Origin of the sequence: Caulobacter sp. LjRoot300 (assembly GCF_964253875.1) — a bacterium.
GTDB lineage: Bacteria > Pseudomonadota > Alphaproteobacteria > Caulobacterales > Caulobacteraceae > Caulobacter.
This window is the reverse complement of record NZ_CAXUSA020000002.1, coordinates 280,317-335,588: the sequence shown is the minus strand read 5'-3', so window position 1 is coordinate 335,588 and position 55,272 is coordinate 280,317. Positions and strand designations below refer to the sequence as shown.

At 67.5% G+C, this 55,272-nt stretch carries 49 protein-coding genes, 2 tRNA genes and 1 pseudogene (2 of these 52 running past the window's edge); 24 read left to right on the top strand and 28 right to left on the bottom strand.

What is annotated here, in order from left to right; all coding sequences use genetic code 11:
- Positions 1-626: the 3' portion of an alpha/beta fold hydrolase gene (locus ACSQ2G_RS06875; RefSeq protein ID WP_436029425.1), read on the top strand. It extends 346 nt beyond the left edge of the window; the window shows 626 of its 972 coding nt (coding positions 347-972); the start codon falls outside the window, past its left edge; the stop codon is at positions 624-626.
- 70 nt (positions 627-696) lie between these two features.
- On the opposite strand, the gene ACSQ2G_RS06870 is transcribed toward ACSQ2G_RS06875, so the two are convergent.
- Both ACSQ2G_RS06870 and ACSQ2G_RS06865 read right to left on the bottom strand, forming a co-directional pair.
- A tRNA-Ala gene (locus tag ACSQ2G_RS06870) sits at positions 697-772 on the bottom strand.
- Between the two features lie 203 nt (positions 773-975).
- Entirely contained in the window at positions 976-1,443 is a 468-nt protein-coding gene (locus ACSQ2G_RS06865) for a TIGR02300 family protein (protein ID WP_436029423.1), read from the bottom strand.
- A 115-nt stretch (positions 1,444-1,558) separates the two neighbouring features.
- On the opposite strand from ACSQ2G_RS06865, the gene aroA reads away from it, so the two are divergent.
- The 6 genes from aroA (at position 1,559) to mscL (ending at position 8,401) form a co-directional block, all read left to right on the top strand.
- Entirely contained in the window at positions 1,559-2,881 is a 1,323-nt protein-coding gene (aroA, locus tag ACSQ2G_RS06860) for a 3-phosphoshikimate 1-carboxyvinyltransferase (RefSeq protein WP_436029421.1), read from the top strand.
- A 2-nt stretch (positions 2,882-2,883) separates the two neighbouring features.
- Positions 2,884-3,534, top strand: a complete 651-nt coding sequence (cmk, locus tag ACSQ2G_RS06855) for a (d)CMP kinase (protein ID WP_436029419.1) — start codon at positions 2,884-2,886, stop codon at positions 3,532-3,534.
- Between the two features lie 132 nt (positions 3,535-3,666).
- Positions 3,667-5,376 (top strand): 30S ribosomal protein S1, encoded by a 1,710-nt coding sequence (gene rpsA, locus ACSQ2G_RS06850; protein WP_436029417.1) that lies wholly within the window; start codon positions 3,667-3,669, stop codon positions 5,374-5,376.
- A gap of 137 nt (positions 5,377-5,513) precedes the next feature.
- Positions 5,514-7,484, top strand: a complete 1,971-nt coding sequence (locus tag ACSQ2G_RS06845; RefSeq protein ID WP_436029415.1) for a DUF3857 domain-containing protein — start codon at positions 5,514-5,516, stop codon at positions 7,482-7,484.
- 144 nt (positions 7,485-7,628) lie between these two features.
- Positions 7,629-7,913 (top strand): integration host factor subunit beta, encoded by a 285-nt coding sequence (locus ACSQ2G_RS06840; RefSeq protein WP_007676040.1) that lies wholly within the window; start codon positions 7,629-7,631, stop codon positions 7,911-7,913.
- Positions 7,914-7,981: 68 nt separating this feature from the next.
- The gene (gene mscL, locus ACSQ2G_RS06835; protein WP_436029413.1) at positions 7,982-8,401 is read left to right on the top strand and encodes a large-conductance mechanosensitive channel protein MscL; all 420 of its coding nucleotides are present in this window, start codon (positions 7,982-7,984) and stop codon (positions 8,399-8,401) included.
- 214 nt (positions 8,402-8,615) lie between these two features.
- Here mscL and ACSQ2G_RS06830 read toward each other — a convergent pair whose 3' ends face one another.
- The 7 genes from ACSQ2G_RS06830 to acs all read right to left on the bottom strand — a co-directional run bounded on the left by ACSQ2G_RS06830 (position 8,616) and on the right by acs (position 18,372).
- Positions 8,616-9,851 carry a flavin monoamine oxidase family protein gene (locus tag ACSQ2G_RS06830; protein ID WP_436029411.1) on the bottom strand — a complete coding sequence of 412 codons (1,236 nt, stop codon included), beginning with the start codon at positions 9,849-9,851 and terminating at the stop codon, positions 8,616-8,618.
- A 10-nt stretch (positions 9,852-9,861) separates the two neighbouring features.
- Entirely contained in the window at positions 9,862-10,680 is an 819-nt protein-coding gene (locus ACSQ2G_RS06825) for a TIGR00730 family Rossman fold protein (RefSeq protein ID WP_436029409.1), read from the bottom strand.
- Between the two features lie 81 nt (positions 10,681-10,761).
- Positions 10,762-13,623 carry a M16 family metallopeptidase gene (locus ACSQ2G_RS06820; protein ID WP_436029407.1) on the bottom strand — a complete coding sequence of 954 codons (2,862 nt, stop codon included), beginning with the start codon at positions 13,621-13,623 and terminating at the stop codon, positions 10,762-10,764.
- 72 nt (positions 13,624-13,695) lie between these two features.
- Complete coding sequence (locus ACSQ2G_RS06815; RefSeq protein ID WP_436029405.1) at positions 13,696-15,363, bottom strand: DUF4166 domain-containing protein; 1,668 nt, start codon at positions 15,361-15,363, stop codon at positions 13,696-13,698.
- On the bottom strand, positions 15,360-15,794 hold the full coding sequence (locus ACSQ2G_RS06810) for a thiol-disulfide oxidoreductase DCC family protein (RefSeq protein WP_436029403.1): 435 nt from the start codon (positions 15,792-15,794) through the stop codon (positions 15,360-15,362). Before ACSQ2G_RS06810 ends, ACSQ2G_RS06815 begins: the two co-directional genes overlap by 4 nt.
- Positions 15,791-16,381: an SRPBCC family protein gene (locus ACSQ2G_RS06805; RefSeq protein WP_436029401.1), complete on the bottom strand. Its 591-nt coding sequence runs from the start codon at positions 16,379-16,381 to the stop codon at positions 15,791-15,793. Before ACSQ2G_RS06805 ends, ACSQ2G_RS06810 begins: the two co-directional genes overlap by 4 nt.
- A gap of 35 nt (positions 16,382-16,416) precedes the next feature.
- A complete protein-coding gene (gene acs, locus ACSQ2G_RS06800) occupies positions 16,417-18,372 on the bottom strand; it encodes an acetate--CoA ligase (RefSeq protein ID WP_436029399.1) in 1,956 nt (651 codons plus the stop codon).
- Between the two features lie 111 nt (positions 18,373-18,483).
- Between acs and ACSQ2G_RS06795 the strand changes: the two genes are divergently transcribed.
- The gene (locus ACSQ2G_RS06795) at positions 18,484-18,822 is read left to right on the top strand and encodes a hypothetical protein (protein ID WP_436029397.1); all 339 of its coding nucleotides are present in this window, start codon (positions 18,484-18,486) and stop codon (positions 18,820-18,822) included.
- 25 nt (positions 18,823-18,847) lie between these two features.
- On the opposite strand, the gene ACSQ2G_RS06790 is transcribed toward ACSQ2G_RS06795, so the two are convergent.
- Positions 18,848-19,480, bottom strand: a complete 633-nt coding sequence (locus tag ACSQ2G_RS06790; protein ID WP_028038977.1) for a peroxiredoxin — start codon at positions 19,478-19,480, stop codon at positions 18,848-18,850.
- A gap of 123 nt (positions 19,481-19,603) precedes the next feature.
- On the opposite strand from ACSQ2G_RS06790, the gene ACSQ2G_RS06785 reads away from it, so the two are divergent.
- On the top strand, positions 19,604-20,353 hold the full coding sequence (locus ACSQ2G_RS06785) for a creatininase family protein (RefSeq protein ID WP_436029395.1): 750 nt from the start codon (positions 19,604-19,606) through the stop codon (positions 20,351-20,353).
- 47 nt (positions 20,354-20,400) lie between these two features.
- Here the strand turns inward: ACSQ2G_RS06785 and ACSQ2G_RS06780 are convergent, their stop codons facing one another.
- From ACSQ2G_RS06780 to tsaD, 5 genes are read right to left on the bottom strand one after another with little or no spacing between them, the layout of a single operon-like run.
- Positions 20,401-21,183: a class I SAM-dependent methyltransferase gene (locus ACSQ2G_RS06780; protein WP_028038975.1), complete on the bottom strand. Its 783-nt coding sequence runs from the start codon at positions 21,181-21,183 to the stop codon at positions 20,401-20,403.
- Between the two features lie 60 nt (positions 21,184-21,243).
- Entirely contained in the window at positions 21,244-21,612 is a 369-nt protein-coding gene (locus tag ACSQ2G_RS06775) for a Rieske (2Fe-2S) protein (RefSeq protein WP_436029393.1), read from the bottom strand.
- The gene (locus tag ACSQ2G_RS06770) at positions 21,609-21,890 is read right to left on the bottom strand and encodes a YciI family protein (protein WP_028038973.1); all 282 of its coding nucleotides are present in this window, start codon (positions 21,888-21,890) and stop codon (positions 21,609-21,611) included. The genes ACSQ2G_RS06775 and ACSQ2G_RS06770 overlap by 4 nt, the downstream gene beginning before the upstream one ends.
- Before the next feature lie 60 nt (positions 21,891-21,950).
- Positions 21,951-22,946 carry an NAD(P)H-dependent glycerol-3-phosphate dehydrogenase gene (locus ACSQ2G_RS06765; protein WP_436029391.1) on the bottom strand — a complete coding sequence of 332 codons (996 nt, stop codon included), beginning with the start codon at positions 22,944-22,946 and terminating at the stop codon, positions 21,951-21,953.
- Complete coding sequence (gene tsaD, locus ACSQ2G_RS06760; protein ID WP_436029389.1) at positions 22,943-24,046, bottom strand: tRNA (adenosine(37)-N6)-threonylcarbamoyltransferase complex transferase subunit TsaD; 1,104 nt, start codon at positions 24,044-24,046, stop codon at positions 22,943-22,945. Before tsaD ends, ACSQ2G_RS06765 begins: the two co-directional genes overlap by 4 nt.
- Before the next feature lie 71 nt (positions 24,047-24,117).
- On the opposite strand from tsaD, the gene hemC reads away from it, so the two are divergent.
- From hemC to ACSQ2G_RS06735, 5 genes are all read left to right on the top strand, one after another.
- Complete coding sequence (gene hemC / locus ACSQ2G_RS06755; RefSeq protein WP_436029387.1) at positions 24,118-25,074, top strand: hydroxymethylbilane synthase; 957 nt, start codon at positions 24,118-24,120, stop codon at positions 25,072-25,074.
- Between the two features lie 4 nt (positions 25,075-25,078).
- Positions 25,079-25,786, top strand: coding sequence for a uroporphyrinogen-III synthase (locus ACSQ2G_RS06750; protein ID WP_436029386.1), 708 nt, complete (start codon positions 25,079-25,081; stop codon positions 25,784-25,786).
- A 42-nt stretch (positions 25,787-25,828) separates the two neighbouring features.
- Positions 25,829-26,749 carry a COG4223 family protein gene (locus ACSQ2G_RS06745; RefSeq protein ID WP_436029384.1) on the top strand — a complete coding sequence of 307 codons (921 nt, stop codon included), beginning with the start codon at positions 25,829-25,831 and terminating at the stop codon, positions 26,747-26,749.
- The gene (locus tag ACSQ2G_RS06740) at positions 26,746-28,293 is read left to right on the top strand and encodes a heme biosynthesis protein HemY (protein ID WP_436029383.1); all 1,548 of its coding nucleotides are present in this window, start codon (positions 26,746-26,748) and stop codon (positions 28,291-28,293) included. The genes ACSQ2G_RS06745 and ACSQ2G_RS06740 overlap by 4 nt, the downstream gene beginning before the upstream one ends.
- An 88-nt stretch (positions 28,294-28,381) precedes the next feature.
- Positions 28,382-28,457, top strand: a tRNA-Thr gene (locus ACSQ2G_RS06735).
- Positions 28,458-28,506: 49 nt separating this feature from the next.
- Here the strand turns inward: ACSQ2G_RS06735 and ACSQ2G_RS06730 are convergent.
- From ACSQ2G_RS06730 to ACSQ2G_RS06710, 5 genes are all read right to left on the bottom strand, one after another.
- A complete protein-coding gene (locus tag ACSQ2G_RS06730) occupies positions 28,507-29,166 on the bottom strand; it encodes a hypothetical protein (protein ID WP_436029381.1) in 660 nt (219 codons plus the stop codon).
- Between the two features lie 506 nt (positions 29,167-29,672).
- Complete coding sequence (locus ACSQ2G_RS06725; RefSeq protein WP_436029379.1) at positions 29,673-29,816, bottom strand: hypothetical protein; 144 nt, start codon at positions 29,814-29,816, stop codon at positions 29,673-29,675.
- A gap of 292 nt (positions 29,817-30,108) precedes the next feature.
- Positions 30,109-32,574, bottom strand: a complete 2,466-nt coding sequence (locus ACSQ2G_RS06720) for a GH12 family glycosyl hydrolase domain-containing protein (RefSeq protein ID WP_436029377.1) — start codon at positions 32,572-32,574, stop codon at positions 30,109-30,111.
- Positions 32,575-33,301: 727 nt separating this feature from the next.
- Positions 33,302-35,488 (bottom strand): 3-hydroxyacyl-CoA dehydrogenase NAD-binding domain-containing protein, encoded by a 2,187-nt coding sequence (locus ACSQ2G_RS06715; RefSeq protein WP_436029376.1) that lies wholly within the window; start codon positions 35,486-35,488, stop codon positions 33,302-33,304.
- A gap of 19 nt (positions 35,489-35,507) precedes the next feature.
- Positions 35,508-36,713, bottom strand: a complete 1,206-nt coding sequence (locus ACSQ2G_RS06710; protein WP_436029374.1) for an acetyl-CoA C-acetyltransferase — start codon at positions 36,711-36,713, stop codon at positions 35,508-35,510.
- An 81-nt stretch (positions 36,714-36,794) separates the two neighbouring features.
- Here ACSQ2G_RS06710 and ACSQ2G_RS06705 point away from each other — a divergent pair, with 81 nt between their 5' ends.
- On the top strand, positions 36,795-37,742 hold the full coding sequence (locus ACSQ2G_RS06705; protein ID WP_436029372.1) for a phytanoyl-CoA dioxygenase family protein: 948 nt from the start codon (positions 36,795-36,797) through the stop codon (positions 37,740-37,742).
- Positions 37,743-37,750: 8 nt separating this feature from the next.
- On the opposite strand, the gene ACSQ2G_RS06700 is transcribed toward ACSQ2G_RS06705, so the two are convergent.
- The 4 genes from ACSQ2G_RS06700 to ACSQ2G_RS06685 all read right to left on the bottom strand — a co-directional run bounded on the left by ACSQ2G_RS06700 (position 37,751) and on the right by ACSQ2G_RS06685 (position 40,912).
- Complete coding sequence (locus ACSQ2G_RS06700; RefSeq protein ID WP_436029371.1) at positions 37,751-38,113, bottom strand: hypothetical protein; 363 nt, start codon at positions 38,111-38,113, stop codon at positions 37,751-37,753.
- On the bottom strand, positions 38,113-38,496 hold the full coding sequence (locus tag ACSQ2G_RS06695; RefSeq protein ID WP_436029369.1) for a hypothetical protein: 384 nt from the start codon (positions 38,494-38,496) through the stop codon (positions 38,113-38,115). Before ACSQ2G_RS06695 ends, ACSQ2G_RS06700 begins: the two co-directional genes overlap by 1 nt.
- Positions 38,497-38,551: 55 nt before the next feature.
- Positions 38,552-40,342: an acyl-CoA dehydrogenase C-terminal domain-containing protein gene (locus ACSQ2G_RS06690; protein WP_436029367.1), complete on the bottom strand. Its 1,791-nt coding sequence runs from the start codon at positions 40,340-40,342 to the stop codon at positions 38,552-38,554.
- A 90-nt stretch (positions 40,343-40,432) separates the two neighbouring features.
- Positions 40,433-40,912 carry a MerR family transcriptional regulator gene (locus ACSQ2G_RS06685; RefSeq protein ID WP_035075726.1) on the bottom strand — a complete coding sequence of 160 codons (480 nt, stop codon included), beginning with the start codon at positions 40,910-40,912 and terminating at the stop codon, positions 40,433-40,435.
- Between the two features lie 188 nt (positions 40,913-41,100).
- Here ACSQ2G_RS06685 and ACSQ2G_RS06680 point away from each other — a divergent pair, with 188 nt between their 5' ends.
- Positions 41,101-41,736 (top strand): S24 family peptidase, encoded by a 636-nt coding sequence (locus ACSQ2G_RS06680; protein WP_436029365.1) that lies wholly within the window; start codon positions 41,101-41,103, stop codon positions 41,734-41,736.
- A gap of 11 nt (positions 41,737-41,747) precedes the next feature.
- Here ACSQ2G_RS06680 and ACSQ2G_RS06675 read toward each other — a convergent pair whose 3' ends face one another.
- From ACSQ2G_RS06675 to galE, 3 genes are all read right to left on the bottom strand, one after another.
- Entirely contained in the window at positions 41,748-41,957 is a 210-nt protein-coding gene (locus ACSQ2G_RS06675; protein WP_436029363.1) for a hypothetical protein, read from the bottom strand.
- Between the two features lie 112 nt (positions 41,958-42,069).
- Positions 42,070-43,707 carry a phosphoglucomutase (alpha-D-glucose-1,6-bisphosphate-dependent) gene (pgm, locus tag ACSQ2G_RS06670; protein WP_436029361.1) on the bottom strand — a complete coding sequence of 546 codons (1,638 nt, stop codon included), beginning with the start codon at positions 43,705-43,707 and terminating at the stop codon, positions 42,070-42,072.
- Positions 43,708-43,848: 141 nt separating this feature from the next.
- Complete coding sequence (galE, locus tag ACSQ2G_RS06665; protein WP_436029359.1) at positions 43,849-44,838, bottom strand: UDP-glucose 4-epimerase GalE; 990 nt, start codon at positions 44,836-44,838, stop codon at positions 43,849-43,851.
- Positions 44,839-45,139: 301 nt separating this feature from the next.
- Here galE and rfbC point away from each other — a divergent pair, with 301 nt between their 5' ends.
- A complete protein-coding gene (gene rfbC / locus ACSQ2G_RS06660) occupies positions 45,140-45,709 on the top strand; it encodes a dTDP-4-dehydrorhamnose 3,5-epimerase (RefSeq protein ID WP_436029357.1) in 570 nt (189 codons plus the stop codon).
- Positions 45,710-45,824: 115 nt separating this feature from the next.
- Positions 45,825-46,111: pseudogene (locus tag ACSQ2G_RS06655) on the top strand (transposase); the annotation flags it as partial.
- A 74-nt stretch (positions 46,112-46,185) separates the two neighbouring features.
- Here the strand turns inward: ACSQ2G_RS06655 and ACSQ2G_RS06650 are convergent.
- Positions 46,186-47,574, bottom strand: coding sequence for a hypothetical protein (locus ACSQ2G_RS06650; RefSeq protein ID WP_436029355.1), 1,389 nt, complete (start codon positions 47,572-47,574; stop codon positions 46,186-46,188).
- A 507-nt stretch (positions 47,575-48,081) separates the two neighbouring features.
- Here ACSQ2G_RS06650 and ACSQ2G_RS06645 point away from each other — a divergent pair.
- The 6 genes from ACSQ2G_RS06645 to rfbD form a co-directional block, all read left to right on the top strand.
- Complete coding sequence (locus ACSQ2G_RS06645) at positions 48,082-49,347, top strand: glycosyltransferase (RefSeq protein ID WP_436029353.1); 1,266 nt, start codon at positions 48,082-48,084, stop codon at positions 49,345-49,347.
- Positions 49,347-50,615 (top strand): hypothetical protein, encoded by a 1,269-nt coding sequence (locus ACSQ2G_RS06640; RefSeq protein ID WP_436029351.1) that lies wholly within the window; start codon positions 49,347-49,349, stop codon positions 50,613-50,615. Before ACSQ2G_RS06645 ends, ACSQ2G_RS06640 begins: the two co-directional genes overlap by 1 nt.
- Positions 50,612-51,814 carry a polysaccharide pyruvyl transferase family protein gene (locus ACSQ2G_RS06635; RefSeq protein WP_436029349.1) on the top strand — a complete coding sequence of 401 codons (1,203 nt, stop codon included), beginning with the start codon at positions 50,612-50,614 and terminating at the stop codon, positions 51,812-51,814. The genes ACSQ2G_RS06640 and ACSQ2G_RS06635 overlap by 4 nt, the downstream gene beginning before the upstream one ends.
- Before the next feature lie 98 nt (positions 51,815-51,912).
- Positions 51,913-53,346, top strand: coding sequence for an O-antigen ligase family protein (locus ACSQ2G_RS06630; protein WP_436029347.1), 1,434 nt, complete (start codon positions 51,913-51,915; stop codon positions 53,344-53,346).
- 625 nt (positions 53,347-53,971) lie between these two features.
- Positions 53,972-55,024 (top strand): dTDP-glucose 4,6-dehydratase, encoded by a 1,053-nt coding sequence (gene rfbB / locus ACSQ2G_RS06625; RefSeq protein ID WP_436029345.1) that lies wholly within the window; start codon positions 53,972-53,974, stop codon positions 55,022-55,024.
- Positions 55,017-55,272: the beginning of a dTDP-4-dehydrorhamnose reductase gene (gene rfbD / locus ACSQ2G_RS06620; RefSeq protein ID WP_436029344.1), read on the top strand. 647 nt of this gene lie beyond the right edge of the window; the window shows 256 of its 903 coding nt (coding positions 1-256); the start codon lies at positions 55,017-55,019; its stop codon lies beyond the right edge, outside the window. Before rfbB ends, rfbD begins: the two co-directional genes overlap by 8 nt.

Here is a 55,272-nt window from a genome sequence, read left to right as displayed (position 1 = left end):
AGGCCGACATGCTGGCGGCGTTCCTCGACAGGCTGGGGATCGCCTCGGTCGATCTGGTCGCCAACGACAGCGGCGGGGCGGTGGCTCAGATCTTCGTCACCCGCTTTCCGGAAAGGGTGCGCACCCTGCTGCTGACCAATTGTGACGTCGAGCCCGACAGCCCGCCGCCGGCCCTGCAGCCGGTGCTGGCTCTGGCCCGCGAGGGGACCTATCCGGACCAATGGCTGGTCCCCTGGTTCAAGGACCCCGAGTTGGCGCGCTCGCCGCAGGGTTTCGGCGGCATGTGCTTTTCCGATCCCAGCCAACCCACCGACGCGGCGATCGCGATGTATTTCGGCCCGCTGGTCGCGAGCTCGGCCAGCAAGGCCCTGGTCAACGCCTACACCCTGGGCCTGGACCCCAATCCCCTGGCCGGGATCGAGGCGGCCCTGCGCCGGTGCAAGGTCCCCGTCCGCATCGTCTGGGGCATGGCCGACGACATCTTCGCCAAGGAGAGCCCGGACTATCTGGACCGCTTGCTGCCGAGCTCGCGCGGCGTGCGCCGCCTGCCCAAGGCCAAGCTGTTCTGGCCGGAAGAATATCCGGACGTCGTCGCCGACGAGGCGCGCAGGCTTTGGGGGGTGTGAGGGGGAGCGGCGCCGCCGAGCCGGGCGCCGGATATGGAAACGGCCGCTCCCTTTAGGGAAGCGGCCGTCTTGGTGGAGCTAAGCGGAGTCGAACCGCTGACCTCTTGAATGCCATTCAAGCGCTCTACCAGCTGAGCTATAGCCCCAAGGTTTTCCCAAGTTTCCCGGTGGGAAGCGTTGGTATTCCCTAGTCTCTCCAGTGGTTCCGAGTGGGTGGCCCCCGAAGAGGCGCGGAACCTATGCCGGGAGGATTTTTGGATCAACCCTCCCGGCGAACTTTTTTCGGAAAATTTTTCGAACCGTTGTTCTTCAGAATTTCCCCAAGGAAACGAGACGGGTGCGGACGAGCTTAGTCGTCGTCGTCCGCGCCCGGCAGGCCTTCGATTTCGTCGTCCAGGACGTCCTCGTCGTCTTCGTCCTCGAGGAACGGAACGTCGTCGGCTTCGTCCTCGGCCAGGTCTTCGTCTTCCGAGAAGTCGACGCCCAGGTCGTCGGCGGCCGGGGCCGGGGCGACGGTCGGGTCGGTGTCGTCGTCGTCGGCTTCGACGACTTCCTCGGCGACCTCGTCGATTTCCGGGGTCTCATCGACCTCGTCCTCGAAGCCATCCTCCTCCTTGGGAGCGGGGGCGGGCTTCTCGTCCTCGGCGTCGTAGTCCGGCGTGACGGCGCGAGCCCGGACGCGGCGCGACTTCAGCGCCTCTTCCGGATCAAACGTCTCCCCGCACTTGGGGCAAACGGCCGGGCGGCGGCCCAGGTCATAGAATTTCGATTGGCAGTTGGGGCAAATTTGTTTTGCGCCCAATTCGGGATTGGCCAAGTTGGCGACCCTTTGATCCAGATGGGAAAAGCGGCCGGTCACTTGCCATGACGAGGGGCCGCTGTCAAAAGCAATCCCCTCGCGAAAAGCACATGATACGGAGGCCGGTGACGGCATGGCGGCGGCTGGACTGAAGAGCACGCCCGGCGGGGCCTTGCGGGGAACCGTTCGGGCCCCCGGCGACAAGTCGATTTCGCACCGCTCGATGATCCTCGGCGCCCTGGCTTCGGGGACCACCACGGTCGAGGGTTTGCTGGAGGGCGCCGACGTGCTGGCGACCGCCCAGGCCATGCGCAGCTTCGGCGCCCGGGTCGAACAGGAAGGCGTCGGCCGCTGGCGGATCGAGGGCCATGGCGGCTTCGCCGAGCCGTCGGACGTCGTCGATTGCGGCAACGCCGGCACTGGCGTGCGGCTGATCATGGGCGCGGCGGCGGGCTTCGCGCTCTGCGCCACCTTCACCGGCGACAGCTCGCTGCGCGGCCGACCGATGGGCCGGGTGCTGGACCCCCTGGCCCGGATGGGCGCCACCTGGCTGGGCCGCGACAAGGGCCGCCTGCCGCTGACCCTGAAGGGCGGCAACCTGCGCGGCCTGTCCTACAGGCTGCCGATGGCCTCGGCCCAGGTGAAGTCAGCCGTGCTGCTGGCCGGCCTGCATGCCGAGGGCGGGGTCGAGGTGATCGAGCCCGAAGCCACCCGCGACCACACCGAACGCATGCTGCGGGCCTTCGGGGCCGAGGTGCTGGTCGAGGACAAGGGCGGTGTGCGTCATATCCGCCTGCCGGCCGGCCAGAAGCTGACCGGGACCCATGTGTCCGTGCCGGGCGACCCGTCGTCGGCGGCCTTCCCGCTGGTGGCCGGCCTGATCGTCCCCGGCTCGGAAGTGACGGTCGAGGGCGTGATGCTCAACGAGCTGCGCACCGGCCTGTTCACGACGCTGCGGGAGATGGGCGCGGACCTCGTCATCTCGAATGTTCGCGAGTCGAGCGGCGAGCAGGTCGGCGACATCACCGCCCGCCACTCGCCGAACATGAAGGGCGTCGTCGTGCCGCCCGAACGCGCCCCGGCGATGATCGACGAATATCCGATCCTGGCCATCGCCGCCGCCTTCGCCACGGGCGAGACGATCATGCGCGGCGTCGGCGAGATGCGGGTTAAGGAAAGCGACCGCATCGCCCTGACCGCCGCCGGCCTGGAAGCCTGCGGCGTCGACGTCGAGGAGGAGCCGGAGGGCTTCATCGTCCGCGGGACCGGCCAGCCGCCGCGCGGCGGGGCCATGGTCGAGACGCACGGCGATCACCGGATCGCCATGAGCCACCTGATCCTCGGCATGGCCGCCCAGTCGCCGGTGTCGATCGACGAGCCCGGCATGATCGCCACCAGCTTTCCCGGCTTTGCCGAGATGATGCGTGGCCTTGGCGGGACGATCGAGGAAGCCTGAGCATGGCCTTCGTCATCGCCGTCGACGGTCCCGCCGCCTCGGGCAAGGGCACGGTCGCCAGCCGTCTGGCCAAGCTCTACGACTATCCGATGCTCGACACCGGCCTGCTCTATCGCGCGGTGGGCGTGCGTCTGCTGGACGCCGCCGGCGACCTGGACGACGCGGCCGCGGCCGAGGACGCGGCACGCGGGCTCGACCTGGCCGAACTGGAAAAGGCCGAGGTCCGCACCCGCCAGGCCGGCGAGGCCGCCAGCCGCGTGGCGGTGCATCCGGGCGTCCGCGCGGCTCTGTTCGACCTGCAACGCGATTTCGCCCTGCGCGAGCCGGGCAGCGTGATCGACGGTCGCGACATCGGCACGGTCATCGCCCCCGAAGCGCCGGCCAAGCTGTTCGTCACCGCCAGCCCCGAGGTCCGCGCCGACCGCCGCTGGAAGCAGCTGCTGGGCCAGGGCGAGGCCGTGACCTTCGAGGAAATCCTGGCCGACATCCGCAAGCGCGACGAACGAGACGGCGGCCGAGCCTCGGCTCCGATGACCCAGGCGCCAGACGCGGTCTTGCTTGATACGTCGGAAATGACTATAGACCAGGCCTTCGATGCGGCCCGCCGCATCGTCGAGACGGCGCGCGCCCGGTGGGGAAACCCCAAGGGCTAATCCACCGCCCGCCTCGCCGCCGCTCAGGACGCGGTGGATCGCATCAAAAACCCACATCACCCGGAATCCCGAGAACCGTCATTCGGCGGCGCTCATCGCAGGGCTTCCCTCAACACGAGACTAAACATCAGCATGGCTGACGATATGAGCTTCAACCCGACGCGCGACGATTTCGAAGCGCTGCTGAACGATTCCATGGGCGGCCGCGACTTCCAGGAAGGCACCGTCGTCAAGGGCATCGTTGTCGGGATCGAGAAGGACTTCGCGATCATCGACGTCGGTCTGAAGACCGAAGGCCGCGTGCCGCAGAAGGAATTCGGCGTCGACGAAACCGGCAAGCCCACCATCAAGGTCGGCGACTCGGTCGAAGTCTTCCTGGAACGCCTGGAAAACGCCCTGGGCGAAGCGGTCATCAGCCGCGAAAAGGCCAAGCGCGAAGAAGCCTGGACCCGTCTGGAAGGCGTCTACGCCAAGAACGAGCCCGTGCTCGGCGCCATCGTCGGTCGCGTCAAGGGCGGCTTCACCGTCGACCTGGGCGGCGCCTCGGCCTTCCTGCCCGGCTCGCAGGTCGACATCCGCCCGGTGCGCGACGTCGGCCCGCTGATGGGCAAGGAACAGCCCTTCGCCATCCTCAAGATGGACCGTCCGCGCGGCAACATCGTCGTCTCGCGTCGCGCCATCCTGGAAGAAGCCCGCGCCGAGCAGCGCACCGAACTGGTGTCGCAGCTGCAAGAGGGTGAAATCCGCGAAGGCGTGGTCAAGAACATCACCGACTACGGCGCGTTCGTGGACCTGGGCGGCATCGACGGCCTGCTGCACGTCACCGACATGAGCTGGAAGCGCGTCAACCACCCGAGCCAAGTGCTCGCCGTGGGCGACACCGTGAAGGTCCAGATCGTCAAGATCAACCCGGACACCCAGCGCATCAGCCTCGGCATGAAGCAGCTGCAGTCGGATCCCTGGGACGGCGTCGAAGCCAAGTACCCGGTCGGCGCCAAGTTCACCGGCCGCATCACCAACATCACCGACTACGGCGCGTTCGTTGAGCTGGAAGCCGGCGTTGAAGGCCTGGTGCACGTCAGCGAAATGTCCTGGACCAAGAAGAACGTCCACCCCGGCAAGATCGTCTCGACCTCGCAAGAAGTCGACGTGGTCGTGCTGGACGTCGATCCGTCCAAGCGCCGCGTTTCGCTGGGCCTGAAGCAGGCCCTGGCCAACCCGTGGGATTCGTTCCTCGAAACCCATCCGGTCGGCTCGACCGTCGAAGGCGAAGTCAAGAACGCGACCGAGTTTGGTCTGTTCATCGGCCTCGACAACGACATCGACGGCATGGTGCACCTGTCGGACATCGACTGGAGCGCGTCGGGCGAAGAAGCCATGTCGCGCTACAAGAAGGGCGACATCGTCAAGGCCAAGGTCCTGGACGTCGACGTCGAGAAGGAACGCATCTCGCTGGGCATCAAGCAGCTGGGCGGCGATCCGATGTCGGGCGACACCTACCGCAAGGGCCAGACGGTCACCGTGACCGTGACCGAAGTCACCACCGGCGGCATCGAAGTCCGCTTCGGCGAAGACGACGCCCTGATGACCGCCTTCATCCGCAAGTCGGATCTGTCGCGCGACCGTCAGGAACAGCGCCCCGAGCGCTTCGCCGTGGGTGACCGCGTCGACGCTCAGATCACCAACATCGACAAGGCGGCTCGCCGCGTCTCGATGTCGATCAAGTCGCTGGAAATGGCCGAAGAGAAGGAAGCCATCGAGCAGTTCGGCTCGTCGGACTCCGGCGCTTCGCTGGGCGACATCCTGGGCGCGGCCCTGCGCGAGCGGGCCACCAAGGACTAAGCCTTCGCCTGATCGCGAAGACGAAAAGAGCGGCGGCCGGAGCGATCCGGCCGCCGTTTTCTTTTGCCTGGAAGCTTGCTACGACTGCCTGAGGTTGTGTTTGGCGCGCGTGCGCCATGTGGCTTTGGGGGCGTCTCGTGCTGAAATCCTGGAAGGTCGCGGTCGCGATCCTGGCGTGGAGCGCGTTCGGCGCGAGCCTGGCCTGGGCCGACGACAAGCCGACCTACGCGCCGCCCGCCGCGTGGGTGCAGCCCGCACCGATCCCCGGCGCGCCCGACGACGGCCAGCCGCCCCCCGCCGTCCAGACGCTGCTGAACGACAACCAGGCCTTCGCCGACGCCGAAGGCATCACCTATTACAACCGCCGGGTCGTTCGGATCGCCAAGCCCGAGGGCCTGGCGGGTTCGGGTTCGCGGTCCATGACCTGGGATCCGGTGCGCGAGCGGCTTGTCCTGCACGCTCTGGCCATCGTCCGGAACGGCCAGACGATCGATCTGCTCAAGGGCGGCAAGGACGTCCTGGTCCTGCGGCGCGAGAAGAACATGGAGCGGGCCATGCTGGACGGGCGCATGACCGCCAGCATCCAGCTCAACGACCTGCAGGTCGGCGACGTCGTCGACTGGTCCTACAGCCTGCAGCACAACGAGCCCCTGTTCGGCGGCCGCAGCAACGATTCCGAGCGCATGGGCTGGGCGGGCGTCGCGGCGCGTTATCGTGTGCGGCTGTTGTGGCCCGACGGCGTCGCCATGACGTGGAAGGCGACCGCGGGCTTTCCGGAGCCCAGGGTCTCGACGGTCGGCAAGACCCACCAGCTGTTGGTCGACGTCTCCAACGTCACCGCGCCGAAGCCGCCGATCGGCGCGCCGGCCCGCTTCCAGCGGGTGGGTCAGTTGGAAGCCTCGACCTTTCTCGACTGGAACGAGATCTCGGCGCGCATGGCGCCGCTGTTCACCGAGGCCTCGACCCTGGCGACAGACTCGCCGTTGAAGGGCGAGGCGGCGACGATCGCCGCCGCCAGCCCGGATCCCAAGGTCCGGGCCTTCGCCGCCCTCCAGCTGGTCGAGGAAAAGACCCGCTACCTGTTCATGGGCATGGGCGACGGCGGCTATCGCCCGACGCCGGCCGACCAGACCTGGTCGCGACGATTTGGCGACTGCAAGGCCAAGACGGCCCTGCTGTTGGCTCTGCTGCGCGAGCTGGGCGTCCAGGCCGAGCCGGTGCTGGTGGCCACCGCGGGCGGCGACGGCCTGAATCTCCGCGTGCCCAGCGCCGCCCAGTTCAACCACGTCCTGGTGCGCGCCCATATCGACGGCGCCGACTACTGGCTGGACGGCACGCGCACCGGGGATCGGGGCGGGCTCCAGACCCTGCGCCCGCCAGGCTATCGCTGGGGCCTGCCGATCCGGGCGGGCGGCGCCGGCTTGGTCGAAATCGAGCAGCCGCCGCTGACGATCCCTGACAGCGACGTTGTCCTTCACATCGACGCGTCGGCCGGGCTGGATGCGCCTGCCCCAACGCGAATGACCACGACCTTGCGCGGCGATCCCGCTCGGGCGATCGGACGGATGACCGAGACGGCCAGCCGCGCCGATGTCGAACGCGCGCTCAAGCAGGGCTTCTCCACCAGCCTCAGCTGGATCGATTTCAAGACCGTGGACTGGGCGCGCGCCGACGATGGGTCGATGACCGTGACCCTGACGGGGGAGGCGACCCTGGACTGGCGACCCAACGACGATCTGGGCGTGCGCGAGTTCCATGTTCCCGGCACGGGGGAGGGCCAGGTCAAGGCCCTGCCGCGTCGCGAGCCAGGGCCGGACAGCGACGCGCCCTACGCCGTGGCCTACCCGACCGCCTCCCGGGGCGTGTTCGAAATCGTCCTGCCGAAGGCCGGGGCGGGGTTCAGCGTCAAGGGGCCGAACGGCGAGGCGATGATCGGCGGCGCGAGAAACGTTCAGGCCAGCGTACTGTCCGGCGGCGTCGCGCGCTTCGAGCGAACGGCCGCCAGCCAGGTCCGCGAAATCCCGTACGCGGCGGCCGAGGAGACCAATCGACAACTGCGCAGCGCCGCTGCGGAAGCCAAGATCGTCCGGGCGCCGAAGGGGCTTTGAGAGGGCCATGCGCGGTCGTCCGGTCGACTCAAAAGCCCCGGTTAGGCAAGCTTTCCCCTTGAAGACTCAGGCTTGCTTGGGCAAAGGTCGCACGCGCGTCGGGTCCTGCCTCCCCAGGACCGCCTTGCCGCGTCGGGGATATCGATGATCAAGTCCGAACTCATCGCCAGGCTCGCGAACGAGAATCCGCACCTGACCCAAAAGGATGTCGAGCGGGTCGTCGGCGTCATTCTCGAACGCATGATCGGAGCGCTCGAAGAGGGCGGCCGCGTGGAGCTCCGCGGCTTCGGCGCCCTGTCGGTGCGCTCGCGCCCGGCCCGCGCCGGCCGCAACCCCCGCACCGGCGAGACCGTCGATGTGCGCGCCAAGCATGTGCCGTTCTTCAAGAGCGGCAAGGAACTGCGCGGACGGCTGAACGCCGACGAGTAGGCCGCCGGCCGCTTGACCCAGGGGGGCGAACGCGCTCAGCCTTCCGACCCCAGCCGGAAGAGGTCCGCATGAGCATCGTCAAGGAATTCCGCGAGTTCATCGCGCGCGGCAACGTCATTGACCTGGCGGTCGGCGTGATCATCGGCGCGGCCTTCAACTCGATCGTCAAGAGCCTGGTCGATCAGGTGATCATGCCGCCGGTCGGCCTGCTGATGGGCGGGCTCGACTTCTCCAAGCTGCAGTGGGTGCTCAAGCCCGAAGACCCGACGACTTCGGCGGTCGAGTTGGTGGCGGTCCAGTACGGCGCCTTCGTCAATACGGTGATCCAGTTCCTGATCGTGGCCGTGGTGGTGTTCCTGCTGGTCAAGCTGGTGAACAAGGTTCGCCGCGCCGACGCCGACGAACCGGCCCCGGCCGCCCCGACGCCCGAGGAAAAGCTGCTGACCGAGATCCGGGATCTGCTGGCCAAGCCGAAGCCCACGGCCTGACACCCGCAGATCCTCACGCGTGGGGAGGGAAATCGTCTACGGATCCGCGCCGAAAAAAGCTGTCATCCCGGACAAGCTCGGCGGAGCCGAGCGCCGATCCGGGACCGCGGCAAGCTCTGAGTCTACGCCCCGGTCCCGGATCTTCGCGCTGCGCGCTCGTCCGGGATGACAATCGCTTTTGGTCAGAGGCGATAACCCCCACCGGGGGCAGGCTCTACCCTGCGCCCAGCGCCGCCATCGCCTCGCGCGCCGCCCGCTCCCCCGTCTCCCAAGCCCCATGCGCGGTCGAGAAGGCGTGGGGCGAGCAGGCCTCGCCGGCGAAGAACAACCGGCCGTCCACCGGCGCGGCCAGCACGGCGCGCTCGCCGGCTCGGCCGGGCAGGGCGTGGGAATAGGATCCCCGAGCCCAGGGGTCGGTGGCCCAGGCGGTTTCCCCGAGCACCGAGACCTGGCGCCGGAGCCCCGTTCCATAGATCCCCGCCAGCTCGTCGATGGCGAACGCCGCCGCCGCGCCGGGGCCCTCGGCCTCCAGGGCGCGGGCGTGCGCGCCGCCGAAGAAGGCCTCGATGACCGGGCGGCCCAGCGGGCGCAGGTGATAGGAGCCCGTCGCCGTCCGGTCGCTGGCGCCATAGACCATCGCCTCCGCCGCGAAGGCCTCCGGCTCGTCGAGCTTGAGGAACACCTTGTCGGCCAGGCCCAGCGGCAGGCCGTCGGCGGCGGCCAGCTTGGCGGGCAGGTCGGGCAGGATCCGCAGGGCGCCGGCGACCAGCACCGCCGTGGGCACGCAGACGATGGCCGCCCGGGCCTGGACCACGCCCCGGGGCGTCTCCAGCGCCAGGCGCGGCCCGTCGTGGCGCAGCAGCGAGACGGGGCAGTCGCCGACGATCCGGACGCCGGCCGGGGCCAGACCGGCGATCGCCGCGCCATAGCCTTCCGCGACCCGCCAGTTGACCTCGCTGTCGTCATAGGCGGCGTAGTCCATGGCCGAGACCTGGTCGAACGCCGCGCCGTTATAATAGGCGCTGAAGGCGTTCAGCAGCGGGTTCCAGCGGCCGCCCGGCTCCAGCAGGTCCGAGGCGGGCCGGTCGGCCGGTTCGCGGGCCGCCGCCTCGACCCGTTCGTCGAACGTCGCGAACGCCTGGCCATAAGCCTGCCGCTCGGCGACGCTGAAATTGACCGTGGCTTCCGGATTGGCCCAGGGCGGCGGGGTCTTGTCGATGGTCAGGCCCGAGGCGGCGATCGGCGCGACCAGCGGATTGCGGTCGGCCGAATGCAGCCACTCGCAGCCGAGGTCCAGCGGCAGGCCGGCCAGAGAGACGGTGTGCGCCCGCCCGCCGATCCGGCCCTGGGCTTCCAGAACCACGACGCTCAGCGGGGCGGCCGCCAGGGTCGCGGCCGCGGACAGGCCGGCGGCCCCGGCCCCGACGATGGCGACGTCGGCCTCGGTCATCGGGCGGGCCTCATGGCGCGACCGGCTCGGTCGGCGGCGCCTGCTCGGGCTCCAGCTCGATCGACTCGCCGGGCTTGAGACCGCAGGCCAGCAGGGTGGACCACACCGTCTCGGCGCTCTCGGCGAAGCGGAAGAGCTCCAGGTCGGCGGGGTTGACCATGCCGTGCTCGACCAGAGCGTCGAAATTGACGACCGAGCGCCAATAGGCCTCGTCGAACAGCACGATGGGGATACGCGGGGCCTTGTCGGTCTGGCGCAGGGTCAGGATCTCGAACAGCTCGTCGAAGGTGCCGAAGCCGCCGGGGAACACCACCAGGGCGTTGGCCCGCATCGCCAGGTGCATCTTGCGCATGGCGAAGTAGTGGAAGCGGAACGACAGGTCGGGCGTGGCGTACGGATTGGGCGATTGCTCGTGCGGCAGGGTGATGTTGAAGCCCGCCGACGGGGCGCCGGCGTCCCAGGCCCCGCGATTGGCCGCTTCCATCACCCCCGGTCCGCCGCCGGTGGCGATGACGTTGTCGCAGAACCCGTCCGTGGCGTGGATCGCCCCGCCGCGCTCGGAGGCGAGGCGACCGAAACGCCGGGCCTCGGCGTACCAGTGGGCCTGCCGCCCAGGGCCGTCCTCGCGCACCCGGGCGCTGCCGAACACCACGATGGTCGAGCGCACGCCCCAGGCCCGCAGGGCCTCGTCGGCTTTGGCGAACTCCAGCAGGAACCGCACGCCCCGCATCGATTCGCCCAGCAGGAAGTCCTGGTCCAGCGCCGCCAGCCGATAGGACGGCGAGGCGAGCTGGGCGGCGCTCGGCGATGCGGGCGGCGGCTCGGACATTTCAACGCTCCACTCAATAGCGACCGAACGCAGCTGACGGGGACATGCCCATGGGCATGTCCCCAACCCGTGCGCGGCCTTCTAGTTGCCCTTGCGCAGCATCGGGCTGTCGAGGTCCAGGTGATCGATCGGGATCTGCATGGCGGCCGGCAGGGCCGCCTTGACGCCGTCGCCCATCGCCTTGGCGTCGCCGACCACGATGACGCTGGCCTGGGTCGGATCGAGCACGGCCTTGGAGAAGGCCTGGACGTCGGCGGCGCTGACCGCTTCGACCTTGCCGGTATAGGCCTGGATCTCGTTCAGCGGCACGCCGTAGATCGCCAGGTTGCCCAGGATGTCGGCCAGGCCCTCCGAGGTGCCCAGGTCGCGGCCGAAACCGCCGACCAGCACCGACTTGCGGGCCGCCAGTTCGGAGGCCGAGGCCGGCTCGGCGGCCAGCCGGGTCAGCTCGTCCTTGATCAGCCCCACCACCTGGGCGGCGGACTCGTTCTTGGTCTGAACGCTGGCCGAGAAGCCGCCGATGGCCGCGCGGGGCGAGAGGCTGGAGCTGGCGCCGTAGGACAGGCCGCGCTTGATGCGGATCTCCTGGTTCAGGCGGGACGAATAGCCGCCGCCCAGCACGCCGTTGGCGACCAGGCCGGCATAGTAGCGCGGGTCGGCGCGCAGGATCGCGGGCTTGGTCACCACGACGGCGGCCTGGCCTGTGCCGGGAAGGTCGACGACCACGTTCTTGACGGCGTAGCCGGTCGGGCCCTTGACCGGGGCGGGGGGCGGCCCGGCCGGCTTGGCCCAGCCGCCGAAGGCCTTTTCCGCGAGGGCGAAGCCTTGCGCCGGCGTCAGGTCGCCGGTCAGCACCAGGATGGCGTTGTCGGGGCGCCAGTTGGCGGCGTGGGTCTTGACCAGGGCGTCGCGCTGGATCTTCGGCAGCGAGCCGGGGGTGCCGCCCGCCACGTGGCCGTAGCCCGAGCCGGCATAGATCACGGTCGGGGTGACGAAGCCGGCGACCGAGCCGGGTTGCTGAAGGCTGACCGACAGGCCGTCGAGGGTCTCGGTCTTCACCCGTTCCAGCTCCTCGGCCTTGAAGGTCGGGTTCTGGGCGACATCGGCCATGATCGACAGGCCCTGCGCGGCCTTGTCGGCGGTGACGCTGAGGGTCAGGGACGTGGCTTCCCAGCCCGAACCGGCCTCCAGATTGGCGCCGAGGGCCTCGGTGGCGGCGGCCACCTGGGTGGCGGTTCGGGTCTTGGTGCCTTCGGTCAGCAGTTCAGCGGTCAGGCTGGAGACGCCGGCCAGGCCGGCCGGGTCGGCGCCCGACCCGCCGCGCACGGTCAGGTCGGCGGTGATCAGCGGCAGGTCGCTGCTCTTGGCCACGATCACCCGCAGGCCGTTGGCCAGGGTCTTCTCCACCGGCGCGGGCAGGACCGGAGACACGGGCGCGCCCGGCGCGGGCGGGGCCACGCGCTCGGCTGCAGGCGCCAGGGCTGTGACCGGGCCGCTATAGGTCACCGAAGGGACCGTCTTGGGGGCCTCGAACGGGTCCTTGACGCCGGCCGGCTTGGCCGATTCGGGCAGGTAGCGGACCGTCACCTTGCGATCGTCAGCCAGATACTTGGCGGCGACGCGCTGGACGTCGGCGGCGGTCACCGCCTGCAGGGCGGCCAGGTCGGTGTTGGCGCGCTGGGCGTCGCCTTCGGTCCGCAGGGCGTAGCCGATGGCGAAGGCGCGGCCGTCGATGGTCTCGCGGCCACGGACGGCGTCGGCCAGCAGGCCGGCCTTGGCCTCGGCCAGTTCGGCGGCGGTGGGCGGGGCCGTGCGCAGCTTGGCGACCTGGGCGCTCAGCGAGGCCTCGCCCTGCTCGACCGTCTTGCCGCCGGCCATGATCGCCCCGACGTAGAACAGGCCGGGCTGGGCGTTGTTGGGGGCGGCGGAGAAGATCTGCTGGGCGATCTTCTGGTCATAGACCAGGCTGTCATAGAGGCGCGACGACTTGCCGGCCGACAGGATGGCGTCCAGCACCGCCAGGGCCGGGACGTCCGGATCGGCGGCGGCCGGGGCCAGCCAGGTCATGGCCACGGCCGGCAACGGCACGTTGGGGCCGTAGGTGGTGACCACCTTGGGCCCGGTGCGGGCCGGCTCGACCGTGGTCACCTGCTTGATCGGCGCGGCCGGGGCCTTCAGCGGGCCGAAATACTGGTCGATCCAGGCGTCGAGCTGGGCCTCGTCGAAATTGCCGACCACGATCAGGGCGGCGTTGTCGGGGCGGTAATAGGCCTGGTGGAAGGCCCGCACGTCGTCGACCGTGGCGGCGTCCAACTCCTCGATCGAGCCGATGCCCGGGCGCTTGTAGGGGTGGTCGGCGAACGAGGCCTTGGTGATGTTGAGGGCGAAGAACCGGCCGTAGGGATTGGCAAGGACCCGCTGACGCAGCTCTTCCTTGACCACGTCGCGTTCGGACTTGAACACGGCGTCGTCGATGACCAGCGAGCCCAGGCGCTCGGCCTCGGCCCACAGCAGCCGCTGCAGGTGGTTGGCCGGCACCACCTCGTAATAGTTGGTGAAGTCGTCGTAGGTGGAGGCGTTGTTGAACCCGCCGACGTCCTCGGTCAGCCGATCGAAGAACTCGTTGGGCATGTTGCGCGTCGATTTGAACATCAGGTGTTCGAACAGGTGGGCGAAGCCCGAGCGGCCCTCCGGGTCGTCCTTGCTGCCGACGCCGTACCAGACCTGCACCGTGACGTTGGGCGTGCTGGTGTCGCGCGAGGCGTAGACCTTCAGGCCGTTGGGCAGGGTCCGCTCCTTGTAGACGATCGGGGGCACCACCACGCCGGCCACCTGGGCCGCCTCTGGCTGGGCCTGGGCCGATCCCGCGCCGATCAGCGGCGAAAGCGCGGTGGTCGAAAGGGCCAGCGCGACGAGGGCGGCCTTGGCGGCGGGACGGATCATGAGGACGGCGCTCCGAAAGCTTGAGGGCGCGACCCTAGCATCCGGGTCGAGGGTGCCAAGATTACCGTCTTGTCATGAAAGCCGGCCGGCATAGCCGAAGATCACGCCCAGCCAGGGATGGGCGACCAGGACGCGGAAGCGGTAGGCGCCGTCGCCATTCTTGCTTGAGGGGGCGAACGTCCTGGCCCGGATGCGCGGCGCCCAGGCCCGAGGCAGGGGAACGGGCCCCAGCCGCCAGCCCTCGAAGATCCAGGAAAGGCCACCGGGATAAGACGCGACCGAGAAGCGGAAGGTCAGCAGGCCGGCCGTCTCCTCGAACGTCCAGGGATCGTCGCGGGCCGGCGCGATCCTCGAGTCGAAGGTGCGGGCCCCGAACCGGCGGACCCAGCGTTCGCCGCCGGCTGCCGGCGTGATCGTCACCGTGGTCGCGTGAAGGCCTGTCGGCGGCAGGCCCTGCAGGCGACGGACCAGGGCGGCAGGGCCGGACGCGCCGCGCGCCCGGGCTCGTCCTGCCAGGGTGACCGGGACGGTCCCGCCGTGGGCGTGGCGGACGAGATCGGGCTGCGTCGCCCACCGCTCGCCCAGCAGGCGGGGAAACAGGCCGGGCGTGTCCGGACATTGGCTTTCGACCTGGGTTCGGATCGGCAGGTCGCTCAATTGGTCCAGGATCGCGTCGAGGCCGACGAGGCCGACGCAGGGCGTGGCGCGGGGCTGGCCCAGACGGCCGTCGAGCAGGGCGCGCAGGGTGGCCGCCGCCGGGGCGGCCGGGGTGTGGGGTCCGGCGCCGGTCTCGGCGCACAGGCTCCAGCGCACCAGGCGCCGCCCGCCGTCGGCGTCCAGGCCCTCGGCGCCGACGACCATGCCGCCGCGATCCGAGCCCAGCGGCGCCACCAGGCCCGCGGCCTCGCCCAGCAGCACGGCCAGCGGCTCCAGGGTCGGGACCAGCCGGGCGCGTCGAAACAGGCTCAGCGTCCACAGCCCCAGGTGCAGGATCGGCAGCTCGAGCCCGGCGCGGAAGACCGCGTCGCGGCGGACGTGGAACCGGGCGGGCAGCAGGTCCAGGTCGGGCGTCTCGGCCAGACCTGTCCAGCGGCGGCCCAGACCGGGCATGGCCGTGCGGCGTGGATCGCTCCAGCCGGGGCGGGTCGTCCAATGGCCCTGGGCGAACACCCGGACCGGCGCGCCCGCCCAGGCCAGGATGGCGCGGATCACCGAGAGGCCTCGCGGCGCTCGCGCGCCCGGGGAGATCGCTGCTTCGATCCGGTCGATCCGGGTCCAGCCGGCGGTCATCGCGTCGAGGGCGGCGTGGCTGAGGGCCGGGGTCGAGCTGGCCCCGGCGATCGCCCAGCGGCCAACGGCGCGGGCCGGCCCGTCGAGCGCCGCCTCGAAGCCGGCCACGAAGTCGCGAGCGTCGGCCAGGTCGACATAGTGGGCGCGGGCCGCCAGCACCGCGCGCGGGAAGGCGTGGTCCTGGCCCTGGAAGGGTCCGGCCGCGTCGACCACGGCCCAGGCGCCCAGGGCCGCCAGGCCTGTGGGGTTCAAGCGGTCGAGCCGGGCGACTTCGATCTTCGCGGCGGGCCTGGTCTTGGCCAGGTCGGCGGCGACGGCTTCCAGGCGGACGAGGTCGCGAGCCGCCAGCACCAGAACGACATCGGGCCAGCGGGCGATCATCGCCGCCAGCCGGCGGCCGAACACGCCGCTGGCCCCGACCAGGACGATGCGCCTGCGGTCGTCGCTCATGAAATCGGCGGCTCCAGGATAAAGCGGGTCCGCTGCTCGGGCGTGGGCAGCATGCAGGTCGCGCGCTTGCCCATCAGCCGGTAGCGGTTGGCCGCCAGCCAGTCATAGGCGCCGTCCAGCCAGGAACGCGGCAAGACGTCGATGACGGCCAGCCACGACCAGGGCGAGCCCAGCCGCCGCAGCAGCGCCAGGACCGCCGCGCTCTTCGCCAGCACTCGGCCGCCGTCGAGGAACAGGAAGCTGGTCGGCTGGTCCGGGTCGATCCCATGGTTCAGGGACAGTCGCCGTCCATAGGTCGACTGGATCGGGGTGAAGCGGATCAGGCCCTTGCGGTCGATGGCCAGCACGGCGCGAACCGAGCCGGAGCACAGGTTGCAGACCCCGTCGAACAGCCAGAGCCCGTCAAGTTCTGAAGGCGTGGCGGCGTTCATCGAGCCGCCGCCACGCTTTCACGGCGCAGGGCCCGCAGGGCGGCGGGGACGTCGCGGCGCATGGCCATGGTCGTCACCCCGTTAGGCAGGCCGAACGGGGCGGTGGCGCGGTTCTCGTAGGTGACGCGGGTGGATCTGCCGCCGCCGAGCGGCTCCAGAAGCCACTGGCCCTCGCAGTCCTTGATGTCGCCCGCCTCGCAACGAAAGCCGATGCGCCGGTACGGCTCCAGGGTCAGCCGCGAGGTCGAGTGCAGGGCCGGCAGCAGAAAGCTCCACTTGACCACGTGCTGGCGCAGCTCCGTCCGGCCGGAAGGGTCGCGCGACAGCACAGTGCAGCGCTTGACGCTGGGGGTCATTCGCGCCGCCCGCTCGCAATCCAGGATCGCGGCCCAGACCATCTGGGGCGGCGCGGCGATGTCGATCATCGCCCGCACCTGGCCGCCGCGACCGCTGGAATCGGTATGGGCCTCCAGCGCGACGTCGCCGCTTTCGATCCGGTGAAGCCAGTCGGGCGTCGGCTCCTGCGCGCCGGCGACCGGCGAGGCCGCCAGCATCACGAACACAACGACAAGGGCCTGACCACGCATGGGCCAAGCCTAGCCGAGTTTCCGTCCACGGCGCATCAGGTGTTGGCGCGATTTTTCACCAGGTCGTCGACCACCGACGGGTCGGCCAGGGTCGAGGTGTCGCCCAGGCTCCCCAGCTCGTTCTCGGCGATCTTGCGCAGGATGCGGCGCATGATCTTGCCCGAGCGGGTCTTGGGCAGGCCCGGCGCCCATTGCAGCACGTCCGGCGCGGCGAACGGGCCGATCTCCTGGCGCACCCAGAGGATCAGGTCCTTGCGCAGCTGGTCGTTGGCCTCGACCCCCGACTTCAGCGTCACATAGGCGTAGACGCCCTGGCCCTTGATGTCGTGCGGATAGCCGACCACGGCGGCCTCGGCGACCGTGTCGTGGGCGACCAGGGCGCTCTCGATCTCGGCCGTGCCCAGGCGGTGGCCGGAAACGTTGATCACGTCGTCGACCCGGCCGGTGATCCAGTAGTAGCCGTCTTCGTCGCGCCGGCAGCCGTCGCCGGTGAAGTACTTGCCCGGATAGGCCGAGAAGTAGGTGGCGAAGAACCGGTCGTGGTCGCCGTAGACCCCGCGCATCTGGCCCGGCCAGCTGTCGGTGATCACCAGGTTGCCCTCGGTGGCGCCCTCCAGGACCTTGCCGTCGGCGTCGACCAGCTGCAGCTTGACTCCGGGCAGGGGCTTGGTGGCCGAGCCGGGCTTCAGGGCCGTGGCGCCGGGCAGGGGCGAGACCAGGATGCCGCCGGTCTCGGTCTGCCACCAGGTGTCGACGATCGGCAGGCGGTCCTTGCCGACCACGCGGTGGTACCAGAGCCAGGCTTCCGGATTGATCGGCTCGCCGACGCTGCCCAGCAGGCGCAGGGACGACAGGTCGTTCCTGGTCACATGGTCGTCGCCCTCGCGCATCAGGGCGCGCAGGGCCGTGGGGGCGGTGTAGAAGATCTCGACCTTGTGCTTGTCGACCACCTCCCAGAAGCGGGCCGGGGTCGGATAGTTGGGCACGCCCTCGAAGACCAGGCTGGTCCCGCCATTGGCCAGCGGACCGTAGACGACATAGCTGTGGCCGGTCACCCAGCCGACGTCGGCCGTGCACCAGAACACCTCGCCGGGGCGATAGTCGAACACCGCCTCGTGGGTCCAGCTGGCCCAGGCCAGATAGCCGCCGGTGGTGTGCATCACCCCCTTGGGCTTCCCCGTCGAGCCGGAGGTGTAGAGGATGAACAGCGGGTCCTCGGCGTTCATCGGCTCGGGCGCGCAGGTCGCGGAGGCCGCGTCCTTGACCTCGTCCCAGATCACGTCGCGGCCCTCGACCACGGGAACCTCGGCGCCGGTCCAGCGGATCAGCAGCACCTTGTCGACCTGCGGGCACTGCTCCAGCGCCTTGTCGACATTGGCCTTCAGCGGCACGCGCTTGCCGCCCCGGCGGCCCTGGTCGGCGGTGATCACCAGGCGGCTTTCGCAATCCTGGATGCGGCCGGCGATCGAGTCCGGCGAGAAGCCGCCGAACACCACCGAATGGATGGCGCCGATCCGCGCGCAGGCCAGCATGGCCACGGCCGCCAGCGGGATCATCGGCAGGTAGATGGTGACCCGGTCGCCCTTCCTGGCCCCCAGGTCCTTGAGGACATTGGCCATCCGGCAGACCTGCTCGTGCAGCTCGCCATAGGTCACGGTGTAGGAATGGCCCGGCTCGTCGCCCTCGAAGACCAGGGCCACGTCGTCCTTGCGGTGCGGCAGGTGGCGGTCCAGGCAGTTGGCCGAGGCGTTCAGCACGCCGTCAGCGTACCAGTGGATGTGGAAGTCGTCCTTGGCGAACGAGACGTCCTTGATCTTGGTCGGCGCCTGGATCCAGTCCAGCCGGCCAGCCAGGTCGCGCCAATAGCCCTCGGGATCGGACTCGACCCGGGCCACGGCGGCCTCATAGCCGGCGGCGTCGATATGGGCCTTGCCCGCCCAGTCATCGGGAACCGGAAAAACCTGTCCGTCGCTCACGCCGCATACTCCCATGATCTCGTTGCGGCGGAGTTATGCGCGAGCCGGGGTGGGGCGCAAGAAGACCATTGGGAAAACTGACCTCCGGCTGCAACCTTGAGCTCTCACCGCCACGAGGATCCCTCCATGAGTCTGGACAGCAAGCCCGAAACGAACATCGCCGCGGCCCCCGCCGCGCCACCCCGCCCTTGGCGGCGAATGCCAAATTGGGCATTGTTTCCTTCGATGGGCGGATTTTATCTGTTCTCTATCCTGTTGCTCGGCCTTGTCCTTGTCAAAGCCGGGCCACCCTTCCTGGCGACCGTGAACGGCTTGAAATCTTGGTCGCAACTGGGCGGCTGGCGAGGACTCCTGACGGGTTTGGGCCTGGCCTTGGTGCTGATGTTCCTGGCGGCGCTGGGCTGGTTCTTCGCCATGCTGGCCAAGTCGATGGAGAACGAGCTCAAGTTGCGCCTCGGACTATGAGTTCGCCTGTGTTCGCGGGCCAAGATCAGGCCGGCTGCGGGACCACCCGCAGATAGGGCTTCTGCTCGTCCCAGCCGGCCGGGAAGAGTTCCTTGGCCGCCTCGTTGCTGACCGAGGGGACGATGATCACGTCGCCGCCCTGGGTCCAGTTGGCCGGGGTGGCCACCTTGTGACCGTCGGTCAGTTGCAGGCTGTCGATCACCCGCAGGATCTCGTCGAAGTTCCGTCCCGTCGAGGCCGGATAGGTCAGGGACAGCCGCAGCTTCTTGTTGGGGTCGATGATGAACACCGAGCGCACGGTCAGGGTGTCCGAGGCGTTCGGGTGGATCATGCCGTAGAGGTTGGAGACCGAGCGGTCTGTGTCGGCGATCAGCGGGAAGTTCAGCCTGGCGCCCTGGGTCTCCTCGATGTCGGCCGCCCAGCCGCCGTGGTTCTCCAGCCCGTCGACGGACAGGCCGATGACCTTGACGTTGCGCTTGTCGAATTCCGGTTTCAGCTTGGCCACGGTTCCCAGCTCGGTGGTGCACACCGGGGTGTAGTCCTTGGGATGCGAGAACAGCACCACCCACGAGCCCTGGGCCCAGTCGTGGAAGTGGATCGGGCCTTCGGTCGAGGCCTGGGTGAAGTCCGGAACGATGTCGCCGAGCTGCAGCGTCATGGATGTCTCTCCCGTCGCCAAAATGGGGTCGGCTTGACCCTAGGATGGGCGTAAGGCCGTGCCCAAGTTGTAGGCGCGGGGCGTTCGGCGCGCCGCCCAGGATTTCTCGCGGAGTTTCCAGCCATGCTGCTCGCCCTTTCGACCTGGCCCGAGATCGAGGCCTATCTGGCGACCTCGAAGACGGTGGTGGTGCCGATCGGCTCGAACGAGCAGCACGGGCCGACGGGCCTGCTGGGCACCGACTGGCTCTGCCCGGAGATCATCTCGCACGAGGCCTCCAAGCTGTCGGACACGGTGCTGGTGGCCCCCACCTTCAATGTCGGCATGGCCCAGCACCACCTGGCCTTTCCGGGGACCATCTTCCTGCGGCCCTCGACCTTCATCGCCGCGATCGGCGACTGGGTGCGCTCGCTGGGCGCCCATGGCTTCGAGAAGATCTATTTCCTCAACGGCCACGGCGGCAACGTCGCCTCGATCGAGGCGGCCTTCTCGGAGATCTACGCCGAGTACAGCTTCCGCAGGGAACGCGCGCCGTTCGCCCTGAAGCTGAAGAACTGGTGGGACCTGAAGGGCGTGATGAGCCTGGCCAATCAGCAATTCCCGGTCGGCCACGGCAGCCATGCCACCCCGTCCGAGATCGCCGTGACCCAGTGGGGTTATCCCGACAGCATCAAGACCGCCGCCTATGAACCGAAGATCGCCCCGACTGGCCCGATCCGAGAGGCGCTGGACTTCCGCGCCCGCTACGCCGACGGCCGCATGGGCTCGGACCCGGCCCAGGCCACCCCGGAAAAGGGCGGGGCGCTGGTCGCCCAGGCGGCCCGGTCACTGATCGCGGATATCGCCGAGTTCTCGGCGGAGGCGCGGCCCTAGACCTCGGACGGGGACAGGCGCATGCGCCTGTCCCCAATCGTAGTACCCTACCGCGGGATCTCGGCGATCTTGGTCAGCGCCACCTGGCGGTACACGGCCGTGATCTCGAAATAGCGGCCGAACGCGCCGAAGAACTGGTCGGTGGCCTGTTTCACGCCGGGTCCGCCGATCTCGCTGATGTCGTGCCAATAGTCGTCCAGCACCATCATGCCGCCCACGCTGAGCAGGCTGGCGCAGAAGCACAGGTCGATCAGCACGGCCAGCGCCGTGTGGCTGCCGTCGACATAGATCAGATCGAACTGCTCGCCGGCCGCCAGCATCTTGGGCAGCTCATAGGTCGAGAAGCCCTTGCGGGCGGTCATCGAGCGGAACGAGGTGCGGGCCATGTTGCGGTGAAAGCGCGGCTCGACCGCATGGTACTTCTCTTCCGGGTTCAGGGCCTCGTCGAACCAGGGGTCGATGACGGTGACGTCCAGGCGGTCCGGCATCAGCCAGTCCATGAAGGCCAGGTTGCGGCCCTCATAGGCCCCGATCTCGAGATAGCGGATCGGCGCGTCGCCGCGCTTCCGGGCGAAGTCGCGCAGCAGCGGGGTGACGAACGGGATGTTGTTCGAGGCCCAGCCCGAGGTGAATTCGTAGCCGGTCTTCTCGCTATGGGCGTTGAAGGCGTCGACCACCGAATGATCGCGCTTGGCCAGCATGGTGCGGGCCAGGTCCGGGGCGAAGCGCGGATTGACCTTGGCGAACGAGCGCAGCTTGGCCCCCAGGCCGCGCGCATCCTGGGCGTCGGTCAGTTCGGCGTCGAAATTGGTCGTGGACCCGTCGGCCATGGCGCGGTTTCCCGGTTTGTGTCGGGCGCAAGCCTAGGTCGAACGGGTTAAGACGAGGTTCTAGGCGACAACGATATGCGCACCTTCGACTCGCACCGGCCAAGGGGTCAGGGCGACGTCCTGGCAGGGACCCGCGACCATCGCTCCGTCGTCGATCCGGAACAGGGCCGCGTGGCCGGCGCAGAGGATCAGGTCGTTCCCGCGGGTCAGGAACCGGCCGTTCGGTCCAGCCAGCGGCCAGCCGGCGTGCGGGCAGCTGTCGACATAGCCGACCACGGCCTCGCCCCGCCGGACGACGAAGCCGGCGAACACCGCGTCCTCGACTCGGAAGCGGAAGCCCCGCGCGCCGGGCGAGGCGATCTCGTCCAGGGCGCAGAGCACGGCTCCGACCAAAGGCCGGGCGGGGTTGGAAGGGTCGGTTCGGCTCAAAGGCTGCCGATCGCCAGTCGCCAGAAATGCACCTCGACACTCTCGAACACGCCGGCGGCGGTGAAGGGGTCGTTGTCGGCCTGCGCCTGGGCGGCGGCCTTGTCTTCAGCCTCGACCACGATGATCGAGCCGATCGGATTGCCGTCGTCATCCAGTAGCGCGCCGGCCAGCTTCAGGTTCTGGCTGTTGTTCAGATAGTCCAGGTGCGTAGGGCGGGTCGCCAGGCGGGTTTCGAGCGCGCCGGGCTTGTCCTTGCAGATGATGGCGTAGAGCGGCATGGGGCGGTTCCTTTCAGGATGCGGACGGGGGCAGGCGCATGCGCCTGTCCCCAATCGTAGTCAGACCTCGGCCTTCAGAGGCCGCGAGAGCAAGCCCAGGACGGCGCTGTCGACGTCGACCTCGCCGGCCAGGATGGCGGCGACGGCCTCGCAGATCGGGGTCTCGACGTCCAGCGAGCGGGCCAGGGCGCGGACGGCGGGCGCGGAGGCGACGCCCTCGGCCACCGAAACCTTGCCGGCCAGGGCCTGGTCCAGGGTCTGGCCGCCGCCCAGGGCCAGGCCGACGCTCATGTTGCGCGACTGCGGGCTGGAGCAGGTCAGGACCAGGTCGCCCAGGCCGCACAGGCCGGCGACGGTCTCGGCCTTGCCGCCCAGGGCCACGGCCAGGCGGGTCAGCTCGGCGAAGCCGCGGGTGATCAGGGCGGCATGGGCGCTGCGACCGAGGCCCTTGCCCTCGGAGATGCCGCAGGCGATGGCCAGGACGTTCTTCACCGCTCCCCCGGCCTCGGCCCCGATCACGTCGGCGGCCCAGTAGGGGCGGAAGGTCGGGATGGCGATGGCCTCACCGATGCGGCGGCCCAGGTCTTCGTCCTCGCAGGCCAGGGTGACCGCGGTGGGCAGGCCGCGGGCCACCTCGCCGGCGAAGCTGGGTCCCGACAAGACGGCGATCGGCGTGTCGGGCAGCACCTCGGCGGCCACCTCGCTCATCAGCTTCAACGTACCTTGCTCGACGCCCTTGGAGCACAGCACCACGGGGACGCCGGCCTTCAGATGCGGCTTCAGGGCGGCCAGGGCCGAGCGCAGGTGCTGGGCCGGCGGCACGGCCAAGATCAGGTCGCAGGCGGCCAGGACCGCCATGTCGGCCGAGGCGGTGATCGCGTCCTCCAGCTTCACCCCGGCCAGGAACATCGTGTTCTCGCGGTCGGTGGCGATAGAGGCGACTACCTCGGGTTCCCGCGCTTGCAGGGTGACCTGCAGGCCAGCCCTGGCCGCGACCTGGGCCAGGGCCGTGCCCCAGGCCCCCGCGCCGATGACGCCCGCATGTTTGAACGTCATGCCTTGGCTCCCTTACGGCCGAAACTGTTGCTTGGATGGGATAAAGCCGCGGCCTCGTCCAGGGGCCAGCGCGGACGGGCCAAGGCGTCCAGGTCGTCGCAGATGCCGAGCGCCAGCCGCTCGGCCCCGGCCAGAGCGATCATGGCGGCGTTGTCGGTGCAATAGGCCAGCGGCGGGGCGTCGAACGAAAAGCCGTTGTCGTCGCAGTTCTTGCGCAGCGCCGCCTTCACCGCGCCGTTGGCGGCCACGCCACCGGCCACGACGAAGCGCAGGGCCTGGCCCGGATGGCCGGCGGCGTACAGCTTCATGGCCCGGTCGGTGCGTTCGGAGAGCTGGCGGGCGATGGCGAACTGCACGGCGGCGGCCAGGTCGGCGCGCTGCTGTTCGGACGTGATCTTCTCCGCCAGCCGCGCGGCGGCGGTCTTCAGGCCGGAGAACGAGAAGTCGCAGTCCTTGCGGCCCAGCAGGGCGCGGGGCAGGTCGAACTGGGTCGGATCGCCGCTAGTCGCCAGTTTTTCCAGGGCCGGGCCGCCGGGATAGGGCAGGCCCAGGCTCTTGGCGATCTTGTCGAAAGCCTCGCCGGCCGCGTCGTCGATCGTGGTGCCCAGGCGCGTGCAGGCCCCGACCCCGGCCACTTCCAGCAGCTGGCAGTGGCCGCCGGACACCAGCAGCAGCAGGAACGGATAGTCCACCCGCGCGCCCAGCCGGGCGGAGACCGCATGGCCCTCCAGGTGGTTGACGGCCACCAGCGGCAGGTCGCGGGCCAGGGCCACGGCCTTGCCGAACGCCAGGCCGACCATCACCCCGCCCACCAGGCCGGGGCCCGCCGTGGCGGCCACCCCGTCCAGGGCCTCGAAGCCGATCCCGGCCGCGCGCATCGCTTCGACGACGACGGAGTCGATGGCTTCCACATGGGCGCGGGCGGCGATCTCGGGCACCACGCCGCCGAACGGCGCGTGCTGCTCGAACTGGGTGCCGACGATCGACGACAGCACCTCGACACGGCCGTCCGCAGCCCGGCGCACGACGGACGCGGCGGTCTCGTCGCAGCTGGTCTCCAAGCCGAGGATGGTGAGCGTCGATTCCGTAAGTGGCGTCATTCGGTTGCCGGGGTCCCGCCGCTCCTGTAGCAGCGAAGGCTCTTATTCGCTCTGCAGGTAACGCCCCCACCGTGTCCCGGCAACCCATCCGCATCGGCGCGCGCGGCTCGAAGCTGTCGCTGGCCCAGTCCGGCCTGATGCAGGCCCGCATCGCGGCCGCGCTCGGCTGGGCGCCCGGCGACGACATCGACACCTTCGCCCAGCTGATCCCGATCGTCACCAGCGGCGACCGCATCCAGGACCGCCGGCTGATGGAGATCGGCGGCAAGGGCCTGTTCACCAAGGAGATCGAGGAAGCCCTGCTGGACGGCCGCATCGACTGCGCGGTCCATTCGCTGAAGGACATGCCGGCCGAGTTGCCGCCGGGCCTGGTGCTGGCCGCCACGCCCGAACGCGAGGATCCCCGCGACGCCTTCATCAGCCACGTGGCCGAGCGCCTGGAAGACCTGCCCCAGGGCGCGCGCCTGGGCACGGCCTCGCTGCGCCGCCAGGCCCAGGCCCTGCACGTGCGGCCCGATATCGAGATCGTCATGCTGCGGGGCAATGTCGACACCCGCCTTGCCAAGCTGGAGCGCGGGGAGGCCGACGCCATCCTGCTGGCCCAGTCGGGTCTCAACCGCCTGGGCCTGGGCCACCTGACCCGCAGCTGGCTCGACCCGCTGGCCGCCCCGCCCGCGCCGGGCCAGGGCGCGCTGGTCATCGAGACCCGCGCCGAGGACGTCGACCTGCCCTGGCTGCAGGTCGTGCGGTGCCAGGCGACAACCCTGGCCGTCGCCGCCGAGCGGGGCGCGCTCTACGCCCTGGAGGGTTCGTGCCGCACGGCGGTCGGCGCCCATGCCCGGCTCGACGGCCTGGCGCTGACGATGATCGTCGAGGCCCTGACCCCCGACGGCGTCCAGCGCTTCCGCCGCGAGGGCTCCGTCACTCTGTCCAGTCCGGACGCCGCCGATGAGGCTCGGGCCCTGGGGCTGGAGCTCGGCGCCGCCGTCCGCGCCGAGGGCGGTCCGGCCCTGATCCTGACGGACTAAGGCGATGACGGCCAGCGCGCGGCGGATCTGGGTCACTCGGGCCTCGCCGGGTGCGGAAGCCACCGCCGCCCGCCTGGTGGCGATGGGTCTGGCGCCGCTGGTCGACCCGTTGCTCGAGGTGCGCGACCTCTCGCCCGCTATCGACCTGGACGGCGTCGCGGCCCTGGCCTTCACCAGCGTCAATGGCGTCGCCGCCTTCGCCCGCCTGCACGGCAGCCGGGACCGGCCGGTCTTCGCGGTCGGCGACCGGACGGCGCGGGCCGCTCGCGAGGCGGGGTTCACGGCGGTTGCCTCCGCCGACGGCGACGTCGAAGCCCTGGCGGCCCTGATCCTGCGAGAAGCCACGCGGCTAGACGGTGCGGTGCTGCATCCCTCGGCCCTGGAACCGGCAGGCGACCTGGTCTCGCGCCTGGCCGCGGCTGGCGTTGGCGCCCGGCGCCTAGCGGTCTACGAAACCGTTGACCGGGACCCTTCGCCCGCGACCCTGGCCGAGCTGGTCGACCTGGAGGCGGTGCTGCTGCATTCGCCGCGGGCGGCCAGAGTTCTAGCCCCTTGGCTCGCGGAGCGACCCGCGCCGCGCCTGCGGGCGCTGTGTTTGTCCCCGACGGTGGCGCGGCCTCTGGAGGATCTGGTTCAAGCGGGGCGGCTGGACTGCGTGACGTCCGCGCCGCACCCGACCGAAACAGCGCTGCTGGCCCTGCTCATCCCCTAGCTGAACATTGCGCGGCGCGGCCGTGTGGGGCACGAATGGCGCATGACGCTCGCTCCCGATCCCGTTGCCTCCGACGCGCCGCGCGACCCGACGCTGTACCGTCGTCGCCGTCTGCTGGGGCCCGGCTTCTGGGCGCTGATCGCCTTTGGGATCGTCTGCGTCGCGACCGGCGCGGCCCTGGCGCGATTCGGCCCGACCTGGTTCTCGCAGGCCAAGGCGCCGCCCGCCACCCAGCAGCCTGCCAATGAGCCGATCTCGTCGCCGCCGCCCGCCGGCCAGCCGCTCCGAGGCGCGCCCAGCCTCGCCGCTGTCTCGCCGCCGGCGTCGGAGGGCGTGGCCCAACTGGAAGGTCGCGTCGCCGTTCTGGAGACGGGCCAGCAACAGACCTTGGACGCCGCCGGCGCCGCCTTGGCCGCCGCCACCCTGGCTGACGCCGCGCGCACAGCTCAGCCCTTCGCCGAGGAGCTGGCCAGCCTGGAGCGGGTGCTGCCCCTGTCGTCCGATCTGCGGGCCCTGGCGCGCCTGGCGCAGGACGGCGCGCCGACCCGCGCCGGCCTGGCCGACGAGTTCGAGACCCTGGCCGGCCGCGCCGCCGTCGCCGCCCGCGACCCGGGCCGCAACGCCGATTTCCTGGCGCGCCTGCGCCACGCCCTGTCCAGCATCGTCTCCATCCGGCAGGTAGGCTCGACCCAGGGCCAGAGCCCCGACGCGGTGCTGGGCCGGGCGCAGAAACTGTTGAACGAGGGCGACATCGAGGGGGCGGTGGCCACCACCGAGCGCCTGCCGCCCGCGGCCCAGGCCGTGCTGTCCCCTTGGCGCGCCGCCGCCGAGCGTCGGATCGAGGTCGATCGCCACATCGCCGCCATCCGCGCCGACGCGCTGGCGGGACTTGTCCAGGTGACGCGGCCCCAAGCGACAAGCGCTTCGCCAGCCGTCGCGCCCGCCGCCCCGGTGGCCCCATGATCCGCGCGGCCATCGTCTTCTTCCTGGTCGCGGCCCTCGCCGTGGCGGTGGTGGCCCTGACCGGCGAACCCGGCGCGGCCAGCCTCGACTGGATGGGCTGGCGGGTCGAGATGACGGCCGCCGCGGCCGCCCTGCTGACCTTGTTCACCGCCCTGCTGGCCACGGTCCTGTGGCGCGCCTTGCTGTGGGTGATCGAGGCCCCCAAGCGCGCCGCCCGGACCCGGGTCGAAGCCAAGCGCAAGCAGGGCGTCGAGGCTCTGTCGCGCGGCTTCCTGGCCGTGGCGGCCGGCGACGGCTCCGAGGCCCGCCGCCTGGCCCAGAAGGCGTCGGAGCTGGCCGAGGACGCCCCGGCGCTGGTCCGCGTCCTGGCCGCCCAGGCCGCCGAGGCGGCCGGCGACCATGTCGCCGCCCGCCAGGCCTACAACGCCATGCTGGGCTTTCCGGAGATGCGGCTGGCGGGCCTGCGCGGCCTGATGCAGACCGCCCTGGCCGAGGGCGACAAGGCGCTGGCCCTGCGCCACGCCGAGACCGCCTACGGCCTGGCGCGCACCGCCCGCTGGGCCTGGCGCGCCCTGCTCGAAGCCCGGCTGGAGGCCGGCGACTGGAAGGCCGCCCTGGCCCTGGTCCAGGGCGCCCTGGAGCGCAAGATCGTCCCGCCCCTGGTCGCCGAGCGGGCGCGGGCCGCGCTGCTGGCCGCCTCCGCCGCCGGCCTGGAGGAGACCGACGATCCCAAGGCCCAGGCCCAGGCCCTGGACTTCGCGACCCAGGCCGCCAAGCTCAAGCCCGAGTTCGCGCCGGGCGTGGTGATGGCCGCGCGACTGCAGGCGGCCGACGGCAAGATCGCCAAGGCGGGGACGCTGATCGAGGGCGCCTGGAAGCAGGCCCCGCACCCGGCCCTGTGGCTAGCCTATCGCGACCTGAAGACCAGCGAGACTCCCAAGTTGCGCGCCGCCCGTCTGGCGGGCCTAGCCAACCTGAAGCCCGAGGCGCGCGAGAGCCGGCTGCTGAGGGTGGAGAGCGCGCTGATCGGCGGCGACCCGGTCGCCGCCCGCGCCGCCGTCCGGCTTCTTCCGGAAGAGCCACTGACCGCCCGGACCGCCGGCCTGTTGGCCCGGGTAGCCTACGCCAACGGCGACGCCGACGAGGCGCGCGCCTGGGTCGCCCGGGGCGCGGCCGCCCCGCAGGAGCCCGACTGGTCGGATCTCGACCCCGAGGGCCGCGCCTTCGCCTACGCGCGCGATGACTGGGCGCGGCTGACCGTCAGCTACGCCGAGACCGGCGAACTGATCCATCCGCGCTTCGAGCGTCGCGAACGCTCGATGAGCGAACTGCCGCAACTGCCCTCGGCCTATGTCGAATCCACGCCTTTCGTCCGGGCGGCCGAGGCGGGCGGCGCCCTGATGCCCATTCCGGACGACCCGGGCATCGGTCCCGGCGGCTTCGACGCGGTCCCGCCGCCGGAGCCCGAAACCGGCGGTCCAGGGGCTCGCCGCAACGCCGGTTCACGCCGACGCTTGGCAAGCGGCCCTCGCGCCGCTAAATAGGCCGCTCCTCGCGCCGGGTCGGTGATTTGGCGACAGGAACACCAGTGTCTTCCAGGCCTGTCTCGATCGGCCCCCGGAGACGAAGCGCGCCGCTTTAGCTCAGCTGGTAGAGCACCTCATTCGTAATGAGGGGGTCACAGGTTCGAGTCCTGTAAGCGGCACCACTTTTCCCTTCTGTCCGGCTCTGGACGACGCCTTCGGGCGACGCGGCCGTCAGTCCCAGCCCTTGATCTTCTTCTTCTTGCCCAGGGCGAACAGGCCCGGATAAGGCCCCTTGCCGGTGCGGTAGAGGCACCAGTCGTCGTCCTTCTTGCAGTCGCCGTCGAAGGCCGCCTTCTTGTCCGGGTCGATCGCCGCGTACAGCGCCGGGCCGTTCTTGTGCTTGGCCCCCAGAGCTTCGGCGCAGGCGTCGCGCTCGGCCTTGGTGAGTTTGACGATGTCGGCCTCGGTGCAGCCGCTTCCCCGCGCGGCCTGGCGCAAGGCTTCGCCGCCGCCGGTCAGGGTTCCTCGGGCGGTGAAGCCGGGCGGCGCGACGATGGTCGCGGGCGGGGCGGGCGCCGCGGGGAACGGCGAGGGGGCGACCGGTGACACGGTCTGCGGCGGGGCCTGACGCGGCGTCGGGACGTGGAGCGGCGCGGACTCGGGGCGCGACACGGCCGGCCGGGACGCCGGACGCGGCTGGTCAGGCGCGAAAAACTGCACCAGCACGCTGCGCGGTTCAACCAGGACGGGCGGCGCGGGAACCGCCTTGAGCAGGACCCACCCCAACAGGCCATGGAAGGCCAGCGAGGCGACGCCGATCGCCAGCCGGCGCCGCCCGGCGGCTTGGCTCCCTGCGGGGCGCCGGCGAGGAGGCGGCCTTGTCGCGGGCATGGCGGTCTCCCTGGCGTCCCTCGGAGCCTGCCCGGTCGACGAGGTCGGCCTAGCCGGGTCGGCGGCGGGGGTCGTCAAAGATGGGCTCGATCTCACCCGACCAAGCTCTAGCGGCGGGGTGCGGCGGGACCATGGCCGCGAAACGTCGGGCTTGAAACGAATGCGGCCGTGGAGGGGCTTGCCTTCTTACAGGCGGAACCGCGTTAACCTCCGCCACTCAGCGCAGGCCAGGGCGTTGTTGGCCGCCTGCGCCCGGCTAGCCATAGGGCAGCGTATTAGGTGAACGTTGAGGGCTGGAGCGGCGGCGCCATTTGCGAGCGCGGAAGGCCGCCGCGGTTCATCGCGGCTGGCCGAGCGTCAACAGCGCGCGAGCTTTCGACGGAACGACGCCTAAAGATGATGGATCGATTCGTCGTCCTGGCCCTGCCTTAGGCCTATCCAGCCGAGGACCGTCGCCAAGGTGAGGATTAAGAACGCGGGAAGGTCGGTCGCCTGTGCGCCCGCGCTCAGACGAACAGGCGGACGGCCGCGACGACGCCGGCCCAGACGGCGAGGTTCAGCGTGAGGAAGCCGATGCGGCTCCAGTTCACCCGGCTCTTCGGCGGCGGCGACATCGCGACCAGGTCACGACCCGAAGTGATAGTCGTCATGTCAGTCATCCGTACTGCGATCCGGCTTGAGGCCGTTCAGTGTTCAGGGCGACTCTGTTTTCCCACATCGGCGTTAACGGGCGCCGTACATCTAGGGTTTAAAACTCATTAAACACGTCTTCCTGAAATCATTTGTCGAATGCTTCGACCACCGGGAGTTCGGGTTAGGTAACCTTGGGGCGGCTGGCGGAGGCCGGTGTCATCAGGCCGCCATGGCCGCTTCCAAACGAAAGGGACCGCCGGGCTTTCGCCTGACGGTCCCTGGAGTCTGCCTGGGCGCTCCGCGTGGAGGCTACAGAATGAAGTCGGTGCTCGTCAGCGACGTCACCGGGAGCAGGATGGAAAAGTCCGTGAGGCCGTCGCCGTTGATGTCGGCCTGGACGACGACGCCGCCCGTGACCGCCCCGTAGCGGAGCTCGCCGGCGACGTGGTGGAAGGCTTCCTGGCCGATGAAGGCGAACGGGTCGTCCACGCCGCCGACAACCGCGTCGATGGCGGACAGGTCGATGTGATCGCCCTGGCTCGTCGAGAAATCGGTGATCCGGTCGGCGTCGCCGGCCTTATAGGGACCGAAGACGAACAGGTCGGCGCCCGCGCCGCCGGTCAGGATGTCCGAGGCGGCTCCCCCAGCCAGCTTGTCGGCGAAGGCGCTCCCGACCAGGGTGTTGGCGAACTCCGAACCGGTCGCCACGATCCCCGCGCTGGCCCCTGAGGCGTCGACGTTCTCGAAACCGGAGACATAGGCCGAACCCCCGGCGACCTGGCTGGTCGTGAAGGTGCTGAGGTCGACCGTCGCGCCGACCTTGAGGATCAGCGTGTCGCGTCCCGAGCCGCCATTGATGACCGAGTCGGCGGCGTCATAGACGATCGTGTCGTCGCCGGCCTGGCCGTAGATCTTGTCCACGCCCGCGCCGCCGTCGAGGATGTCGTTGCCATTGCCGCCGTCGAGAGTGTCGTTGCCCGAACGGCCGCTCAGCGTATCAGCGCCGTCGCCGCCGAACAGGGTGTCGGCATAGGCGCCGCCGGTCAGGCTGTTGTCATCGGCGGCGCCGGTGAGCGAGACGACGCCGGTCGCGGCCGAGGCGTCGACATCCTCGAAGCCCGTGACGACCGCGCCGCCGACCATCTGGTCGGCCGTGGCGGACAGATCGACCGTGGCTGCGACGTGCAGCACCAGCGTGTCGTGGCCGTCGCCGCCTTGGACCGTCGAGGCCGTCCCGTCATAGACGACGCTGTCGTCGCCCGAGGTGTCGGGCAGCGGCGCGGGTTGTTCCGCGGGTGGCTCCGCGGGTTGCTCCGTAGCCGGCTGCGAGGTGGTGGTCGTCACACCGGACCCTTCGACGTGCATGGTGGTCAGCATGCCATCGGCGGCCTTGGTCTGGACGTTCAGGTCGAGGTTGTTGATGGTCAGCGAACCAGCGCCGGATACGACTTCGGATCCCAGCTCCACCGAGGCGACATAGTCGCTCGAGGAGACGAGATTCAGGCCCTTGAGCGTGGTCAGGATCCCGGCGATGTCGAGCTGGCCCTTCGGCGTGTCCTGGTCTAGGACGACGGCGGTGTAGGTCCAGTCGCCGGTCGTCGAGGCGTAGATCTTGCCAGTGACCGAGCCGTTGGAATAGGTCCCCACCTGCGTGCCGAAGGCGTCGAAGTCGCCCTTGTGCACCCATACCATGACCTCGGTGGTAACGCTGGAGGCGCCGCCGTTGGGCACGTCCGTCAGCCAGATGTCGAACGAGACGTTGAAGCCGCCGGTGTTGCCCTTGTAGCTGACGTCGTAGTCCGCCGTCAGCGTGGTCAGGCTGCTGACCTGGGCGGGCAGGACGGTGGTGATGTCGCTGGCCTTGTGGCCGCCGCTCATCGGGGCTGGCCCAAAGATCACCTCGGGATAGGCGCGGATCGTGTGCGCCGAGTCGGTGGTCACCGGGAACGACCAGTTGAAGGTCGTCTTGGCGGTCAGGTCGGCGGCGCTGTAGACGCTGTCGATCGTAAAGTCGGTGCCATAGACCAGGCTGCCGGGATTCCAGACGTTGTTAAGCACGTACCAGCCGTGACCGGTCCAGGCCTTGTCGGGTCCTATCAGCTGGGAATAGCCGGCGGGAATGGCGGCGGCGTCGGGCTTCAGGCCGAAGTCGTAGGCGGTCAGGCTGGAGAGCGCCGTGTCGCGTATGACCAGGCTCTCGCCGTTCGAGAAGCTGAGCTTGACGTCGGTTCCGCTCTGGGTCGCCAGGGTCAGGAGCTGGGAGAAGCTGGTGACGCCGTAGCCGCTCAGCTGGATGACGTCGCTGCTAGACTTGAAATTCATGATGGCGTCGGAGCCGTTGCCGGCGGCGACCTTGAACAGGTCTCCGGCCGCGCCGCCGACGAGTACGTCGTCGCCGGCCAGGCCGTTCAGCGTCGCGCCGACGGTCCCCGCCACGATGATGTTGTTCAGGGCGTTGCCCGTGCCCGCGGTCGATCCCGCGGAGTTGAGCAGCAGGTTCTCGACATTGGCCGACAGGGTCACCGGACCCCAGAACCGCGCATCGACGGTGTCGACGCCCTGGTTGGCGTATTCGACGGCGACCGAGTTCTTGTCCCACAGGTAATAGGTGTCGTCGCCCGCGCCGCCGATCAGCGTATCGCCGCCGGAGCCTTGGAAGACATCGTTGTTGGCGGTTCCCGTCTGGGTTTCCTTAGCTGAGCTGTGGGCCGGCCAGCTGTTCGGCGTGGCCGACAGGAAAAGTTCAACGCCCTTGGCGGTAAAGTAGCGAGTCATATGCCCTCTCCGTGACCGGGAGAGATCAACATTCGCCAGTTAACGAGAGGTACTGTGAAGCTATATGGCTAATGTAGCTTCAAGTATAAAAAACAGGCATTTTGCGATAACGTCGATTTATATATATGTGATGCGACAAAACGCCTCACATTACTTAGTGATGCAATCAACAGTTGCTATTATGTTGTCAAAGTATTGGGATTTTGATATGCTTTTATTCTCATCATTTGTTGTCTCTTGAGCGCGGCCAGCCTAGAGCAGCTCAGTCAAGACGCCGTCAGCCGATACTGAGTTGCGGCCCGTCGCAGACTAAAACAGTCATTTTTTCTCGCAGTTGCGAAACGGGGAGCGATGGCGGCCACTGGCGATGACTATGCTCGGTGTGGCTGAACCGAGGAATCAGCGGCGCCTAGCCGATTTCGAGACGCGATGCGGGGCGCGAGAAGGCGGGCCGGGCTCCGCCTCAAGGATTTTCCTGGCGATGAATTAATGCGTCAGCATCGCGTGGACTAGAAGGTCACCCGCCTTGGCTTTGTGAATTCTCAATTGTTAAAAAATGACACAAAGTGAATATATCCAACAAGTTGTATTGTAGAATGCGTCAAGAGTCCGGTTGTATGCAGCTGAAAAGGAGTGAGAAGGTATAGCGATTTTCATGTATTCCTAAGAAAAAAGGCCCGCCTTACTCGGGCGAGCCCCTTCCGTGATGGCAAGATCAGTCGGCGGATTAGGCCGCAGCCTGCTCCTTGACTCCAAATCGACTGTAGAAGGTCTCGCCCTTGGCGGCCATGTCGCGCAGCAATTGTGGCGGTGAGAAACGCGCGCCGTACTGTTGCGCCAAAGCGTCGCAGGCCTCGACAAATTTGGCCGCGCCCACGCCGTCGATCAGGCTGACCGGCCCGCCAGTCCAGGGTGCGAAGCCCCAGCCTAGGATAGCGCCGACGTCAGCCTCGCGCGGATCGGTGATCACGCCTTCCTCGAAGCAACGGGCGGCTTCCACGGCTTGGCGGTAGAGCAGCCGGGTGCGGATTTGCTCGATGCCAACCTTGTCGACCTCGGCGATCCTGACCGGCGCCAAGTCGGCGAGGCCCGGCCACAGGGTCTTGGGGCCGTTCTCTGGATAGTCGTAGAAGCCCTTGCCGTTCTTGCGGCCATAGCGGCCTTCGCCCTCGACCATCTTCTCGATGATCGCGGTGAAGGGGCGCTCCTCGTACTTGTCGCCGAGATCCTTCTTGGTCTGCTGGGCGATCTTGTAGGAGAGGTCCAGCGCGACGTCGTCGTGCATCTCCAGCGGACCGCGCGGCATGCCGGTGGCCCGGCCGACGTTGTCGATGATGGCCGGGGCGTAACCGTCGGACAGCAGCTCCATGCCTTCCTGCACGAAGGTGCCAAAGCAGCGGCTGGTGTAGAAGCCGCGGCTGTCGTTGACGACGATCGGGGTCTTCTTGATCTTCAGGACATAGTCGATCGACTTGGCCAGGGCCTCCTGAGAGGTTTCCTCGCCCATGATCAACTCGACCAGGCCCATCTTGTCGACCGGCGAGAAGAAGTGGATGCCGATGAACGAGGCCGGGCGGACCGAGGCCTTGGCCAGGCCGGTGATCGGCAGGGTCGAGGTGTTGGAGCCGAAGATCGCGGTGTCGGCCAGCTGGGCTTCCGCCAGCTTGGTGACCGAGGCCTTCACGTCGCGGTTCTCGAACACGGCCTCGACCACCAGGTCGCTGCCCTTGACGTTGGCGTAGTCGGCGGTCGAGTGGATCAGGGCCAGGATGGCCTCGCCCTTCTCGGCCGTCATTTTCCCGCGCGACACGGCCTTCTTGACCAGGCCCTCGGCGTAGCCCTTGCCCTTGTCGGCGGCTTCCTGCGTCTGGTCGATCAGCACCGTCTCGATACCGGCCATGGCCTGGACGTAGGCTATGCCCGCGCCCATCATGCCGGCGCCTAGTACGGCGACCTTCTTGACGTCGTAATGCGGCACGCCGGCCGGCCGGCCCGAGCCCTTGCCCAGCTCCTGGAGAGACAGGAACAGGGTGCGGATCATGCCCCTGGCCTGGGGCGACATCAGGGTCTTGAGGAAGTAGCGGGTCTCGATGCGGATGGCCGCGTCGAACGGCACTTGCAGGCCTTCATAGACGGCCTTCATGATGTTCAGCTGGGCGGGATAATTGCCGTAGGTCTGCTTGCGCAGCATGGCGTTGCCCATGATGAACACCTGGCTGCCGCTGGCCGTGTAGGGGCCGCCGCCGGGGAGCTTGAAGTCCTTCTTGTCCCAGGGCGCGACCGGGTCGCCCTTGGTCTTGACCCAGGTCTTGGCGGCCTCGACCTCCTGGCCGGCGGGGACCACCTCGTGCACGACCTTGAAGCCCAGGGCCTCGGCCGGCTTCATCGACTTGCCTTCCAGCAGGAAGGGCGCCGCGGCCATCACGCCCATCAGGCGGGTCAGGCGCTGGGTCCCGCCGCCGCCGGGCAGCAGGCCGACCTTGGCCTCCGGCAGCGACAGCTGGATCTTCGGGTTGTCGGCCACCACCCGGTAGTGGCAGGCCAGGGTCATTTCCAGGCCGCCGCCCATCGCCAGGCCGTTGATCGCCGCGGCGACAGGCTTGCCGCCGGTCTCGAGCGCCCGGAAGGCCTTGTTCAGGGCGAAGCCGGCGTCGAAGGCCGCCTTCAGGTCGCCCGAGCCAAAGCCGCCCTCGGCCCCGCCCAGTTCGCCCAGGTCGGCGCCGGCGCAGAAGCCGGTGGTCTTGCCCGAGGTGATCACCGCGCCCTTGATGGCCGCGTCGGACTTGAGGGTCTCGACCACTTCGCCGATCTCGCGGATCACCGAGGCGGTCAGGGTGTTCATCGAGCGGCCGGGCACGTCGAAGGTGACCAGGGCGATGCCGTCGCCGTCGACCTCGATCTTGAAGTTTTCCATTGTCGTTGGTCCTTGGATCTTAGACGCGTTCGATGACAGTGGCGGTGCCCATGCCGGCGCCGACACACAGGGTGATCAGGGCGGTTTCCTTGTCCGAGCGCTCCAGCTCGTCGAGCATGGTGCCCAGGATCATCGCGCCGGTGGCGCCCAGCGGGTGGCCCATGGCGATGGCGCCGCCGTTGACGTTCATCTTGTCGTGCGGGATGTCCAGCGCCTGCATCATGCGCAGGACGACGGCCGCGAAGGCCTCGTTCAGCTCGTAGAGGTCGATGTCCTTGACCTCCATCTTCAGCTTCTTGAGCAGCTTCTCGGTGACCAGCGAGGGGCCGGTCAGCATGATCGACGGCTCGCTGCCGATCGAGGCCGCGCCCTTGATGCGGGCGCGGGCTTTCAGGCCCAGGGCCTCGCCCATCTCCTTGGTGCCGATCAGCACGCCGGCCGCGCCGTCGACGATGCCCGAGCTGTTGCCGGCGTGGTGGACGTGATTGACCTTCTCCACCTGCGGATAACGCTGGGTGACCACGGCGTCGAAGGCCATGTCGCCCATGCCCTGGAACGAGGGATTCAGCGAGGCCAGGGTCTGCATGGTGGTGTTCCCACGCACGGTCTCGTCGTGATCGAGGATCGTCAGGCCCAGCTGGTCCTTCACGGCGATCACCGACTTCTTGAAGCGGCCGTCGGCCCACGAGGCGGCGGCCCGCTTCTGGCTTTCGACCGCATAGGCGTCGACATCGTCGCGGCTGAAGCCGTACAGCGAGGCGATCAGATCGGCCGAGACGCCCTGCGGGGCGAAATAGGTCTTGAAGGCGGAGGACGGGTCGGTCGGCCACGCGCCGCCGTCGCTGCCCATGGGCACGCGGCTCATGCTCTCGACGCCGCCGCCGATGGCCAGCTGGGCCTCGCCCGACGCGACCTTGGCCGCGGCCATGTTGACCGCTTCCAGGCCCGAGGCGCAGAAGCGGTTGATCTGCACGCCGGCCACGCTCTCGGCGTAGTCGGCGGTCAATACGGCGGTGCGGGCGATGTCGGCGCCCTGTTCGCCGACCGGGGCCACGCAGCCCAGGACGACGTCGTCGACATAAGAGGTGTCCAGGCCGTTGCGGTCACGCAGGCTTTCCAGGACCTGGGTGGCCAGGGAGAGGGCGGTGATCTCGTGCAGAGACCCGTCCTTCTTGCCCTTGCCGCGCGGCGTGCGCACGGCGTCGAAGATGTAAGCGTCGGCCATTTGATGGCTCCTTCCTGCGTAGGCTTGGATGGTTCATTAACCAAAGAGGCGTCTGATTCCGGGGATTTGGAGATCAGGACGATGACGGCAGCGGAGCGCTCGACGGACGTGGCCCACCCGGTGGTGAGCGACTTCATCGCGCGCGGCTATCATGTGTTCGGCGGCGGTGCGGACCCGGCGGCGGCGAGCGCCCTGCTGGCCAAGATCCGCGCGTTGCGAACGTTCGACGCGGACCTTTTCCTGTCGGAAGCCGAGTTCGACGCCGACCCGCAATATATCGGGGTGAACCCCGCGCCCGGCCGCAACCTGCTGGAGCGGTTCGAGGCCGACCTGGCCTTCGTCGAGAAGGACCCGGCGATTGTCGCGGCAGTCTCCGCCCTGCTGGGCGCCGGCTACGAGATCCTGCTCAAGAAGCTGATCTGCGGGGTGCCGGCCAGCGTCGTGCCGGACTGGCTGAAGGCCCGCATCGCCGGCAATCCGGTCAACAACCTGGGCGCCTATGTGAAGGCCCCGTTCCGGGACATCACCTATTTCTACGGCATCGACTTCCACCAGGATCTGATCGACTACAAGGACCGGGAAGCCGACTTCATCACCCTGTACGTCTACCTGCACGACGTGGGCGCGCACGACGCCCCGCTGTTCCTGCTGGAGGACAGCCACAAGCTGGGCGGGACGCTGTTCCCGCACGACCTGACCAAGAACCCCACAAGCGAAGGGGAGACCGGTTGGCTGTACCGCGACGGTCGCGGCCACGAGGTCCAGACCCGGCAGCACCTGCTGACGGGCAAGACCGGTTACGCGGCCATGTGGCACGCCTGCACCCTGCACGGCACCCAGCCCGACGCCGCCGACAACGAGCGTCTCTCCCTGCGCTACCTGATCGCCCGCAAGCCGGGCGTCGCGGCGCCGGGCATGGACGCGGTCAACGCCACCCTGCTGGGTCCGCTGAGCCTTGAGGCCACGCGCAAGGACCTGGACGCGCGCGGCGCGGCCCAGATCAAGGCCAACAGCGTCAACAAGGCGTAGGGGCTGGATCACTTCCAGCTTCCGATCGGCGACTTGGCGATCGGGACGCAGGCCAGGCCCCGGGCTGTGGCCTTGGCGCTGTAGGTGACGCGATAGCCGAACTCCGGCGCCGGCAGAGCGCAGGCCTTGAAGCCCGGGGTCGTTACCGACAGGCTCCAGTCTGCCACCTTCGAGCGCAGCAGGTTGTTGCACTGGTCGACATTGGCCTTCAGCGGCAGCTCGAAGTCGCCCGGCGGCTTGGCGCCGGGGCGCTTGGACACCAGCTTGCCGGTGAAGAACAGCGGGCGCGGACCGGCGGCGCGGACGCAGACGACGGCCGAGCGGCTGTCCGAAGCGACTTGGGCGGGCGGCGGCGCGACGGCGATCGGCATCAGCGGGTCTCCTTGCAGGTCAGCCGGCCAAACAGGCTCTTGCGATAGACGAAGGTCAGGCGCTGTCCGGCGACGGGCGGCGCGATCGGCCGGCAGAGGGCGTCGCCGTGGTGGTCGGCCGGCAGGTCGCCGGCCGCGGCGGGTTGTCCCGACCAGACCACCATCTGCGGCTTGGCCAAGGCGACGGCGTCGATGTCGGCGCAGCCGGTCTGGCCGGCCGCCACGGTGGGAAACGGCGTCTGGGCCAGGGGTTCGCGATAGGTGAGGCTGGTCCCCGACAGCTTGGCCGAAGTGGTCTTGAAGCGGCCGTCACGCACCAGGCCAAACGCGGCCGTATCGGTCGCGTTGGTCAGGCACAGGACGACGGCGGCTTCCAGCAGCATGGCTAGAGCGTCCTCGCGATCAAGGCCGGCTTTTCGACGTCGAGCACGCCCATGATCAGAAGGCCTCCGCCGGCAGGGCCATCAGCGTCTCCGAACCCGTCTTCAGCTTGGCCAGGTGAGCGCCCGCGTCAGGCAGGATGCGCTCGATGAAGTACTTCGCCGTGACGATCTTGGTGGTGAAGAAGGGATCGGTCGAACCGGCGGCGATCTTGGCGTTGGCCGCCTTGACCATCAGGGCCCACATGTAGGCCAGGCCCGTCAGGCCGAAGAGGTGCATGTAGTCGGTCGAGGCCGCGCCGGCGTTGTCGGGGTTCTGCAGGCCGTTCTGCATCAGCCACATGGTGCCGTCCTGCAGTTGGGCCTTCACCCCGGCCAGGGCGTCGACGAACGGCTTCAGCTCGGCGTCGCCGTCGTTCTCGCCGATGAACTGGTCGATTTCCTGGAAGAAGGTCATCACGCCGCGGCCGCCCTTGGAGGCCAGCTTGCGGCCGACCAGGTCCAGGGCCTGGATGCCGTTGGTTCCTTCGTAGATCAGGGCGATGCGGACGTCGCGCAGGTACTGGCTGGCCGGGAAATGCTCGGTGAAGCCGCTGCCGCCGTGCACCTGCATGGCGTCCGAGCAGATCTTGAAGCCCTTGTCCGTCAGATAGCCTTTCAGCACCGGCGTCATCAGGCCCATATAGTCCTCGGCCTTGGCGCGCACGGCTTCGTCCGGGTGATGGTGGGCCAGGTCGCCATGCAGGGCGGTCCAGAACAGGAAGGCGCGGCCGCCTTCGATCAGGGCCTTGCTCTCCAGCAGCATGCGGCGCACGTCCGGATGGACGATGATCGGGTCGGCCGGGCCGTCGGGGTTCTTCGGGCCAGTCAGCGAGCGCCCTTGCAGGCGGTCCTTGGCGAAGGCGACGGCGGCCTGGTAGGCGGCCTCGGCTTGGGCGATGCCCTGCAGGCCGACGCCCAGCCGGGCCTCGTTCATCATCACGAACATCAGCTTCAGGCCGCTGTTCTCCTCGCCGATCAGCCAGCCCTTGGCGTCCTCGTACTGCATCACGCAGGTGGCGTTGCCGTGGATGCCCATCTTCTCTTCGAGGCCGACGCACTTGACGCCCTCGTTGCGTTCGCCGACCGAGCCGTCGGGCTTGGGCAGGAACTTCGGCACGATGAACAGGCTGATGCCCTTCACGCCGGCGGGCGCGCCCTCGATGCGGGCCAGCACCAGGTGGACGATGTTGTCGGCCATGTCGTGCTCGCCGGCCGAGATCCAGATCTTCTGACCGGTGATCTTGTAGCTGCCGTCGGCTTCCGGAACGGCCTTGGTGCGCAGCAGGCCCAGGTCCGTGCCGCAGTGCGGCTCGGTCAGGTTCATGGTGCCGGTCCATTCGCCCGAGATCATCTTGGGCAGGTAGGTCTGCTTCTGGTCGTCGCTGCCGCCGGTGTGGATGGCTGAATAGGCGCCGTGGGCCAGGCCCGGATACATCGAGAAAGCCATGTTGGCCGAGCTCGACATCTCGCTGAAGGCCAGGTTGACGACGTGGGGCAGGCCCTGGCCGCCATAGGTCGGGTCCGAGCCCAGGCCGGTCCAGCCGCCCTCGCACAGCTGCTTGTAGGCTTCCTTGAAACCGTCCGGCGTCTTGACCGTGAAGTCCTTGTTCCAGACGCAGCCCTGCTTGTCGCCGACCGGGTTCAGCGGGGCCAGGACCTCGCCGGTGAACTGGGCGGCGGCCTCGAGGATCTGCTCGACGGTCTCGAACGGCGCGTCGGCGAAGCCCGGCAGGGCGCCGTGCTGATCGATGTCGAGCACGTCGCGCAGGATGAAGGCGTGTTCGCGAACGGGCGGCTGGTAGGTCATGAAGCGGTCCTGGTCAGTCGGATCGGGGAGGATGGAGGTGTGTCCACCGCGCGGGGCTCGGGTCTTGAACGAAACGCGCGGCGCTGGGGTCTACTTGCCCAGGGCCGCGTCCTGGTGGCCGTCCAGCCGGGCGCGCAGCACCTGGTCGTAGTCGGCGGCGCGGGGCAGCAGGTCTGGGCGGATCTCGGCCAGGCGCTTTTCGAGGCGGGCGCAGGCCTCGCGCAATTCGATCAGGGCGCCGTCGATGTCCTCGCGCTGCTGTTCCAGTGCGGTCGCCCTTTCGCGGAACTTCTTCAGCGACCGGGCCATCTGGGCCGCGCCGTCGTCGTTCTCGTCATAGAGATCGAGCAGCTCGCGGATTTCCGACAGCGATAGGCCCACGCGCTTGCCGCGCAGGATCAGCTGCAGGCGGACGCGGTCCTTGTGGGAATAGACGCGGTTGAGGCCTTCGCGAGCCGGCGTCAGCAGGCCCTTGTCCTCGTAAAAGCGCAGCGCGCGCGGCGTGGCTTTGAACTCGTTGCACAACTGGCGAATTGTAAAGGTGCGCTCTGGGCGTCGCAGGTCGGCCAACATTCGAACCCTCCCTGGGCAGGCCCGACTTCTGCGGCCGAGCTGGTTGGTTATCGACGATCACCATATGCTCGCGACGATCGGTCGTCAACGTTTACGTAAACGTCAACTTGTCCAAGGAGCGTTAGGTTTACTTTCCTAGGGTCGAGGCATATTTTCCGGGGTCCAAGGCCAGGATACAGCCCGCCATGTCGTCCCTGTCGCACACCGAAATCTGGACCGCGATCGACGCCCTGGCCAAGCGGTTCGACATGAGTCCGTCGGCCATGGCCAAGATGGCGGGCCTGGACCCCACCAGCTTCAACCGCTCCAAGCGGGGCGACGGCGATTCACGTCCGCGCTGGCCGTCGACCGAGAGCCTGGCCAAGGTGCTGGAGGCGACGGGGGTGGGCTTTTCGGAGTTCGCGGCCCTGACCGAGCGGGCGCCCAGGCCCAATCCGCGCGCGGCGCCGCTGATCGGCTTCGCTCAGGCCGCGGCGGAAGGCATGTTTGATGAAACGGGCGCGCCGATCGGCTCGAGCTGGGACGAGATCGCGCTTCCCGGCGTGGAGGACGAAGGCGTCTACGCCCTGGAAATCGCCGGCGACGACTTGGCGCCGGTCTTTCGCGACGGCGATCGCGTCCTGGTCTCGCCGTCGGTCGAACCGCGCCGGGGCGACCGGGTCGTGGTGCGGACCACGGGCGGCGAACTGCTGGTCAAGGAACTGGCGCGGGTCACGGCCCGCAGCGTCGAACTGGCCTCGCTGACCCGCGACGGCCGGGACCGGACGCTGGACCTGACGGAGGTGGTCTGGATCGCCCGCATCCTGTGGGCCAGCCAGTAGATCCCGTCAGGTCAGGTGCGCGGGCAGCTGCCGTGCTTGCTTTGCAGCCAGGCGGTCAGGTCGCCTTCCCACGGGGCGCCGCACGAGATGTCGACCCGGTAGGACGCCCAGTTGTCGTTGTGGGCGGCCTCGACGTGCGCGGCGGGAAACTGGGTGGCCAGTTCGCCGAGCAGAGAGTCGAATTCCGAGCGGTCCGAAGGACGAAGGGTGAAGCAAGCCATGAGACTAACCTTGGTTCCGATGAAACCAGACTAGACTCCAAAGTGCGGACAGACCCTTAACCGGCAGTTCAGACTTCGTTCATCTGTTGGGTCACGGTGTCGCAGGCGGTGGTCAGCCGGCCAGCGCGCCGGCGACCACCTTCCTGGCCTCGTCTTGGACCGCCTTCAGGTGGTCGGGGCCGAGGAAGGATTCCGCGTAGATCTTGTAGACATCCTCGGTGCCTGAAGGGCGGGCGGCGAACCAGGCGTTCCTGGTCACCACCTTGAGGCCGCCGATCGCTTCGCCGTTGCCGGGCGCCGTCGTCAGGGTCTGTTCGATCGATTCGCCGGCCAGTTCGTTCGCCGTGACGTCGCTGGGACTCAGCGAGGCCAGGCGCGCCTTCTCCTCCCGCAAGGCGGGGGCGTCGATGCGGGCGTAGGCCGGCGCGCCGTGTTCGACGGTCAGGTCGGCATAGAGCTGGCTGGGGCTGGCCCCGGTCACCCCTTGGATCTCGGCGGCCAACAGGCCCAGCAGAAGGCCGTCCTTGTCGGTGGTCCAGACGGTTCCATCCTGGCGCAGGAAGGCCGCGCCGGCCGACTCCTCGCCGCCGAAGCCGACGCTGCCGTCCACCAGGCCTGGCACGAAGTGCTTGAAGCCGACCGGCACCTCGAGCAAGCGGCGACCCAGCTTGGCGACCACCCGGTCGATCATCGAGGAGGAGACCAGGGTCTTGCCGACGGCGACGTCCGCGCCCCATCGCGGCCGGTGGCTGAACAGGTAGGCTATGGCCACGGCCAGGTAGTGGTTGGGGTTCATCAGGCCGCCGTCGGGCGTGACGATCCCGTGACGATCGGCGTCGGCGTCGTTGCCGATCGCCACGTCGAACCCGGCCGCGCCGTCGATCATATGGATCAAGTTGGCCATGGCCGAGGCCGACGAGCAGTCCATGCGGATCTTGCCGTCGGTGTCGAGCGGCATGAAGGCCCAGCGCGGATCGACCTTGTCGTTGACAACGGTCAGGTCCAGCCCGTGCCGGTCGGCGATCTCGCCCCAATAGGCGACGGCGGCGCCGCCCAGCGGGTCCGCCGCGATCCGCACGCCGGCCCGCCGCACCGCCGCCAGGTCCACGACGTTGGGCAGGTCGTCGATATAGTGGCCGAGAAAGTCGTACTCGCCCGCCGTCGCCCGGGCGCGTTCGAACGGGATCCGCCGCACCTCGGTCAGGCCGTCCCGCAGCAACTGGTTGGCTCGCGCCGCGATCGGCGTGGTGGCGTCTGAACCGGCGGGGCCGCCGGAGGGGGGATTGTACTTGAACCCGCCGTCGCGCGGGGGGTTGTGCGACGGGGTGATCAGCACGCCGTCGGCCGATCCCGGCGCCAGGCGGTTGTGCTTGAGAATGGCGTGGGACACCGCCGGGGTCGGGGTGAAGCCGTCGCGGGAATCGACCATCACCGTGACGCCGTTGGCGACCAGCACCTCCAGCGCCGTGCGCCAGGCCGGTTCGGACAGGCCGTGGGTGTCGCGACCGAGGAACAGCGGGCCGGTGATCCCGGCGCTGGCGCGATGCTCGGCAATGGCCTGGCTGATGGCCAGGATGTGGGCTTCGTTGAAGGCGCCGTCCAGGCTGGAGCCGCGGTGGCCCGAGGTGCCGAACGTCACCCGCTGGTCGACCCGGGAGACGTCCGGGCGGATCTCGTCATAGGCCTTGAGCAGGGCTGTCAGGTCGACCAGATCTTCGGGACGGGCTTGGCGGCCGGCGTGACTGTGCATGACGAAAACCCTTATTGCTCGCCCGGCGCGGCGACAATGTCGCCCCTCGGGATGGACCCGCGGAGGCGGTGTGTAGCCGCCAAATGCGTCAGTGTTGATATGGTCGGCGACGTCGAAACCAAGCATCTGCCTCGGGAACGATCAGCGCCTCAGGTCCAGCGCGCCGTTGGCGTGCCAGGCCCAGGCGTGCTCGATGATCGCGTCCAGATCATGGCGTGGCGTCCAGCCCAGTTGCTCGCGCGCCTTGCGGTTGTCGGCCACCAGGCTGGGCGCGTCGCCGGCTCGGCGCTCGGCCAACTCCAGCGGGAACGGCCGGTTGGACCGCCGCTCGATGGCGCCGACCAGCTCGCGCACGGTGGTGCCCGTGCCGGTGCCGAGATTGAAGACGTCGCTGGGCTTGCCGTCCAGCAGCCACTTCAGCGCCAGCACGTGGGCGTCGGCCAGGTCCAGAACGTGGATGTAGTCGCGCACGCAGGTGCCGTCGCGGGTCTCGTAGTCGCCGCCGAACAGCATGAACCTGTCGCGCTCGCCCCGCGCGGCGGCGATGGCCAGCGGGATGGCGTGGGTCTCGGGCTCATGGCGCTCGCCGATCCGGCCCTCGGGGTCGGCGCCGGCGGCGTTGAAATAGCGCAGCGCCACCGAGCGGAAGCCTTTGTAACGGGCCAGGTCCTCGAGGATCTGTTCGACCATCAGCTTGCTGCGGCCGTAGGGGTTCAGCGGGGCCTGCGGATGCTTCTCGTCCATCGGCACATAGACCGGCGCGCCGTAGGTCGCGCAGGTCGAGGAAAACACCAGCTTGTCGACGCCGGCCCGGCGCGCCGCCTCGACCAGGGTCAGGGTTCCGCCGACGTTGTTCTCGTAGAACGCCCCCGGCTCGGCCATCGAGAACCCGACCTCGATGAAGGCGGCGAAGTGGATGACGGCGACCGGCTTGTGCTTGGCGAAGACGGCGTCGAGTCGCCCCGCGTCTCGGATGTCGCCAATTTCCAGTGGACCCCACTGGACGAACGATTCCCAACCGTTCGACAGGTTGTCGTAGACCACCGGCGTGTATCCGGCCTGCGCGAGTCGAAGACAGGTGTGGGACCCGATGTAGCCCGCGCCGCCCGCAACAAGGATGGTTTCCTTCAAGGTCAAGCTCCATGGTTCAACATTGCCGCGCTGACCTAATCCAAAAACAAATCTTGAAACAGCGGTTGATGGAGATTGTGGCGAGAAGGTTCCGTTGTTGTTGTTGTTACTCCGCCTATCCGGGAAGGAGGGCGCATATGATGGGAAATTTGCCTCGCTACGCGGCGTCCTGAGTCCGCGTCGTAAATATTTTGGACAGTAGTCACCTCCCAGCTGCGCTGCGGCTTGACCCTCCGAGACCTATCCGGCAATGCGCTGATCCTCGTGGATGGCGCTGCGGAACAAGCTACGGAGAACGGTCATGCCTTTGGGTGTGTGCATTGTCGGAACGCGTCGGTTCGAAGACGATCGAGGCTGGTTTTCGGAAACCTACAACGCGCCCAAGCTATTGCAGCTCGGGATCGACACGATCTTTGTGCAGGACAACCAGTCCTATTCAGGATTTACCGGCACAATCCGAGGTATACATTTCCAGCGCCCCCCTCATGCGCAGGCCAAGCTCGTGCGGTGCGTCAGGGGAAGCATTTTGGACTACGCTGTGGATCTTCGCCGAGGCTCACCAACCTACGGTCAGCACGTCTTCGCCGAACTGAGCGCGATGAACGGCAACCAACTTTTTGTTCCCGTCGGTTTTGGCCACGCGTTCGTAACTCTGACAGCAGATACCGAGGTCGCTTACAAAGTTTCGGACGTCTATACGCCGGAATGCGACGGCGGGATTGTCTGGAACGACCCAGACCTAGCCATCGACTGGCCGGTCCCAGAGAGCGGCGCGATCTTGTCCTCCAAGGACCAACTCCTTCCGCGCCTCGCGGAGTTCGAAAGTCCCTTCGAATACGACGGGGCGCCGCTGACCCTAACGCAACTCTAGGAGCCGTAGACTCTAACGAGTCAGCGAGCGTAAAGCATGATTCAAGACTGCCTTTCGGGAAGCGGTCTTGAGCGTAACAGATCGTTTTGGTGTTGAGAGACGCCATTGGGCATGGATGGCGGGGTTGATCATTGGTCGCCCCGATCAGAAGGGCTCTACGGGCCGTGACAACAGGATGTTCGTGAAGGGGGTCCTGTGGATCGTGCGCACCGGCTCGCCCTGGCGCGACCTTTCCGAGAGGTTCGGCGACTGGAACAGCGCCTTCCGACGGTTCGGCCGTTGGAGCCAGAAGGGCGTGTTGCGGCGGATCTTCGAGGCGATGTCCGATGATCGGACTTCGAACACCTGATCGTCGATTCCACCATCGTTCGCGCCCACCAGAACGCCAGCGGGGCGACAAAGCAGATGGATGTGTCCAGAAAGCGCCGGTGAAGGGTGTCGCGGCTCTGAGGAGACTGCAAGCTTGGAGCTTGGGCTCATCTACCGAATCGATTGGGTCGCGCGGTGTTCGCAGCCGCGGCGGCCATGTTGGATGCGTGAGTCATCCACAGTGCTTTTACCTCGCTTTGCGGAGTCATCTTCAGTCGATCATCGACCACCACCTTTGTATCTGGGCTGAAGCCGTTCGCATTCAGCCAAGCCTTGCCTTGCCGTGCGGTCTGGTTGCTCTCGGTCATAAGGGGTAGTCCGGCTCGCAGGGCGATATTGCTGGTCTCCAACCTGTATTGGCGGGGCAGTCGACCCGCGCCAAGATTGGCGATCAGACGGTCGCCGCAGTTTTGCATCTGGCTCACAGACACCCGGATGTCGTTGTCGGGGGTTTCGGTGCGGTAGATCAAGAAGGGCGCGACTTCATTGCGTGACTTGCGGGTGTCGGCGAAGTCGCCGTACCCGATGTCGAACAGGCGCCAACGTAGGGCTGAGACCTCGTGGAAGCCGGACCCTTCGGGACATCGGCCCTCTCCTGGCGTCGCGCCGTAACGAGCCCAGACCTCGAAGGCCTGCGCGCACCTGTACGCGAAATTGTCGTTTAGGCCGATGCGGTTCCAGCCGGCGCCCGGCGTTTGTACTGGAAAGCCCTGGGTCGTGGTGGCGGTATCGTAGATATCGCCGAGCAGGCAGTCCGACACGGTAATGTTGGAACAGCCGACCCAAATCTCGGCGCCGTTTCCATAGCGAGTCTGGCCGGCGTGATAGGAACCGCCGATTTCGTGGATGTGGCAGAACCGCATATCGATGTCCGACCGCCCCGCCCATCGGACGCCGTGTCCGCCAGCTCCGGTAATGTCCAGATAGCGATAGCGCATGGAAGGGCTATCGCCGATCGCCACGACGCGGGGCGCGGCCATGATGCTGCTGGCGCGCTGCCCCGGATTCTGGGTGCTCTTGACGTAGAGAAAGGACGCGCCGTCTGAATGAAAGTCCCAGTCGCGCCTCAGGGTCGATGGACTTGGCGACTTGTTCGCGTAGAGCTTTCCGTCGACGTTGAGAAAGCCGATGTTGGCGCCGTCGGCGCCAACGGTGGTTATATTTCCGGTGATTTGGGCCGGGTTGTTGATTTCGACACGCCATACACCCCCGCCCACGTCCGCCCACACTTCGGGCCTGATGATCTTGTAACAGGACAGCTTCGGCATGTTGCGGATGTCGCCGCCGTAAGGTTCGACCGTACAGGCAGGTCCACCACCCATCCTGTTTGCTCGGATATTGAGGGGGCCATAGAATGTGTCGCCGCAGCGGAATCGCAGTCTGTCTCCGGGCTGGAAGGTGAACCCATTGACCTTCTCCAAGGTGCGCCAAGGCGAGAGCGGCGTGCGGCCGTCATCTCTGTCGTCGCCCTGCGCACTGACGTAGAATTCACTCATGACCCCGCCTGTCGTTCGGTTCGGTCGAGGACCTTCGCTTTGAAGGCTCCTGTTCGTCATTCCATCGCCGCGAGTCTCAAATGTGGCTGATCAGGCGGATCGCGTCGCGCAGGCGCGCTTTACATCCTGTCGGCGGCCGCAGTGTGCAAAGGAAGCTTCGATGGCCTGCCGCAAGCGCCAAATTCTTGCGTCGCTGAGTGGAAATTGGGCGCCTATTCGTCGACGTCCGCCGTTTCGTGACCGCCACTGTGACCGCCACCAAGCGCGCCGACTGTAAACGAAGCATCACTTGACCAGTCAGATGTGATGCTGCAATGCACACTTGGCGCGGCTGAAAGTCAGCGCCCTCTTGGAAGCGTAACTGTATCAGCGGTGCGCCTCCACAGAAGAGAAAATTCAAAGATGCGTCTGCCTCAAGCGTTAACGCCTTCATCGGAGGCGTCAGCGCTCCGCTCGCGAGAGTATGGATGAGGGTGCGTCGCGAGAAATGAAGACTGGATTTAACGCGTGACACCAGCCGCCTATTCGCCCGCACTGGCTTCCGGCCAGAGGCATCTGCTTTCCATAAACGCCTACCACTATGCCCGGGGCGGTGCGGATGTCGTCTATCTCAATCACGCAGCGTTGATGGAGCGTCATGGCTGGAAGAACTCCTTCTTCTCCATGCATCATGCCGAAAACATAAAGAGCGACGATGAGGCCTATTTCGCCGAGGAGATAGCCTACGACAACAAGCGGTCTCTCAAGGACTCAATCGTCCAGGCGGGAAAAATTATCTATTCTATCGAAGCGCAGAAGAAGATCTCAAGTCTTCTGGATACGCGCAAGATCGATATCGCTCATGTGCACAGCGTCTATCATCATCAATCACCGTCGGTGCTTGTTGAGCTCAAGAAGCGCGGTATTCCGGTCGTCCTTACCGCCCACGATCTGAAACTCGCCTGTCCGGCCTATACTATGCTCAGCCCCGACGGTGTCTGCGAACGCTGCAAAGGTGGGAAGGTCTGGAATGTCGCCGTGCGCCGCTGCATCAAGGGCAGCTTGGCGGCGAGTTCGATCATCATGGTCGAATCGGCTATCCACAAGTTCTTCAAGCTGTACGCCAACAACGTCGATCGCATTGTCGCCCCAAGCCGCTTCTATCGCGAGAAGCTCATCGAATGGGGTTGGGACGCCGACAAGATCGTCCATGTCCGCAACTTCGTCGACGTGAAGGAAACCGCCAGCCGGGTGACGGTGGGCGGCTATGTTCTATTTTTCGGCCGGCTGTCGCGGGAGAAGGGGTTGGCGACGCTGATCAAGGCGGCGGCTCTTTCCAAGGTGCCGGTGAAGATCGCTGGTCGGGGGCCGCAGAGCGATGAGTTGAAGGCGCTGGCCGAGAGCCTTTCGGCGCCGGTGGAATTCCTGGGGTTCCGTTCTGGTCAGGCGTTGTGGGATGTTGTCGACGGCGCCAAAGCCATCGTCCTTCCCTCGGAATGGTACGAGAACGGGCCGATGAGCGTCATTGAAGCCTTCGGGCGCGGCAAGCCGCTGATTGGCGCTCGCATCGGCGGCATTCCAGAGATGATCGTGCCGGACCAGACGGGATGGGCGTTCGAATCAGGCGATGTGGAAAGCCTCGCCGCGGCATTGCGAACGGCCTGGGAAACGCCGGACGCTCAGCTGCTGGAGATGGCTAAGGCCTGTCAGGCGATCGCCTCGGTTGAATACTCTGACGCCGCATATTACGACGCCATTCAGGGCCTCTACGGCGACCTGCTCGGTAAGCGCTGATGCGGGGAGTCGCGGGGCGCAATGTCAAGCTCAATCTCAAGATTGTCGGCAAGCTCGTCGTTCCGCTTGACCAAGCCGTCTATAGCTGCGCGACCTTCGCCGCGAACATTCTGGCGGCGCGCAGCCTGCCCGCCGCCGGTTTCGGCGTCTTTGCGCTGGCTTTCACCTTGGCGACCCTGGTGATCGGGCTGCAGCGCGCCACGTTCTGCGAGCCGCTGTTGATCCTGTCCGAGGGGTATCGGCGCGACGGCGCATTCAAGAGCGCGGTGACTTGGGTGCTCGGCGTTTCCAGCCTGATTGGCTTGGCTTTCGCGCTGTCATTGATCGGCGCCATGGCCTTTACCCAAGGGCGTACTGCGTATTTGCCGCTACTTCTTTTGGTGTTCGCGCCCTTTGTGCAGGACGCGACGCGCTTCGTGTTCATCGCCGCGGGGAGGCAACCTCTCGCTCTGGCGTCGGACATGATCTGTTCTGCCTGTCAGATAGGCTTCATGCTTGTTGCCTCACGGACCAACGCCCCTTTGCCCGAGATTTTCCTGGCTGCCTGGGCGATCGGCGGACTGGTCGGTCCGGTCTTGCTGCTGCCGTACGGATACATCCTCCTGAACAGGGAGCCTTCGCGCAAGAAGGCCGCGCGCGGGGAAAGTTGGGCGCTTGGGCGGCAGTTCGGCATCGACTACTTGCTTGGCATCGCCACGATCCAGGGTACGCTGCTGGCCGCTACGGCCGTGACGGGCACCATAGCCGCCGCGGCGCTGCGCGGCGCCGACACGCTGGTCGGCCCTTTCAGGATCCTCCTAGCTTCCGCTCCGGCCTTCCTCCTGCCGACCTGGTCGCGGCGCGAGACGCAGGAGCGAGGCCTGATCAAGCCGGTCCTGCTGTTCTCGACGCCCGTGTGCGCCCTGGCGCTGACCTGGACGGCAGTGCTGCTGCTAATGCCGCCCCACTACGGAAGGGCGCTGATGGGCGACAGCTGGCTGGCGATCCGCACGGTGCTGCCGCTCGTCTTGCTATCCCTGCTCCCTATTACGATAACCACCTTCTCTGCGGTGGCGCTCAAGGCGCTGCGCGGCGGCCGCGAGATCGTGATGGCTCGCCTCGCCCTGCTGCCCGTCGGGTTGGTGCTTGGCTGTGGCGGCGCCCTGCTTCATGGCGCTGTCGGCGCGGCGGCGGGCTCGCTCATAACTTCCATGATCGCGGGCTTGGTTTGGTTTGGCACGCTCGTCAGAGCACAGAACATGCGACGTACAGAGGCGCTCCAAGAATGACTCTTTTGATCACCGAGGCTTACAGCGCTTCCAACATCGGCGACCTGGAGCTTGTGCGACGGTCGATCGAAATCGCGCAGAAGAAATATCCAAATCGCGCCAGCGTGTGCTTGGCGGTCGATCCGGCTTCGTTTGGCGACATGTTCCCTGACGTGCAGTTCGTAACGCCGATCTTCTCCCGCCTGAAGTACCTGAAAAGCAAAGGCGTCGCCAAGTTGGGCCTAGCGGCGTCGTGGGCACTCACGATCATGTCCCTGAGCGTGACGGGGCTGCTGCCCGTGAGCGCGGCGAAGGCGTGCGCGGCCAAACTGGTAGCCGCCAAGTTCGTCGATCCGGCCGTCGGGTTCTATCTGGAATCTCCGAACGTGGTCGCGGTCGGTGGGGGCTATCTCGGCGATCAGTACGTCAAGCACACGGTGCTGACCATGTGGACTTGGTGGTGGGCGGGCCGGGTCGGCTGCGCTGTCGAGACCATGCCGTTGAGCGTCGAAATCGAGAAGCCCGCCTTGCGCAACCTCGCCAAGGCGACCCGCCACGTAACGTGGCGCGTTCGCGACCAATCGAGCGCCGACGCCCTCGCCAAAGGCGGCGTTCCTCATGTCCTGCTGCCGGATTTGGCCTTCTTGAACGTCGCCTCGGCGGCTGCTCAGCCCCGCGAGCCTCGCGCGGGCGTCATGGTCGCCCTGGTCGGGAGCGATTATCTCTCGTCGGAGGAATCCCGGGCGCTTTCCGCCAGTTTGGCCAAGACGCTCATCGACAACTATCTCGACGCTCCGGTGACCCTGCTGTCGATGCACCGACCCGTTGCGGGCACGCACGTTGGTGGCGACCAGGCGGCCTCTGACGGCTTGATCGACGTGCTGGCAAGGAGCGGCAAAACGGCCTCAAAGGTCAATGCCGAGGTCTATGACGATGTCTGCAGCCTCTGCGCGGGGAGTGACGCGGTGATCTCGGCGCGCATGCACGCCGGGATCGCGGCCTTGTGCGGCGGCGCGAAGGTCGCTCTCCTTGCATACGAGGAAAAGCACTTTGCGCTGATGCGGGATCTAGGCCTCTCCGGGTTTGTCGTCGATATCCGCGCTTCGGCCGAAGAGATCAACCAAATGGTTTCGCGCCTAAAGGAGGCGGACCGTTCGATCTTTATCGCAGCGGCCAAGACGTACTACACCAAGGTCTCCGACGCGCTATTGAACGGTTAGGCGTTGCGCGCCTTGACGAGCGTGGAGCCGGCAGTCGCCGCGCTCCTTCGTGGACTGACGATGGGCGGGGGCTTGCGGCGAGGGCGGTTCGGATAGGCATGGCAAACATCGACACATCACAGCGCGGCCAACCCGGCCAGCCAGCGGCGAGCAAGCTGTCCTTTCGATATCAAACGATCGCGATGGTGCTCGTCGCCATCTATATAGCGTTGCATTATCTGATCTTGGTCAGCCAATCGACCTATGGGCCATCGTTCATTGATGAGCTGGCGTGCCTGCTGCTTCTGCCCTTTGCGGTGCTGGCCTTCATTCATGCCGGCTTGAAGGTCGCGACTATCGGTCTAATTGGCTATTGGATCTGCCTGATCGTCGGCATGATCCTGGGACCCGACCAAGGCGTTCCGCAACCGCTGTCCGCGCTCGTCGCCGCTGCGCTCGACACCAAGGTCGCGGTGATGGCTTTTGCATTTGTCTGGCTCTTCAAGCGATTGGACCGGCCAGAAGCGGTCTTCAACGTCATCTTCTTCACGTTCATTGCAATCGCAATCATAGACCTACCCTTCGTCGGGCTGGATTATCTGCGCGGCGGTAGCAGTCTTCGTGGCGCCCACCTCGTCGTGAAGGCCGGCCTGGTCCAACCCATGGGCCTGTTTGGCAATCATACGGAAACTTCATGGCTGTTCACGATCGCCGCCTTCTCTTCGGCGGTGCTCTACAAGGCTCGCCGCAAAATGCACTATCTGTTGCTCTGCGCGTTGTTCGCCGGCGTCGTTTTCGCGGTCCTCTCGATCAAGGAAATGCTCGCCTGCGTCATCGGCTTGGTAGTCCTCCTGCGACCGCCGAAGGCTGGCTTCTTCTCGCTGTTGTTTTCGCTGGGCGGTGTTGGCGGCGCGATTTTCCTGTTCCTGGTCTACACGCCAATCGGCAACTCATTGCTTGAGCACATGAGCATGTTCACCGGCATGAGCAGAATAGAGACCGTCCGCTCGGGTATGTTCGATGCGTCAATCAAGATCGCGGCGACGCATTTTCCCCTAGGGACCGGCGGAGGCACGTTCGGCAGCGCGCCGTCCTATCAATACGGCTATAGTTATGTCTATTACACCTACGGTCTAAACAATCTCTATGGTGGAAGTCGCGAGTTGCCGCGCTTTCTCCAGGACATCTTCTGGCCGAAGATATTGGGAGAAGGGGGTGTTCTTGGTTTTGCTTTCTACGCGATGTTCTTCGTGGCCATTTCGATACCCCTGTTCCGTATACGGTCGAAGACCCGCGGGCGAGGCGACATGCTCCAGGCGTTTTGCATCGCCAATTTCATCCTCGTCTTTGCGATCTCGACAGCATCCGCGCCCCTGACCAACGAACTGCTGCTGTTCGTCACGGGGGTGAGCCTGGGCTATGGCATGGGCGGGGTGAGGATCGGGGGGCAATCTTCGCGGCAGACCTCGACGCGAGCGCGGCGAACTGAGCCGCAACGCGCCCTAGATACCTCTGGCGATGTTGCGGGTGAGCAGGGCTTGGGGCCTTCATAGAGCATACTTGATAGAGCATGCTTGACCGATCGATTCTGAATCGCCTGCATCACTGCCGCAGCGTTCACAAGCATGTCGCGCGGGTCGAGCATACGGATGACGGAAAATGGGCTGGCGGGCTGAGCCGAGTGTCCAAATTTGAGGCTAAAGGAGACAATTCAACCGAAGCTTTTGAAGGTGATAGGTTTGGTTGACCCGGTATCATCCATGCTGCAGAGGACCGTATCGCGCGACCGGAGGAGCGCAGCGATATGAGATGATGACATGACGGCAGATGTGGATGTCGTTAAAGTTGGCTCATGCAAAAAATGCTCGGGCTGGACTGGCGAAAGCTGATCAGACCTAAGCTAAGCTTCTCCAGGGTGGACAATATCTGTCGCAAAGATAGATCGAACGGGTCATCCGTTCCGTCTATGGTGCCGCGTGTTGAATTCGGCGATTTCATCGGGCGCCGATGTCAGCGCGAAACTGGCGCGGAAAAGACGTTCGGTCGTGGCGACACGGCCCGAGTTCGATCCCTTAGGGCGGGCGCGGCGTTCATTCCCCATGGTTGCCGCGGGCCGCCATGGGGATCGATTTGGCGAAGGTTCGGAGTGCTGAGGCCTCCGGCGAATGGAGGTTGTACTTGCGCATTTTGATCACGGGCGGCGCCGGCTTCATCGGTTCCGCCTTGGTGCGGCGGCTGATCGCGAGCAGCGATCATGAGGTGCTGGTTTATGACAAGCTGACCTATGCGGGCGTGCTGGAGTCCTTGGACCCGGTAGCCGACAGCCTTCGCTTTCGCTTCGTGCAGGCCGACATCGCCGACGGCGACGCCGTCGCGGCGGCGCTGGCTTCGTTCCGCCCGCAAGTGATCGCTCACCTTGCGGCCGAAAGTCACGTGGACCGCTCAATCGACGGACCGGGCGACTTCATTCAGACCAACATCGTCGGCACCTTCGCGCTGCTGCAACAGGCGCTCAAATACTGGAATGGGCTCAAGGGCGAGGAAAAGGCCGCGTTCCGTTTCCACCACATCTCGACCGACGAGGTCTTCGGATCGCTGGGCGAGGAAGGCTACTTCACCGAGACCACGCCCTACGATCCGCGTTCGCCCTATTCGGCGTCGAAGGCGTCCTCCGACCACCTAGTGCGCGCCTGGGGGCATACCTACGGCCTGCCGGTGCTGGTCACCAACTGTTCCAACAACTACGGCCCGTATCACTTCCCCGAGAAGTTGATCCCGCTGGTGATCATCAAGGCGCTGGCTGGGGAGCCCCTGCCGGTCTACGGCGACGGCTCCAACGTGCGCGACTGGCTGTTCGTCGAGGATCACGCCACGGCGCTGCAGGCCGTGTTCGAGCGCGGCCAGCCGCTGGAGACCTACAACATCGGCGGCAATTCCGAGCGCAAGAACCTGGACGTCGTCAAGGCGATCACCGGCACGTTGGACCGCCTGTCGCCACGCGCCGACGGCAAGTCCTACGCCGAGCAGATCACTTTCGTGAAGGACCGTCCCGGTCACGACCAGCGCTACGCCATCGATGCGACCAAGATCCGCGACGAACTGGACTGGACGCCTTCGGTGACCTTCGAGCAGGGCATCGAGCGGACGGTCGCCTGGTACCTGGCCAACCGTCCTTGGTGGCAAGCCATTCTCGACAAGCGGGACGCCACGGCCCGGCGCGGCCATGGCTGAGTCCATCGCGATACTCGTGACGGGCGGCGCTGGCCAGGTCGGCGTCGAACTGCAGGCCCATGGCTGGCCCGCAGGGGTGAGGGTGCTCGCTCCCGCCCGGTCAGAGCTTGACCTGACCGACGCGGCCAGCGTCGCGGCCTGGTTTTCCGCCAACCCGGTGGCGGCGGTGATCAACCCGGCCGCCTATACCGCCGTTGACAAGGCCGAAACGGAAGTCGGGGCCGCGTTCGCCGCCAACGCCCTCGCGC

Coding starts and splice junctions, on each gene's coding strand:
- ACSQ2G_RS06690 (WP_436029367.1), bottom strand. CDS start 40,342: ATGACCTACCAGCCGCCCGTTCGCGAACACGCCTTCATCCTGCGCGAC.
- ACSQ2G_RS06795 (WP_436029397.1), top strand. CDS start 18,484: ATGAGTCTGGACAGCAAGCCCGAAACGAACATCGCCGCGGCCCCCGCC.
- ACSQ2G_RS06825 (WP_436029409.1), bottom strand. CDS start 10,680: ATGTCCGAGCCGCCGCCCGCATCGCCGAGCGCCGCCCAGCTCGCCTCG.
- ACSQ2G_RS06630 (WP_436029347.1), top strand. CDS start 51,913: ATGGCAAACATCGACACATCACAGCGCGGCCAACCCGGCCAGCCAGCG.
- ACSQ2G_RS06790 (WP_028038977.1), bottom strand. CDS start 19,480: ATGACGCTGCAGCTCGGCGACATCGTTCCGGACTTCACCCAGGCCTCG.
- ACSQ2G_RS06750 (WP_436029386.1), top strand. CDS start 25,079: ATGACGGCCAGCGCGCGGCGGATCTGGGTCACTCGGGCCTCGCCGGGT.
- ACSQ2G_RS06695 (WP_436029369.1), bottom strand. CDS start 38,496: ATGCTGCTGGAAGCCGCCGTCGTCCTGTGCCTGACCAACGCGACCGAT.
- ACSQ2G_RS06815 (WP_436029405.1), bottom strand. CDS start 15,363: ATGAGCGACGACCGCAGGCGCATCGTCCTGGTCGGGGCCAGCGGCGTG.
- tsaD (WP_436029389.1), bottom strand. CDS start 24,046: ATGACGCCACTTACGGAATCGACGCTCACCATCCTCGGCTTGGAGACC.
- ACSQ2G_RS06785 (WP_436029395.1), top strand. CDS start 19,604: ATGCTGCTCGCCCTTTCGACCTGGCCCGAGATCGAGGCCTATCTGGCG.
- ACSQ2G_RS06725 (WP_436029379.1), bottom strand. CDS start 29,816: ATGACGACTATCACTTCGGGTCGTGACCTGGTCGCGATGTCGCCGCCG.
- ACSQ2G_RS06765 (WP_436029391.1), bottom strand. CDS start 22,946: ATGACGTTCAAACATGCGGGCGTCATCGGCGCGGGGGCCTGGGGCACG.
- ACSQ2G_RS06830 (WP_436029411.1), bottom strand. CDS start 9,851: ATGACCGAGGCCGACGTCGCCATCGTCGGGGCCGGGGCCGCCGGCCTG.
- rpsA (WP_436029417.1), top strand. CDS start 3,667: ATGGCTGACGATATGAGCTTCAACCCGACGCGCGACGATTTCGAAGCG.
- ACSQ2G_RS06730 (WP_436029381.1), bottom strand. CDS start 29,166: ATGCCCGCGACAAGGCCGCCTCCTCGCCGGCGCCCCGCAGGGAGCCAA.
- pgm (WP_436029361.1), bottom strand. CDS start 43,707: ATGCACAGTCACGCCGGCCGCCAAGCCCGTCCCGAAGATCTGGTCGAC.
- mscL (WP_436029413.1), top strand. CDS start 7,982: ATGAGCATCGTCAAGGAATTCCGCGAGTTCATCGCGCGCGGCAACGTC.
- ACSQ2G_RS06805 (WP_436029401.1), bottom strand. CDS start 16,381: ATGCGTGGTCAGGCCCTTGTCGTTGTGTTCGTGATGCTGGCGGCCTCG.
- ACSQ2G_RS06810 (WP_436029403.1), bottom strand. CDS start 15,794: ATGAACGCCGCCACGCCTTCAGAACTTGACGGGCTCTGGCTGTTCGAC.
- ACSQ2G_RS06710 (WP_436029374.1), bottom strand. CDS start 36,713: ATGGCCGACGCTTACATCTTCGACGCCGTGCGCACGCCGCGCGGCAAG.
- ACSQ2G_RS06745 (WP_436029384.1), top strand. CDS start 25,829: ATGACGCTCGCTCCCGATCCCGTTGCCTCCGACGCGCCGCGCGACCCG.
- ACSQ2G_RS06780 (WP_028038975.1), bottom strand. CDS start 21,183: ATGGCCGACGGGTCCACGACCAATTTCGACGCCGAACTGACCGACGCC.
- ACSQ2G_RS06635 (WP_436029349.1), top strand. CDS start 50,612: ATGACTCTTTTGATCACCGAGGCTTACAGCGCTTCCAACATCGGCGAC.
- rfbC (WP_436029357.1), top strand. CDS start 45,140: ATGCCTTTGGGTGTGTGCATTGTCGGAACGCGTCGGTTCGAAGACGAT.
- acs (WP_436029399.1), bottom strand. CDS start 18,372: ATGGGAGTATGCGGCGTGAGCGACGGACAGGTTTTTCCGGTTCCCGAT.
- ACSQ2G_RS06820 (WP_436029407.1), bottom strand. CDS start 13,623: ATGATCCGTCCCGCCGCCAAGGCCGCCCTCGTCGCGCTGGCCCTTTCG.
- ACSQ2G_RS06720 (WP_436029377.1), bottom strand. CDS start 32,574: ATGACTCGCTACTTTACCGCCAAGGGCGTTGAACTTTTCCTGTCGGCC.
- ACSQ2G_RS06740 (WP_436029383.1), top strand. CDS start 26,746: ATGATCCGCGCGGCCATCGTCTTCTTCCTGGTCGCGGCCCTCGCCGTG.
- ACSQ2G_RS06675 (WP_436029363.1), bottom strand. CDS start 41,957: ATGGCTTGCTTCACCCTTCGTCCTTCGGACCGCTCGGAATTCGACTCT.
- aroA (WP_436029421.1), top strand. CDS start 1,559: ATGGCGGCGGCTGGACTGAAGAGCACGCCCGGCGGGGCCTTGCGGGGA.
- ACSQ2G_RS06680 (WP_436029365.1), top strand. CDS start 41,101: ATGTCGTCCCTGTCGCACACCGAAATCTGGACCGCGATCGACGCCCTG.
- ACSQ2G_RS06770 (WP_028038973.1), bottom strand. CDS start 21,890: ATGCCGCTCTACGCCATCATCTGCAAGGACAAGCCCGGCGCGCTCGAA.
- ACSQ2G_RS06705 (WP_436029372.1), top strand. CDS start 36,795: ATGACGGCAGCGGAGCGCTCGACGGACGTGGCCCACCCGGTGGTGAGC.
- ACSQ2G_RS06650 (WP_436029355.1), bottom strand. CDS start 47,574: ATGAGTGAATTCTACGTCAGTGCGCAGGGCGACGACAGAGATGACGGC.
- ACSQ2G_RS06700 (WP_436029371.1), bottom strand. CDS start 38,113: ATGCCGATCGCCGTCGCGCCGCCGCCCGCCCAAGTCGCTTCGGACAGC.
- cmk (WP_436029419.1), top strand. CDS start 2,884: ATGGCCTTCGTCATCGCCGTCGACGGTCCCGCCGCCTCGGGCAAGGGC.
- ACSQ2G_RS06640 (WP_436029351.1), top strand. CDS start 49,347: ATGCGGGGAGTCGCGGGGCGCAATGTCAAGCTCAATCTCAAGATTGTC.
- ACSQ2G_RS06840 (WP_007676040.1), top strand. CDS start 7,629: ATGATCAAGTCCGAACTCATCGCCAGGCTCGCGAACGAGAATCCGCAC.
- ACSQ2G_RS06715 (WP_436029376.1), bottom strand. CDS start 35,488: ATGGAAAACTTCAAGATCGAGGTCGACGGCGACGGCATCGCCCTGGTC.